This window comes from Pseudomonas sp. WS 5146 (assembly GCF_012985495.1).
Taxonomy (GTDB): domain Bacteria; phylum Pseudomonadota; class Gammaproteobacteria; order Pseudomonadales; family Pseudomonadaceae; genus Aquipseudomonas; species Aquipseudomonas edaphica.
In genome coordinates this window covers 113832-171502 of record NZ_JAAQWL010000008.1, presented here as the reverse complement: position 1 = coordinate 171502, position 57671 = coordinate 113832, and the positions used below count along the sequence as shown (strand labels likewise).

Below are 57671 nucleotides of genomic sequence, written 5' to 3'. Positions count from 1 at the left end.
AAGGAGCATGGGATGTAGTGTTTCTGCTGGCCCCATCGCAGGCAAGCCAGCTCCCACATTTTGAATGGCGAACACCTTCAAAGGTGGGAGCCGGCTTGCCTGCGATGGCGGTCTACGCTGCGCTGGTATCTTTGATCAAATGCGCCGCCAACGTGCGCAACGGCCCCAACTGCCGGCAAATCAACGCCAGTTGCGTCTGCACCAGCCGCTGCCCTTCATCGATCTCATCGGGCATCTGCTCCAGGTCCGCCGCCAACGCTTCCTCGGCATCACTCTGAATCGCGATGGGCTGCTTGTTGGCCAGCCCCGTGGCGATTTCGTCGATACTCGCCGCCAGGCTGTTACCGGCGCCGTCGATCAGATGTTCACGCACGTCGGCCGGTAATTGAGTCTCCCGATGCGCACCCAGCCCGGAAAGGTAACTGAGCAAGGTGTGCGACAGCACCAGAAAGCGGAAGCCCACATCGGCTTCCTTACGGAAATGCCCAGGTTCCATGAGCATATTCGCCAGCGTGGTCGACAGCGCCGCGTCGGCGTTGTGCGCATTGCGCCGCGCCAGCCGGTAGGCCAGGTCGTCGCGCTTGCCGGCGGCGTATTGCTGCATGATCTGGCGCAGGTAAATGCTGTTGCAGGTCAGGGTGTTGGCCAGCACTTTGTTCAGGCGCCGACCTTGCCAGTCCGGCAGGAACAGGAACACCGCCAGGCCTGCAATCAAGCTGCCCAGCAAGGTATCGAACAGGCGTGGCAGGAACAGCCCGTAACCGTCGCCCACCTGGTTGAAGCAGAACAGCACCATCAGGGTGATCGCCGCCGTGGCCAGGGTGTAGCGGGTGGTGCGGTTGATAAAGAACACCAGGCCTGCGGCGATGGCGAACATCGACTGCACCAAAGGGTTTGGGAACAGATCAAACAGCGCCCAGGCCACGGTCAGGCCGATGGCGGTGCCGATGATCCGCTGGCCCAGCTTGCGCCGCGTGGCGCCGTAGTTGGGTTGGCACACGAACAGGGTGGTGAGGATGATCCAGTAGCCTTGGGACGGGTGGATCAAGTGCACCATCCAATAGCCGATACTCAGTGCCAGCGGCAGGCGCAGGGCGTGACGGAACAGCAGTGACGTCGGCGTCAGTTGCGTGCGCAGGCGTGTCCACATTTCCTTGAGGTTGCGCGGGGCACGGTCCAGCAGGCTGCTGTCGGTGGCGTCGGCCAGGGAGTCGGGGTTGCTGGCATCGCCGAGCAGGCGGTCGAGGGTGGACAGGTTGGCGGCCAACGCACGCAACGAGCGCAACAGGCCACGCCAGGCCGGGTTGCTCTGGATGCGCAGGTGTTCCAGGGAGGCGTTCAGGTCGCCCAGGGCTTCAGCGAAGCTGTCGTCATAAATGAACGGCTGGCGCAGCTGGATCGATTCGGCCAGGGCCTGGCAGGCCTTGCCTTGCTGGCGCAACAGGCGCTGGCAGCGGAACAGCACGTCGCTGTGGAAGAAGGCTTCAGCCAGGGCGTTGTAAGGGTAGTGGGACGAGCTGGCGCGTTCGTGGATATCCTGGGCCAGAAAGTACAGCTTCAGGTAACGGCTGACTTTTGAGCCGGGGCGGCCATTGCCTACGCGGTGCAGGATGATTTCTTTCGCGGCATTCAGCGCCGCCACCACCCGGCCGTTTTGCTGGGCCAGTTCCAGGCGGCGCGCTTCCACATCCAGTTGGCGGATCGGCTCGAACAGCGACGATTTAAGCTTGAGGTAACGCCCCAGCTCCCGAAACAACCGCGCCAGGCTTTGCTGCACCGGCTGGTTGGAAAACAGCGCCTGCCACAGCACCGACAGCGCGCCATACCACGCGGCGCCGGCCACCAGCAGCAACGGCTCGTGCCAGAAGTCGGTGACGGCGCCACCGCGCTGGTCCACGCCGATCATGGTGTACACCGACAGAATCAACGTCGCTGAAGCAATCGCGCCATACCGTTCGCCCAACGCGCCGAGCATGGTCAGGCAGAAGCTGGCCAGGGCCAGGGCGATGGCGAAGATCCACGGATAAGGGAACAGCAGTTCAACCGACAGCGCGGCAACACTGAAACACACCAGCGTTACCGCCAACGCATTCAGGCGGCCCTGCCAACTGTCATCGGTCTCGGCCAGGGCGCTGGCGATAATCCCCAGGAATAGCGGGATCAGCAGGGTCATTTCGTTTTGATACCAGCACAGCGCCATGCTGCCGGTGAGGGCGATGAATACCCGAACGCTGTAACTGAATTTATCCAGCGCCCACAGGCGCCGCATGGACTGCTTGAACGAGGTCGATGACATGAAGTCTGGAGTCTTCCGGGACGATGCCGCTAAATTGAGCCAGTAATGACGCCACGGCAAGCGTGGCGATCACATGTAACAGCAAAATTTATTCCAGCCAACATCCTAAGAACACCACGAAACTACTGTGGGAGCTGGCTTGCCTGCGATAGCGGCGGTGAATCCAACACCGCTATCGCAGCGGTGCGACGATTCGACGAGCCAGCTCCCACCTGTTGACTGTGTACATTCTTCAGGCGTATTGGGCGGCTGCGTAACCGGAAGCCCATGCCCACTGGAAGTTGAACCCACCCAGGTGACCGGTCACATCCAGCACTTCACCGATAAAGTACAAGCCCGGGCTTTTCAGCGACTCCATGGTCTTGGACGACACTTCCCGCGTGTCCACGCCACCCAGCGTCACCTCGGCCGTGCGATAGCCTTCGGTGCCCGCCGGTACCAACTGCCAGCTCGACAGCTTTTGCGCGATGTCGGCCACTTCGGCATGGGTGTATTGCTTCATCGGCTTGGACACAAACCAGATCTGCGCCAACAGATTGGCCATCTTCTTGGTGAAGATCTCACCCAGCAGGGTTTTCAGCTCGCTGTTGGGGTGCTCGACCTGTTGCTGTTGCAGCCAGGTGTGCGCGTCGTGGTCGGGCAGCAGGTTGATTTCAACCGTGTCACCGGTCTCCCAGTAGGAAGAGATCTGCAAAATCGCCGGGCCACTGAGGCCACGGTGGGTAAACAAGATGTTCTCGCGAAAGCTCTGGTCGTTGCAGCTCACCAGGCAATCCACGGACGTACCGGACAACTCGCCGCACAACTCCTTGAGCTGGTCGGTGATGGTGAACGGCACCAAGCCTGCGCGGGTCGGCAGCAGTTCGTGGCCAAACTGCTTGGCCACCTGGTAACCAAAACCGGTGGCGCCCAGGGTCGGAATCGACAGGCCGCCGGTGGCGATCACCAGGGATTCGCAGCGCAGTTCGCCCAAGGTGGTTTGCAGTTGATAGCCGCCGTCGACTTTGGCAATTTCCTCGATGGAGGTGTCCAGGTGCAGGCTCACGCCGGTCTGGATGCACTCATCGAGCAGCATGCCGAGGATGTCGCTGGACTTGTTATCGCAGAACAGCTGGCCGAGCTTTTTCTCGTGGTACGGCACGCCGTGCTTGGCCACCAGCCCGATGAAATCCCACTGGGTGTAGCGGGCCAGGGCCGACTTGCAGAAATGCGCGTTGTGCGAGAGGAAGTTGGCCGGCTCGGTGTACATGTTGGTGAAATTACAGCGGCCACCGCCGGACATCAGGATCTTTTTGCCGGCCTTGTTGGCGTGGTCGATCAGCATCACCTTGCGCCCACGCCCGGCGGCGGTCAGCGCGCACATCAAGCCTGCGGCACCGGCGCCAATGATCACAACTTCGGTCGAGCGCAAAACAGTTTCCTCATGTTCATCAGATCAGATCGTTCCCACGCTCTGCGTGGGAACGCATCCCGTGACGCTCTGCGTCACAAAGCGGACGCAGAGCGTCCATGGCGGCATTCCCACGCGGAGCGTGGGAACGATCAGGTCAGAGGATCCGCACGCGCAACGAGCGGCCTTTGATCTTGCCGTCATTCAAACGCTGCAACGCCTGCTTGGCGATCCCGCGCTCAACAGCCACGAACGCCTGGAAATCAAAGATCGCGATCTTGCCGACCTGGGCACCCGGAATCCCGGCGTCACCGGTCAGTGCGCCAAGGATGTCGCCCGGGCGCACCTTGTCTTTACGGCCGGCGGCGATGCACAACGTGCTCATCTGCGGCAGCAACGGGCCACCGCTTTGCGGCTTGAGGTTGTCCAGTTGGTCCCAGTTCAGCGGCGACTTTTGCAGTTGCTCAATGGCTTGGGCACGGTGGGCTTCGGACGGCGCCACCAGGCTGATCGCAATACCGGTCTCACCGGCGCGACCGGTACGGCCTACGCGGTGGATGTGGATTTCCGAGTCGCGGGCCAGTTCGACGTTGATCACCATGTCCAGGGAGTCAATGTCCAGGCCACGGGCGGCGACGTCGGTCGCCACCAGCACCGAAGTGCTGCGGTTGGCGAACATCGCCAGTACCTGGTCACGGTCGCGCTGCTCCAGGTCGCCATGCAGGCCGACGGCGGAGATACCTTTGGCGGTCAGGTGATCCACAGTTTCCTGCACTTGCTGCTTGGTAAAGCAGAACGCCACGCAAGACGCCGGGCGGAAGTGCGCCAGCACCTTGGTCACCGCGTCCATGCGCTCTTCCGGCGAGATCTCGTAGAAACGCTGTTCGATCTGGTCGTCGGAGTGGAAGGCTTCGGCCTTCACCTGCTGCGGCGCACGCATGAATTTGGAGGCTAGCTGCTTGATGCTCACCGGGTAGGTGGCCGAGAACAGCAGGGTTTGGCGGCGTGGCGGGGTCTTGCTGATGATGTCTTCGATGGCGTCGTAGAAGCCCATGTCGAGCATGCGGTCGGCTTCGTCGAGGATCAGCGTGTTCAAGCCGTCCAGCACCAGCGAACCTTTGCGCAGGTGCTGCTGGATACGGCCCGGTGTGCCGACGATGACGTGGGCGCCGTGTTCCAGCGAGGCGATCTGCGGGCCGAGGGACACGCCGCCGCACAGGGTCAGTACCTTGATGTTGTCTTCGGCACGCGCCAGGCGACGGATTTCCTTGGCGACCTGGTCGGCCAGCTCACGCGTCGGGCACATCACCAGTGCCTGGCAGCCGAAGTAACGCGGGTTGATCGGGTTCAACAGGCCGATGCCGAAGGCGGCGGTCTTGCCGCTGCCGGTCTTGGCTTGGGCGATCAGGTCCAGCCCCTTGAGGATCACCGGCAAGCTTTGCGCCTGGATCTGCGTCATCTCGACGTAACCCAGCGAGTCGAGGTTAGCCAGCATGGCGGCGGACAGGGGCAAAGTATTAAAAGCGGTGGCGATGGTAGTCACGGGACTGGCTCTGCAAAACAAAATGTCGCGCAGTGTACCAGCCCTGTGGGATTTTCCCTGCAAGTTCTAGACGAGAAGCCTGTTAATGCTCAAGGTCGTGCTCGCGGCTGACCACCCGTTTGCCGTCTTTTGGCGACAGTTGCAGGAAGATCGCCGCCGCCAGCATGGCCATGATGCCCACGGTGAGGAAGGTCAGTTGGAACGCGCCCAGCACGCTTTCCACGCCGTCATTGCCCGCTTCGGCAGTAAAGCCGCCGAGCAGGGCACCGGCACAGGCTACGCCCAGGCTCAAGGACAATTGCGCCACCACCGAGAGCAAACTGTTGCCGCTGCTGGCCTGGGCGTCGTCGAGGTCGATCAGGGTGACGGTGTTCATCGCGGTAAATTGCAGCGAGTTGATTGCGCCCAGCACCGCCAGCATGCACAGCAGCAGCGGGTAGGGCGTGTGTTCGCTGACCAGGCCCATGCTGGCCAGCATGATGCCCAGCGCCAGGGTGTTGCCGGTGAGCACAATGCGATAGCCCAGCCGCTCGATCAGTGGCCGGGCGATGGACTTGGCAAACATCGCCGCCGCCGCCAGGGGCAACATGCTCATACCGGCTTCGGAGGGCGAGTAACCCAGTGCCACCTGCAGCAGCAACGGCACCAGAAACGGCAGTGCGCCGCTGCCCAGCCGGGCGAACAGGTTGCCGAGGATGCCCACGGCAAAGGTGCGGGTCTTGAACAGTACCGGCGAGAACAGTGGGTTGTCGATATGCCCGGCACGCAGCCAGTACGCGGCCAGGCAGGCGAGCCCGCCGAACAGCAGCAACATCACCCGCAGGTGCGGCAGGTGCAGTTCGCCCAGGCCTTCCATGGCGATGGTAATCAGCACCATCGCCGCGCCAAACAGTACAAACCCTACACTGTCAAAGCGCGTGCGTTCGCTGCCGCGCAAGTCGGGGATGAGTTTCCACACGGCGTAGCAACCGACCATGCCCACAGGCAGGTTGATCAGGAAGATCCAGTGCCAGGTCAGGTATTGCACCATCCAGCCGCCCATGGTCGGGCCGAGCAAGGGGCCGAGCAGGCCGGGAATGGTGATGAAGCCCATGATACGTACGAGTTCGGAGCGCGGATAAGCACGCAAGACCACCAGCCGCCCGACCGGCAGCATCAGCGCGCCGCCCAAACCCTGGATGACCCGCGCGCCCACCAGCATGGTCAAGGTGCTCGACAAGGCGCACAGCAAGGAGCCAATGCTGAACAGCATGATCGCGCCGAAGAAGATTTTTTTGGTACCGAAGCGGTCGGCCACCCAGCCCGAAGCCGGGATCAGCAAGGCGACGGTGAGCATGTAGGCGATCACCACCCCTTGCATGCGCAGCGGGTTTTCCGCCAAGTCCCGCGCCATGGCCGGCAGGGCGGTGTTGAGAATCGTCCCGTCCAGCGACTGCATGAAGAAGGCAATCGCTACCACCCAGGGTAGCCAGCGGGCGGTCTTGGCATCGAGAGGGGCGCGATTCGGCATGTGAACCCTTTTATTAGCAGGCTATGTGTTGGCGATTATGCGCCATCCGTCGCCCCTTTTCCCACTGGCGGTTCGTCTAATTCCGACAGTGTTGCGTGCTCTCCCACCAGGAAATCCAACAGCGCACGGTGCACCGACATGGCCGCTTCGCGCGACTCCAGGTCGAGCAGATGGCCGGTGTGTTCGGCGACCGCAAAGCTGCTGCGGCCGACATAGCGCTTGAACAACTGGGCCTCGGCCGCCGGCGTGTATTCATCCAGTGCGCCATTGAGGAAGTGCACCGGGGTTTCGATCCGGGTCAGCGCCGGCAGGTAATTACCATCGCCCAAGGCCAGCACCTGATGGATATGGAAACGCGCCTGGCGGTACTCGGTGGTGGCCATGCTCGACAGGTGCCGATGGTTGTTGCGCTTGAGGCGCGGCGACAGGTATTTGCCGACGGTCTCATTGAGCAAGTGGCCGACGGCGGATTTGTCATCGGCTTCGATCAACACGCGCACGCGCTCCACGTAGTCGAGCATCGCCTGGTTGAGGTTGGGCGCCAGGGCCATCACCACCGAGCTTTCGATGGAGGGCGGGTTGTGGGCCAGGGTCAGCAAGGTGGAGATACCGCCCCAGGAGGCCGACACCAGATGGTTGACCTCGAAGCGCTCCACCAGCGCGCGCAGGATTTGCACCTCGTCGTCCTTGGTCACAAGCTCGAGGTCGGTGTTGTGCTCGCGCGAATAGCCGGAGAACGGCAGGTCGAACAGCAGCACATTGAAATGCTCCGCCAGGCATTTACTGGTTCGCGCGAAAGAGCGTGTGGTGGACAGCGCGCCGTTGACCATCAAGACAGTCTTTTTTTCCGAATCGTTTCCTAGCTGCTCAACATGAACGTTGTAGTGCTTGAACAGCTTCTCTATGACAAAACTTCCATGGTTCATGTCAACGCTCCAGCTTGCCCTTCCCGGGCAAGGTCATGCTCTCGTGGGGTGGGTGGCGGGATGCCACTAACCGTTATAACGAGGTTTTTTGCGGGCGACAACAGGCCGCACGGGGAGAAGTGTTAGATGGGATTTTGCGGTAGGAAGGGATGAAACGAGGTGTCTGAAATCAATACAAGCCTATGTGGGAGCTGGCTTGTCTGGTAGCTGGCCTATGTGGGAGCTGGCTCGCCTGCGATGGCATCACTGCGGTGTGACTGACACACCGAGGTGACTGCATCGCAGGCAAGCCAGCTCCCACACAAGCCCGCTCCCACAGGGGCGTTGTATTTACAGCGTTAGCGTCAGGCGCTTGACCAGCGCCCCCGGCAGCAGGTTGGACGAGGTATTGCGCTGGCTGTACGTACTCGCCGACAGCAGCAGTTCCCGTTCCGAGGTCAGCGCTTCAAGCTGCGAACCGAGCAGGCTGTAGACACTGTCATCAAACCGCATGGTGCTCACCGGCGCCATGATCTCACCATCTTCGACCCAGAACGTGGCAAAGCGCGTCATGCCGGTCAGGCGTGCCGCCGGCAAGTCCGAGTAGTTCAGATACCACAGGTTGCTGATGTACAAGCCAGTGCCCAATTGCTTGAGGACATCGGCCTGGGGCAGGTTGCCTGCGGCCATCTGCAAGGCGCTGGGCGACTCGTCGCTGCTGGCGCCGTTGGTGCTCAGGCCATATTCGGCAGCACTGCGCGAGTTGATCAACTGGCCCTCGGCTTTACCGGCGTTGATCAGCGTGACATCACTGCGCGGGTAGCCTTCGGTGGAAAACGCCTGGCTCAGGGAGCCGCTGATCTGCTCATCGACCTTCACCAGTGGGCTCAGCGACTGCTCACCCGTGTAGAGCTTTTGCAAGCAACTGCCTTTGCTGGCGATGGCCTGGGCGGAAAACCCGCCCCACGTGACAATGCTGAAGATTTCTTCCAACGCCGCCGGGGCCAGGTAGGCGCGGTACTGGCCGGGAGGCAGCTTGTGCAACGGGCGGCCGAGGAACTCCAGCTGCTCACGCGCCCGCTGGAAACGCTCAGTGAACTCGGCGCTGTCCCAGGTGTGCCCGGCGTAGCTGGCTTTCACCGCTTCGCCGTTGGCGTGGAACAGGCTGAAATCGAAGTTGAAGCTATTGGCCTGATGCCAGCCGAACGCGCCGTCGGAACTGGCAAAGCCACGGCTGATGGGGCCGGCAGCGTAGAAGCCCACCAGGTCCACACCTTCAGCGGCCTGGCTGATATCTGCCAGCACCTGGGCCAGTTCCGGCAGCGGTCGCAGTTGTTCGTTGTGGTTTTGCCAGGCGTTGTGGTTCAGCAGCAGGTACGGATCCTGCGGCAACAATGGCAAGGTTTCGCGCAGTTGTTGCAGGCCGTCGGCCAGGCGCTGGCGATCCAGCGCCGGCTCACCGGCAAGGGTGATACCGAGGTCGGCGTGACGGCCATCGTTGATCAGCTTGAGGTTGAGGCTGGCCTGTTGCACCTGGCCCGCTTGACGCACCTTGGCGTGGTTGAAGCGCACGAACTCGGACGACTCGTCAGCGTAGCCCAGGTGAAACTGTTCCTTGTCGGTGACGGCTTGCTTGAGCCAACCCACCAGTGCCTTGAAGTTATTCATCAGGCATCTCCCCCGAACACGTCGATATCACTGAACACACACGCCGGTGAAGCGTGGCCCACGCGGATCACCTGGTTGGGTTCGCCTTTGCCGCAGTTGGGCGTGCCCAACACCTGGAAGGTGCTGGCGTCGCCGACGGCGCTGAGGTTGCGCCAGAACTGCGCGGAGATGGCGCGGTAGTTGGGGTTTTTGACCACGCCCTTGAGTTCGCCGTTTTCGATCAGTTGGCCCCACTCGCAGCCGAACTGGAATTTATTGCGTGCGTCATCGATGGACCAGGAGCGGTTGGTGCTCATCAGAATGCCGTGCTCGATGCCGCTGACCAGCTCAGCCTGGGTCTTGTCGCCGGCCTCGATATTGAGGTTGGCCATGCGGTCGATGGGCGGCCGATTCCAGCCGCACGCGCGGCTGTTGGCCACGCCTGGCAAGTTCGCGCGAAATTGCGACAGCGCGCCACCCAAGGGCTTGAGCAGCAGGCCATCGCGAATCAGGAACTGCTTGCTGGCGGCCGTGCCGTCGTCGTCATGCCCATAGCTGGCGAGCTGTTCGGGGATGTCCGGGTCGAAGGTCACGTTGAGCAAGGGCGAGCCGTATTGCAGGTGGCCGAAGTCGCTGGCCTTCACAAAACTGGTGCCGGCGTAGTTACGCTCATCGCCCAGGATGCGGTCCAGTTCCAGCGGGTGGCCGATGGACTCGTGGATCTGCAGGATCATCTGGTCGGGCATCAGCAGCAGGTCACGCGGGCCGTGGGGCGTGTTCGGCGCGAGCAGCAGTTGCAGGGCTTCATCGGCGACTGTGCGGGCGGCGCCGGCCAGGCCGAAGCGGCGAATCACGTTCGCACTGCCTTGCTGGCCGAAGTTGGTGCCGCCCAGGGTGCGGGTCTGGCTGTCGTTGCCGTCGAAGGCGGTGACGCTCAGGCCCGGAAAGACGAAACGCTGAGCCTGGCGCAGCTCGGCACCGGCGCTGTTGAGGTAGATCTGTTCAACCCGCGTGGTGCCCAGGCTGACTTCCCAACTGACCAGGCGCTCATCCTTGGGCACGCTGGCGGATTCATCGCCGAGCAGTTGGTAGCAGTCGCTCAGGGATGGGAAGGGCTGGTCGAGGTCGGGCGACAGGTAGTCGGCCACGTCACTGGAGACCTGTTGTGTGTGCAAGTCGAGCAGGGCATGGGGCGAAATCTGCCGGGCTTGCTGTTCGGCGCGCTCAAGGGCTGCTTGCAGGCCGGCGAGGGAAATGTCGTTGGTTGCTGCATAAGCTTCCACGCCGTTGAGGCGCACGGTGAGCATGGCGCCCTCGTCGTGGCTAAGGTGTGGCGGCTCGGCGACGTTCTTGCGTACCGACAGGTACTGGCCGGATTCGCGCACATAACGCAACGAGAAGAATTCGGCGCGGGTGCGCAGGGCACTGAAGTGTTGTTTGAGGGTGGGGTGGGCGTCGAACATCGGGACCTCCTTGAGGGCAGCGCAGTCCCAGAGGCTAGCATAGGTGATCGTTCCCACGCTCTGCGTGGGAATGCCGCCTTGGACGCTCTGCGTCCGCTTTTGAAGGTCGTGACGCAGAGCGTCACAGGATGCATTCCCACGCAGAGCGTGGGAACGATCAACGGGTTACTGCGCAGTAGGGCCGACTTCACGCATCGGCTTGCCACGCACCGGCGCATCGCCTGCCACGTAGTAGTCGGCAGTGCTGCGCGGCAGTGGCTTGCGGCCACGGATCTTGTCGGCGATTTTCTCGGCGATCATGATCGTCGGCGCGTTGAGGTTGCCGGTGGTGATGATCGGCATGATCGACGCATCCACAACACGCAGCCCCTGCATGCCATGCACGCGGCCTTCGGCATCCACTACAGCCATCTCGTCGGTGCCCATTTTGCACGAGCAGGACGGGTGGAACGCAGTTTCGGCGTGCTCGCGGATGAACTTGTCCAACTGCTCATCGGTTTGCACGTCAATGCCCGGGCTGATTTCACGGCCACGGTATTGATCCAGCGCCGGCTGCTGCATGATTTCGCGGGTCAGGCGGATGCCGTCACGGAATTCCTGCCAGTCCTGCTCGGTGGCCATGTAGTTGAAGAGGATGCTCGGGTAGTCCCGAGGGTTCTTCGACTTCAATTGCACGCGGCCACGGCTCGGCGAACGCATGGAACCCATGTGCGCCTGGAAACCGTGCTCTTTCACACCGTTGCTGCCGTTGTAGTTAATCGCGACCGGCAGGAAGTGGTACTGGATGTTCGGCCAATCGAAGTCTTCACGGGTACGGATAAAACCGCCCGCTTCGAACTGGTTGCTGGCGCCGATACCGGTGCCGTTGAACAGCCATTCGGCACCAATGGCCGGCTGGTTGTACCAGAGCAGCGATGGGTACAGCGACACTGGCTGAGTGCAGGCGTATTGCAGGTACAGCTCAAGGTGGTCCTGCAGGTTTTCGCCGACGCCGGGCAGGTCGTGGACCACCGGGATGTCGAGGCTTTCCAGCAGTTTGGCCGGGCCCACACCGGAGCGTTGCAGCAGTTGCGGCGAAGCGATTGCACCGCTGCACACCAGTACTTCTTTACGCGCACGGGCTTCAACACGTTCTTCAGCCGCGCCGATCAGGTAACGCACGCCTACGGCCCGCTTGCCTTCAAACAATACTTTGTCGGTGAGGGCGTGGGTGACGATGGTCAGGGTCGAGCGCTTCTTGGCCGTGTCCAGGTAACCGCGTGCGGTGCTGGCGCGACGGCCTTTAGGCGTGACGGTACGGTCCATCGGGCCGAAGCCTTCTTGCTGGTAGCCGTTCAGGTCGTCGGTACGCGGGTAACCGGCCTGTACGCCGGCTTCAACCATCGCGTGGAACAGCGGGTTGTTGCCGGCTTTAGGCGTGGTCACGCTGACCGGGCCGTCGCCACCGTGGTAGTCGTTGGGGCCGATGTCGCGGGTTTCGGCTTTACGGAAGTACGGCAGGCAGTCGAGGTAGGTCCAGTTTTCCAGACCTGGCAGTTTTGCCCAGTTGTCGTAGTCCATGGCGTTGCCACGGATGTAGCACATGCCGTTGATCAGCGAAGAACCGCCCAGGCCTTTGCCGCGACCGCATTCCATCCGGCGGCCGTCCATGTGTGGCTCAGGGTCGGTTTCGTAGGCCCAGTTGTAGCGACGGCCTTGAAGCGGGAACGCCAGCGCGGCAGGCATTTGGGTACGGAAGTCAAAACGGTAGTCCGGGCCGCCGGCTTCCAGCAGCAGGACGGTGACGCCTTCGTCTTCGGTCAGACGGGTCGCCAGGGTGTTACCGGCGGAGCCGGCACCCACAATGATGTAATCGTATTCTTGGGACATTGGATGCACCCTCTTTTGAGATGGTCAGGTCGGGCCTCATCGCAGGCAAGCCAGCTCCCACATTTTATTGGGTTAACACAGCACAAAATGTGGGAGCCGGGCTTGCCCGCGATGGCGGCCTGGGCAGTACAGCGCTCGGATTTAGAACACCGAGGCGTAGTCGCCCAGCTCAACCTGTACCGATTTGATGCGGGTGAAGTTGTTCAGCGAGCTGATACCGTTCTCACGGCCAACGCCCGACTGCTTGTAGCCGCCAACCGGCATCTTGGCGTCGGACTCGCCCCAGGCGTTGATCCAGCAGATACCCGCTTCCAGCTGATGAATCACGCGGTGGGCGCGGTTCAGGTCCTTGGTCACCAAACCTGCGGCCAGGCCGAAATCGGTGTCGTTGGCGCGGCGGATCACTTCTTCTTCGGTCTCGTAAGTGAGGATGCTCATCACTGGGCCGAAGATTTCTTCACGGACGATGGTCATTTCGTCGGTGCAGTCGGTGAACACAGTCGGGGCCACATAGGCGCCTTTGGCGAATTCGCCGTCGGTCAGTCGGTCGCCGCCGCACAGTACTCGGGCGCCTTCTTCCTTGCCTTTGGCGATGTAGCCGAGCACGCTTTCCATGTGGGCGAAGCTGACCAGCGGGCCGAAGTTGGTGTTTTCGTCTTGTGGGTTGCCAACACGAATGCGCGCAACACGCTCAACGATCTTGGCTTCGAACGCCGCTTGCAGGTGTTTCGGCACGAACACGCGAGTGCCGTTGGTGCAGACCTGGCCGGAGCTGTAGAAGTTGGCCATCATGGCGATGTCGGCGGCGCGATCCAGGTCGGCATCTTCGAACACGATCAGCGGCGACTTGCCGCCCAGTTCCATGGTCACTTCTTTGAGCGAGGAGCTCGAAGCGCTGGCCATAACTTTCTTGCCGGTGTCGGTGCCGCCGGTGAACGAGACTTTCTCGATGCGCGGGTGCTCGGTCAGCCAGGTGCCGACTTCACGGCCGCTGCCGGTCAGCACGTTGAACACACCGGCTGGAACGCCAGCTTCGGTGTAGATCTCGGCCAGTTTCAGGGTGGTCAGCGAAGTGACTTCGCTTGGCTTGAAGATCATCGCGTTACCCGCCGCCAGGGCCGGTGCGGATTTCCACAGGGCGATCTGGATCGGGTAGTTCCACGCGCCGATACCGGCTACTACGCCCAGCGGCTCGCGGCGGGTGTAGACGAACGAAGTGTCGCGCAACGGGATCTGCTCGCCTTCGATGGCTGGCACCAGGCCTGCGTAGTATTCCAGCACGTCTGCGCCGGTGACGATGTCGACGTATTGGGTTTCGGAGAAGGCTTTACCGGTGTCCAGGGTTTCCAGGGCGGCCAGCTCATCGTTGCGCTCGCGCAGGATGTCGACGGCACGGCGCAGGATGCGCGAACGCTCCATGGCGGTCATGGCGGCCCAGATTTTCTGGCCTTTTTCAGCGCTGACCACGGCACGTTCCACGTCTTCCTTGGTGGCGCGTTGCACTTGGGCGAGAACTTCACCGTTAGCCGGGTTGATGGCTTCGAAGGTGGCATCGCTGCCAGCGTCGCTGTAGCCGCCGTCAATGTAGAGTTTTTGCAGTTCGAAACGGGCCATAAAGTCCTCGCAAGTGCATAAGTGGTTGGCGTTACCCGCCGAAAGTGGGCCATGGGGTTGTGGCAACACTGAGCGGCAGACGTTCAGGGGTTGAGCGTTTATGTGTGCTCTAACTCACCTGCTTGGCCAATTGGAAATCCATGTATTCGTAAGCGATCCGTTGCGCCTGCTCCGTGTCGAAAGCGTCTCCCGACAGGGCGCCGCGCAACCACAAACCGTCGATCAGGGCCGCCAGGCCTCTGGCTGCTTTGCGTGCGTGCGGCAGCGGTAGCACTCGGCGGAACTGGCAGCACAGGTTGGAATACAGACGTTGATCGTTGATCCGCTGCAACCTGTGCAATGACGGGTGGTGCATGCTGGTGGCCCAGAAGGCCAGCCAGGTTTTCATTGCCGGTCCGTTGACCTGGCTGGCGTCGAAGTTGCCCTCGATGATCACCCGAAGGTGCGCCCGTGGGCTGTCGTCCTTCAGCGCAAGCCTGCGTTCGTGGACGTTCTCGATCAGCACATTCATCAAGTACCGCATCGTTGCGGCGATCAGGCCGTTCTTGTCCTGAAAGTAGTGACTGATGATGCCGTTCGAGACGCCGGCCAAACGGGCGATCAGCGCAATGCTGGCATCTCCCATTCCAACCTGATCGATGGCCGTCAAGGTGGCTTCGATCAACTGCTGGCGGCGTATGGGTTGCATACCGACCTTGGGCATGTAGCACCTCTCCTTAGGCCTGCCGTTGGGCGTTAAACGTCCGTCGGCTTGATGGCCAGTCTATTTTGTTTTGATTGAACGTTCAATCAACAAAGAATAAGATCTGCGACAAATGGTCGCTGCCTACAGATTTTTCCTACCTGTGAGCAACGTCCTCTGACACCTGCAAAAACCCTTGAAACAGGCCGTATCAGGGCCTGGCCACTGCCTAGGCGCGGCTCAAGAATTTTCGGGGTGTCTTTATAACACCCGTCCGTCGACTGCCGAAAAATCGATGTCCCGGGATAACCGTTGCCTTGTGTTTCTCTCTCGCACTGCCCGGAGCATCTGCGCCATGAGTTCTGCCTCTCTTATAAAGACCCCGCCGGAAAAGGTCAGGGTCAACGGTTGGGTGTTTTACACCTCCACCGCGCTCATTCTGTTGTTGACCGCCATTCTGATCATCGCCCCGCAGGAGGCCGGGCGCATGCTCGGCGTAGCCCAGGCGTGGCTGTCGAAAAGCTTCGGTTGGTACTACATGGTGGTCATCGCGGCCTACCTGGTGTTTGTGGTCGGCCTGGCGTTTTCGTCCTACGGTAAATTGAAACTGGGCAGCAAGGACGACACCCCGGACTTCAGCTACGGCGCCTGGGCCGGCATGTTGTTCTCGTCGGGCATCGGCATCTCGCTGCTGTATTTCGGGGCTTCCGAGCCGTTGGATCACTACTTCAACCCGCCCGAAGGCGCCGCCGCCAGCAATGGCGCAGCCCGCCAGGCGTTGCAGTTGACGTTCCTGCACTGGGGCCTGCACGGCTGGGCGATTTATGCGCTGGTCGGCCTGGCCGTGGCGTACTTCGCGTACCGTCATAACCAGCCGTTGGCCTTGCGTTCGGCGCTGTACCCGCTGGTGGGCGAGCGTTGGGTCAAAGGCGCGGCCGGCCACGCGGTGGACGGCTTCGGCATGTTCGTGACCCTGCTGGGCCTGGTGACGAACCTGGGGATTGGTTCGATGCAAGTGTCGTCGGGGCTTGAAAACCTGTTCGGCATGCAGCACAGCAACACCAACCTGCTGATCGTGATCATTGTGATGAGCACCGTGGCGACCATCGCTGCCGTGTCGGGTGTGGAAAACGGCATTCGCCGCCTGTCCAACCTCAACATTGTGCTGTTCAGTGGCTTGCTGATCTTTGTGCTGTTGTTTGGCCCGACCCTGCACCTGCTCAATGGCCTGGTGCAGAACACCGGTGACTACCTCAACGGTATCGTGCTGAAAACCTTCGACCTGTATGTGTACGAAGGCGACGCCGACAAGACCGAGCGCTGGATGGGCCTGTGGACCCTGTTCTACTGGGCCTGGTGGATTTCCTGGGCGCCATTTGTAGGCATGTTCATCGCGCGTATTTCCCGTGGTCGTACAGTGCGTGAGCTGGTGGCCGGCGTGCTGCTGATCCCGCTGGGCTTCACTCTGGCGTGGTTGTCGATCTTCGGTAACTCGGCGTTGGACCTGGTGCTGAACCACGGCGCAGTGGAGTTGGGCAAGACGGCGCTGGAGCAACCGTCGATGGCCATCTACCAACTGCTTGAGCATTACCCTGCGTCGAAAATCGTGATCGGCGTGTCGATCTTCGTGGGCTTTGTGCTGTTCCTGACCCCGGCGGATTCCGGCGCGGTGATGATGGCCAACCTTTCGTGCAAGGGCGGCAATGTCGATGAAGATGCGCCGCACTGGCTGCGGATCTTCTGGTCGGTGGTGATCACCCTGGTGACCATCGGCCTGCTGTTCGCGGGTAACTTCGAAGCCATGCAAACCATGGTGGTGCTGGCGGGGCTGCCGTTCTCGGTGGTGCTGATTCTGTTTATGTTCGGTTTGCACAAGGCGATGCGCCAGGATGTGGCCATCGAACAGGAGCAGGCGCAATTGGCCGAACGTGGTCGTCGTGGTTTCAGCGAGCGTTTGACCGCCTTGGACCTGCAACCGAGCCAGGGCACGGTACAGCGCTTTATGGACAAACACGTTACGCCTGCGTTGGAAGAAGCGGCGAGTGTGCTGCGTGACCAAGGGCTGGAAGTGCAGACGCTGCTGGGTAAATCCAAGCGCTGCATCGGTGTGCGTATCGAGATGGAAGAGGGCAACCCGTTTGTCTATGAAGTGAGCCTGGATGCTTACTCCTCGGCACCGAGCGACCTGCCCGAAGAAGAGCGCACCCGTTACTACCGGGCCGAGGTCTACCTGCACAACGGACCTCAGGAGTATGACCTGATGGGCTTCGCCCAGGAACAGATCACCCGGGACGTGCTCGATCAGTTTGAAAGCCATCGGCAGCTCCTTGGCCGTGTCTATAGCTGATAGTTGAGCCGAGCGGCGCCGTCACTGGCGCCGCTGTTCCAGGCTTGGAATGGGGTCAAATGTGGGAGCTGGCTTGCCTGCGATAGCGGTGGTGAATTCACTAAAGCTATCGCAGGCAAGCCAGCTCCCACATTGACCCAGTTTCTTCAGTTGGTTTTGCGGTACCGACTAGCCCAGGTTCTTGCCCAGCAGGGCATGGTACAGCTCGCTATCCCCCAGAATCCCCACCACCTGGTTGTTGTTATGCAACACCAGCTTGTTCCCCGTGTGATACCGGATCTGCAACGCATCGCGCATGCCGATATTGGAATCCACCAGCGTCGGTACCCGGCCCAAACCTTCCACCGGTTGCCCCGGCGCCCAGTTCTGCAGGTTCAACGGCGTGCCGTTCTGGCGTGCGCCCTTGATCACATTGCCTTCGGCCAGGTCCAGCCACGAATCGCCGCCCGGGTCCAGGCTGATGGAGCCGTTGACGTGGGTGCAGTTCTCTACGGTACGCATCAGGCTGCGCCCGCACAGCACGTTCAGCGGGTTGGTATGGGCGACGAAGGTGCGCACATAGTCGTCCGCCGGGTTCAGCACAATCTCTTCCGGCACGCTGTACTGGATGATCTTGCCGTCTTTCATGATCGCGATGCGGCTGCCGAGTTTCAGCGCCTCATCCAGGTCGTGGCTCACGAACACGATGGTCTTGCTCAGCTTGCGTTGCAGTTCCAGCAGTTCATCTTGCAGGCCTTGGCGGATCAGCGGGTCGAGGGCCGAGAAGGGTTCGTCCATCAGCAGGATATCGGCATCCATCGCCAAGGCGCGGGCCAGGCCGACGCGCTGCTGCATGCCACCGGACAGCTCGTCGGGCTTCTTGTTACGCCACTGGGCCAGGCCCACCAGTTCGAGTTTTTCATCCACCAGCGCGCGCCGTTCTTTCTCCGGGCGGCCCTGCATCTCAAGGCCAAAGCTGATGTTCTCGCGCACCGTCAGCCACGGCATCAACGCGAACTTCTGGAACACCATGGCGATGCGCTTGGTGCGCATCATTTTCAGCTCGGCGGGCGTGCAGGACGCAATGTCGATCTGGCGGCCTTCGTGCTCCACAAACAGCTGGCCGCGGCTTACGGTGTTGAGGCCGTTGATGCAGCGCAGCAGGCTCGACTTGCCGGAGCCGGACAGGCCCATCAGCACGCAGATCTCGCCCTTCTCAATGTCCAGGCTGGCTTTTTCAACGCCGACGATCTGCCCGGTCTTTTTCAGGATCTCGTTACGGCTCATGCCCTGGTCCAGCAGCTTGAGCGCTTCGCGTGGGTCTTTGGAGAAGATCACGTCGACATTGTCGAATCGGATAATGCTCATGCATCACCCCCTACTTTGGCGTCGGGTTGTTTGCAGATGCGGTCGAGCATGATGGCCAGCAATACGATTGCCAGGCCGGCTTCAAAGCCCAGGGCAATGTCGGCGGTGTTGAGTGCGTTGACCACCGGCTTGCCGAGGCCGTCGGCGCCCACCAGGGCCGCGATCACCACCATCGACAACGACAGCATGATGCATTGGGTAATGCCGGCGGCAATGCTCGGCATGGCGTGGGGCAGTTCAATGCGTGAGAGCAACTGACGGCGCGAGCAGCCAAAGGCCTTGCCGGCGTCCATCAACTCTTGCGGTACATCGCGGATACCCAGGTAGGTCAGGCGGATAGGCGCGGCAATCGCGAACACCACCGTGGAGATCAAGCCAGGCACCACACCCAGCCCGAAGAGGGTCAGGGTAGGGATGAGGTAGACGAAGGTCGGTACGGTCTGCATCAGATCGAGCACCGGCCGCATCATGGTGTAGAACAGCGGTTTGTGTGCGGCAACAATGCCCAGCGGCACACCGATGACCACGCAGACCAGGGTGGCGAACAACACCTGCGCGAGGGTTTCCATGGTTTCCTGCCAGTACCCCAGGTTGAGGATCAGCAGGAAGGAGGCGATGACAAAAACGGTCAGGCCCCATTTACGTTGAATAAAGTGAGCCAGCAGCGCAATCAGACCGATCAATGCCAGCGGATTGAACCAGGTCAGCGCGAACGTCACGCCGTGGATCATCGTTTCCAGGGTCGATGCGATGGCGTCGAAGTAGTTGGCACCATGTTTGGTCAACCATTCGACGAAGGCAGCGATGTACTGGCCTAGTGGGATTTTCTGTTCAGTCAGCATGGTAGTGAATGTCCACATGCGAAGGGGAAAACATCCCGGGGCAGCGCACCGCCCCGGGGTCAGCACTTACTTGGCGAGGTATTCCTTGACGGCCTCCAGACCGGGTTTGCCATCAACCGTGGTCACACCGGCGAGCCAGGTGTCGAGCACTTGCGGGTTCTTCTTCAGCCAGGCTTTGGCTGCGGCGTCGGGCTTCATCTTGTCGTCGAGGACGTTACCCATCAGGGTGCTTTCCATGTTCAAGGTGAACGACAGGTTTTTCAGCAACTGGCCGACGTTGCTGCATTCCTGGGTGTAGCCCTTGCGAACGTTGGTGTAGATGGTGGCCTGGCCGTAGTTGGGGCCGAACGAGTCGTCTCCGCCGGTCAGGTACTTCATCTTGAAGCGGGTGTTCATCGGGTGCGGTTCCCAGCCCAGGAACACGATGGCCTGGTCACGCTTGGAGGCGCGTTCCACCTGCGAGAGCATCCCGGCTTCGCTGGACTCAACCACTTTGAAACCCGCGGTTTTCAGGCCGAAGGCGTCTTTGTCGATGAGGGTCTGGATAGTGCGGTTGCCGTCGTTACCCGGCTCGATGCCGTAGATCTTGCCGCCCAGCTCATCCTTGAATTTGGCGATGTCGGCGAAGTCTTTGAGGCCCTTGTTGTACAGCGCCTCCGGGACCGCCAGGGTGTACTTGGCGTTTTCCAGGTTGGCACGCACGGTTTCCACGGTGCCGGCATCACGGTATTGCTTGATGTCGTTTTCCATGGTCGGCATCCAGTTGCCGAGGAAGATGTCCATGTTCTTGCCGTCGGCCAGGGACTTGTAGGTCACCGGTACCGAAATCATCGTGGTGCGCGGTTTATAGCCAAGGCCCTTGAGGACTTCGCTGGTGGTCGCGGTGGTGACAGTGATGTCGGTCCAGCCGACATCGGAGAAGTTAACGGTCTTGCACTGTTCCGGTTCTGCAGCGTGTGCCAGGACTGGCAGACTCAGCATGGCGGCCAACAACAACGAGGGTGAACCTTTCATCGGGGTAGACTCCTGTGTCTTTTCTGGCGGCATTCGCCGCGCTTTATAAGTGTTGCGGTTGGGGCGTGCATCGAGGCGACGGCACGGTGCCTTGCAAACGAGTCGAGACTGATCATGTACCAGTGAAAATCTGACGCCTACAGGGGGCGTCGTATCCAGTACAGGGATGGTCGTATCCAGTGTCGGTGACGTCGCTTACAGATTTTTCCAATGGCAAAACCGCAGTTTTTACCGATCTGAACCGCTAAAAACGGCCAAAATGCCCGATCGCACGAGAGCGGCGTTGTTGAGCATGGTTACGTCGGTGTGAGACGCCGTGAAGGCAAGCAAAAGCTTGATGATGCCGCCATCTGGGCGATCTGAGCGTAGCACCTCGTTCAAGCCTGGCCGTGCTTATCGAGGAGTTCTACCGCAATGGCTATCAGTGTTTTCGACCTGTTCAAGATCGGCATCGGGCCTTCTAGTTCTCACACCGTCGGCCCCATGCGCGCCGCAGCGTTGTTCGTTCAGCACTTGCGTGAACGTGGAGTGTTGGAACAAGTACGTCGCGTTGAAGTTCAGCTATATGGCTCGTTGTCGGCCACCGGCATCGGCCATGGCAGCGACACGGCGACCATCATGGGCCTGATGGGCGAGTGGCCGGACGCAATCGACCCGGCGCAAATCGGCCTGCGTATTCACACCCTGCGCGAGACCGACACGCTCTTGCTCGACGGCCGCCTGCCGGTGCCCTTCGTCTGGGCACGCGATATGCGCCTGCTCGACGAAAACCTGCCGTTCCACCCCAACGCCATGACCCTGGTGGTGTTCGATGATGACGGCGAACTGCACCGCGGCACCTACTATTCAGTCGGTGGTGGTTTTGTGGTGGACGAGGCCCAGGCGCAGAGCGGCGTGGCCGATATGGACCCTACCGAACTGCCGTATGATTTTTCCAGTGCTGTGGAGCTGTTGCAGTTGTGCAAGACCCACAACCTGCGCGTCGCCGAACTAATGTTGGCCAACGAAAAAACCTGGCGCAGCGAAGACGAAATCCGCAGTGGCCTGATGAAGCTCTGGCGCGCCATGCAAGACTGCGTGGAGCAGGGCCTCAAGCACGAAGGCATCCTGCCCGGTGGCCTGAATGTGCGTCGCCGCGCCGCCAAGTTGCACCGCAGTTTGCAGGAGCTGGGCAAACCGAACGTGATTGGCTCGACCTTGAGCGCCATGGAGTGGGTCAACCTCTTCGCCCTGGCGGTCAATGAAGAAAACGCCGCCGGTGGGCGCATGGTCACCGCCCCCACCAATGGCGCGGCGGGGATTATTCCTGCGGTGCTGCACTACTTTATGAAGTTCAGCGAAGAAGTCACCGAAGCCAACGTGGTCGACTATTTGCTGAGCGCTGCGGCCGTCGGGATTCTGTGCAAGAAAAACGCCTCGATTTCCGGCGCCGAAGTCGGCTGCCAGGGTGAAGTCGGTTCAGCCTGTGCCATGGCCGCTGCGGGACTTGCCGAGATCCTCGGCGCCACGCCGGAGCAACTGTGCAACGCCGCCGAAATTGGCCTGGAACATAACCTCGGCCTGACCTGCGACCCGGTCGGCGGGCTGGTGCAAGTGCCGTGCATCGAGCGCAACGCGATTGCGGCGGTGAAGGCGATCAACGCCGCGCAGATGGCGCTGCGCGGTGATGGTCAGCACTTTATTTCCCTTGACCGGGTGATCCGCACCATGCGCGATACCGGCGCGGATATGCATGACAAGTACAAAGAGACTTCGCGGGGTGGTTTGGCCGTCAGCGCAGTAGAGTGTTGATTCACTAATGCCGCCATCGCAGGCAAGCCAGCTCCCACAGGGGAATGCATTCCAAATGTGGGCGCTGGCTTGCCTGCGATGGCGGTAGTTGCAGCACCACTGCTCATAAAGTGAACACCGGAACCCAAAAGCGCCACCTTTTAGCGCGTCGCAAATAGATAAGTAGCTTGCGAACGATTCCGTGCCTCACCACTCGTCACCCGTGCGTGCGGTGACAGACTTTTCCCACGCCCGCAAAGCGCCTTCCCACAAGTGCTACCGATCTGCTCACACCCCAGAGCAGGGCCGGTCTGACGTCCATTTCTGGCCATATTCCGCACTCCCCGCGCGGGCTTATATAGACGCGTCATCAGGTCGTTTTTAGGAGTTATTGGATGGCCATTCAATTTTAGGCATGGCATTTGCTCTACCCATTCAAAGCCTCGCTCCTTGCTGGAGACGAACGCAATAACAAGAGCCTCGCCTGAGGCCATCACCCGCTTTGTGTGAGGAGATACCGCGATGACGTCGTTCAATTCCGGGGCCCAACCCCAGAACCGTGCGCCTCAATCCATCGGCTTTTTGCTGCTGGACAATTTCACGCTGATTTCCCTGGCTTCGGCAGTGGAACCGCTGCGCATGGCCAACCAGCTGTCCGGCCGCGAGCTGTATCGCTGGACAACCCTGAGTGTCGACGGCAACCAAGTGTGGGCCAGCGACGGTCTGCAAATCACCCCCGATGCCTCCATGCATAAAGCCCCGGCCCTGGACACTGTGATTGTGTGCGGGGGCGTGGGAATCCAGCGTACCGTTACCCGTGAGCACGTGTCGTGGCTGCAAAGCCAGGCGCGCCAGTCGCGTCGCCTCGGCGCCGTGTGCACTGGCAGTTGGGCCCTGGCCTGCGCCGGTTTGCTCGACGGTTTCGATTGCAGCGTGCACTGGGAATGCCTGGCGTCGATGCAGGAAGCCTTCCCGCGCGTGGCCATGAGCACGCGCCTGTTCACCCTCGACCGTAACCGCTTTACCAGCTCGGGCGGCACCGCGCCGCTGGACATGATGCTGCACCTGATCAGCCGCGACCACGGCCGTGAATTGTCGGCCGCCATCTCCGAGATGTTTGTGTACGAGCGCATCCGCAATGAACAGGATCACCAGCGCGTGCCGCTCAAGCACATGCTCGGCACCAACCAGCCGAAACTGCAGGAAATCGTCGCGCTGATGGAAGCCAACCTTGAAGAGCCGATCGACCTGGACGAACTGGCGGTGTACGTCGCCGTGTCGCGCCGCCAACTGGAGCGGTTGTTCCAGAAATACCTGCACTGCTCGCCATCGCGCTACTACCTCAAATTGCGCCTGATTCGCGCGCGGCAGTTGCTCAAGCAAACGCCGATGTCGATCATCGAAGTAGCGTCGGTGTGCGGGTTTGTGTCCACGCCGCACTTCTCCAAGTGCTACCGCGAATACTTTGGCATTCCGCCACGCGATGAGCGCGTAGGTTCCAACACGACCCAGCAAGTGGCGATGATGCCGATTCCGCAGGCGTTGGTGCTGTCACCGTTGTCGGGGCCGATGTCGGCGTTGAGCCAGGCGCGTAATGAGTCGACGTTTGCCAGTGTAAGGCTTTAGACCGAGGTGGCTTTATCGCAGCGATGCGGCGACCCGACAAGCCAGCTCCCACATTTGAATTGTGAACCCAGTCAAATGTGGGAGCTGGCTTGCCTGCGATAGCGGTCTATCAGGCGCCCGAGCTCTGCTTGAACTGCACCAAAGCCGGCAACAACTGCTTGTCGATCGCCTGGCGCACCGCCGGCAAAATCGTCGCGCTGCCGGTGTACATCTGCTCCACCATGCCCTTGAGTGCCTTGGCCCGTGCGGCACTCAAACCGCGCACCGCACACTCGCAAGCCTGCTCGGCGCTGGCGCCGCTGGATACCTCGAAACCCAGCGAGCGCAGCTGGCTCAGCAGGTCATCCTGGTCAATCAAGTCCGCGTGCATCATGACGTTTATCCTGGTGTAGGGAACGGGATTGAATGGGATTCTGGTAGGCCCTCGGCCGGTCGGCAAGGGCAGAATCGGCGAATGGCTCAGATGGCTATGAACAGGTCGTTTTCGGGTCATTTACCGACACCAACAATAGGCACACTGGAGGCCAGGCACGCACCTTGAAGGTTTGGTCACCCTCGGGATGTCACGCTCACACCAAGCACTCTGCCCCGATCCAGTCACGGCTGGCCCGGGGCTTTTTTTGGCCGGGGTTTGTGGGAGCTGGCTTGCCTGCGATGGCCGCACCCCGGTCTACCTCTGCAACACCAATATCCGGGACAACAACTCATCCCGATCAATGTAACAACCCTGAAAATGCCGCGCCCCCGAAGCCGGATCAAACGCATTGCGCGCATGCAAGGTGCGGCGGTTATCAAAGCACCACAACTCACCCGGATTCAGGCGTTTGACCAGTCGAAAACGGTCTTCCCGCGTCATCGCAATAAAGCGCCGATACGCCCGATACAACAACGGCATCTGCTCCACCGGTGCCTCAAACGGCCCGCGCAAAAAGTTGGCCATGCGGATCTCCGCCACATCGCCCAAGGCATCCAGCGCAATGATCGGGGCCAGGCGGCGGTAGTCGCTGTGCCGGTCTTTATTGCGAAACTCCACCGGGATTTCACACAGGGCGCGAAACGCCTCGGGGTCTTCGCTGCGCAGCGCATGGGCGATGGCAAACCCATCGACAAAAATGCTCTCGCCGCCGGTAGCTTCGTTCACCAGGCAATGCAGAAACTGCAGCCCCGGCTGTAACTCCCGCGTCGGCAAGTCGCTGTGCAGCGGCAGGTTGAAAGCGGTGTAAGCATTGCTGTCGGCATCGGCCTTGGACTGCACGTTGAACAGCACGCCGAAGTTGCTCTCGCGGATAAACGAAATACGCTTGGCGATCAGTGCCAGCGAGCCCGGTTCGGTGGGCACGCCACGGATTTGCGTAAGGCCGCCGTCACGCAAGGCCAGCAGCCATTGCAACAGGGCTTTGGGGTCTTCCATCACCGCTGAGTATTCAAATATGGGCAGTTCGAAGGTGCTGCCCCACAGTTGCGACTGGGGTTTGGCAGCGCGGCGTTCGGCGCGTGATTGATCGTCATAGGCATGGGCGCGCAACCAGCCTGGATCGTACTGGCTGCGATGGCCGCCGTACCATTCCACGCACAGAAAACCTTGATCGATGTGCGCGCTTAGGGCGCGCAGATGCTCGTCCACATCGACAATTTCCAGCACCTGCTCGCGGGTCACGCTGTACACGCATTGGGCACAGGGGCAGTTGTCCCGCAGCCACTGATGATGGAACGGGCTGACCCGCCCATCGGCCCACTGCACGCGAATCTGGTCGTCCAGCACCTGCGCCTCGGCAAGGTCGCAGATCTTCGGGTAAGTACGGAAATCGGCAACAGCGGCGGCGGTTTGCATGGCGGCTCCTTATTGTTTTTTGGGTGGTAATCCGATCACTCGGCCCAGCAAGGCAGGGCGCGGCAGGTCGGCCTGTTCGGCACTGATGGTCGCCAGTTTCTCCAGCGTGGCCTCGGTAAACGGCGCTGAATGCGGCCCCGCCAGATCGACGTGCAGCAGCATCTGTTCGTTGCCGGCCAACTCCTTCGTGTCGCCCACAAGGTGCAGGCTGTGATAGAGGTGCAGGCGCTTGGCGTCGTGGGCGATCAGTTGGGTGTGCACTTCGACCTCGGCGCCGAGTTTTACTTCGTGCAGGTAGTTCAGGTGCAGTTCCAGGGTGAACAGCGAGTGGCCGCTGGCTTCGCGGTTTTCGCTGTCCAGCCCGAGGGTGTCCATCAGCGCGTCGGTGGCGTAGCTGAAGATCAGCAGGTAAAACGCATCACGCAGGTGGCCGTTGTAATCCACCCAGTCGGGCTGGATTTTGGTGGTGTAGGTGGTCAGTGCAGGCATCACATATATTCCAGAATGTATGCAGTCAAAATGTGGGAGCTGGCTTGCCTGCGATGGCGATGGTGAATTTTGCATCGCTATCGCAGGCAAGCCAGCTCCCACACAGATCAACAGCGGTTATTCAGCGAAGCTCATGCCGTGTTTGGCTTTGGTGGTTTTCACCGCTTCCAATACCGCCAGCAAGCAATCATCACGATAGCGCTCCAGCGCCGAAATGCTGTGTTTACCCAGCTGATCGCTGGTGCCGTCGACCACATCGTCAATCAACTTGTCGGTCAGCTCCGGCGCCGGCAAATACGTCCACGGCAACTGCAACGCCGGGCCGAACTGCGCCATGAAATGCCGCATGCCGGCATCACCACCCGCGAGGGTGTAAGTCAGGAATGTGCCCATGAACGACCAGCGCAAACCGGCGCCAAATCGGATCGCATCGTCGATTTCACCGGTGGTCGCCACGCCGTCATTCACCAAGTGCAACGCCTCACGCCACAGCGCTTCGAGCAAGCGGTCAGCGATAAACCCCGGCACTTCCTTACGCACATGCAACGGGCGCATACCGAGGGATTCATACACCTTGATCGCCGCCTGAATTGCCTCCGGCGCGGTGTGCTTGCCGCCCACCACTTCCACCAGCGGCAACAGGTAAACCGGGTTGAACGGGTGGCCGACCACACAGCGTTCCGGGTGGGTGGAACCTTCGTAGAACTCGCTCGGCAACAGACCTGAAGTGCTCGAGCCAATCAGCGCATTCGGCTTGGCCGCTGCGCTGATCTTGCTGTGCAGTTCGAGTTTCAGCTCCAGGCGTTCCGGGGCGCTTTCCTGGATGAAGTCGGCGTCTTTTACGCATTCTTCAATGGTGGCGACAAAGCGCAGGCGGTCCTGGGAGGCACCCGGTGCCAGGCCTTGTTTCTCCAAGGCGCCCCAGGCGTTGGCAACGCGCTTGCGCAGGGCTGCTTCGGCGCCAGGCGCCGGGTCCCAGGCCACTACATCCAGGCCGTGGGCCAGGGCGCGGGACACCCAGCCGCTGCCGATAACACCGCTGCCGAGGGCGGCGAAGGTTTTGATTTCGGTGATAAAGCTCATGTCGACAATCCCTGAGTAATTCGGTGATCAAGGTGGGAGCTGGCTTGTCGAATCGTCGCACCGCTGCGATATCGGTGTATCAGTTGGTGCATTCGGTGCAGGTGTACCGCTATCGCGGGCAAGCCCGGCTCCCACAGGGTTTTGTGGTGTCTGAGTTAGCCGCGCTTGGTCAGGCCCATCTTGATTCGGCCCTCCGCCGGGGTCATGACCCGCGCGCCCAGGCGGCTGAGGATTTCACTCGCGCGCTCCACCAGTTGGCCATTAGTGGCGAGCACGCCTTTGTCCAGCCACAGGTTGTCTTCCAGGCCGACCCGCACGTTGCCGCCCAGCAGCACCGCTTGCGCCGCCATGGGCATTTGCATGCGGCCGATACCGAAGCCAGCCCACACGGCGTCGGCAGGCAGGTTGTCGACCATGGCTTTCATGGTGGTGGTGTCGGCCGGTGCGCCCCATGGGATGCCCAGGCACAGCTGGAACAGCGGGTTGTCGAGCAAACCTTCCTTGATCATCTGCTTGGCAAACCACAGGTGGCCGGTGTCGAAAATTTCCAGCTCGGCCTTCACGCCCAGCTCTTGAATGCGCTTGGCGCCTGCCCGCAGCTGCGCCGGGGTAGAGACGTAAATGGTGTCGCCATCGCCGAAGTTGAGCGTGCCGCAGTCCAGGGTGCAGATCTCCGGCAGCAACTCCTCAACATGGGCCAGGCGCGTCAGCGGGCCGACCAGGTCGGTGTTGGGGCCGAACTCCATCGGGTTCTCGCCGCCGCCGATTTCCAGGTCGCCGCCCATACCGGCGGTGAGGTTGACGATGATGTCGATGTCGGCCTCGCGGATGCGCTCCATCACTTCGCGATACAGCGCCACGTCGCGGCTGAACTTGCCGGTTTGCGGGTCGCGCACATGGCAGTGCACCACGGTGGCGCCGGCCTTGGCGGCTTCCACCGCGGCTGCGGCGATTTGTTTGGGAGTGACCGGCACGTGCGGGCTGCGGCTGGTCGTGTCGCCAGCACCGGTGAGTGCGCAGGTGATGATGACGTCGTGGTTCATGAGGCGGTTCCTTACAGGCGGGCGTAGTGATGCCGTTCGCAGCCAACAGCGACTGCGATACGGTGATGCGAATCAGGTTATTTGCTGGTCAGTTGCAGGTTGGCCGCAGCCGGTTTGCCGTCGAAGGTGGTCACGCCTTCGAGCCAGCGCTGCTGGTCTTGCGGGTGGTCCTTGAGCCACTGCTTGGCCGACTCGAGGGCATCTTTGTGATCCAGCAACGGCTGCATCATTCGGCTCTCGTCGGCGGCGGTGAACGTCAGGTTGGTCAGCAGTTTGTGCACGTTGGGGCACTGCTCGGCGTAAGTCGGCGAAGTCACGCTCCACACCGTGGCCATGCCTTCGTTCGGGCCAAGGGCGTCGTCGCTGCCGGTGAGGTAAGTCATGGCGACGTTGACGTTCATCGGGTGCGGCGCCCAGCCGAAGAACACCACGGCCTCCTTGCGGCGCACGGCGCGGTCGACGGCGGCGAGCATCCCCGCTTCGCTGGACTCCACCAACTGGAACTTGCCGAGGCCGAACTGGTTCTTGGCGATCATCGCCTTGATCTGGGTATTGGCGCCCGAGCCTGGCTCGATGCCGTAGATCTTGCCGCCCAGTTCTTTTTCAAACTTGGCGATATCGGCGAAGGTTTTCAGGCCTTTATCCGCCAGATAAGTCGGCACCGCGAGGGTGGCGCGCGCATCTTCCAGGCTGGGTTTGTCGAGGACTTTGACTTGCTTGGCGTCCACAAACGGCGTGATGGTCTGGGTCATCAGCGGGTTCCAGTAGCCCAGGAACATATCCAGGCGCTGGTCGCGGATACCGGCGAAGATGATTTGCTGGGAGGCGCTGGTTTGTTTGGTCTTGTAGCCGAGGCCGTCGAGCAACACTTGGGTCATGGCGCTGGTGGCGATTACGTCGGTCCAGTTCACCACACCCATGCGCACGTTCCGGCAAGACTCTGCGTCGGCCGCGAGTACGCTGGTGCTTAAGATGGCGCTGGCGCTGAGTGCAAGCACGCAGCGGCTGATCAGTCGGTTCATGGTGGATCCCTCGGCAGGTCGTTATTGTGGGTGCCGGCGTCTTTGTGCGCCGTGGGATCAAGTTACGCAGCTTGAGGGGAGGCAAAGCGCACGGCGGCGACCAGCTCTTGCACTGCAGCGACCTGTGCTCTTGAATGGCCGGTTGAACTGGCGTATCACAGTGAGCACGCTGCCCGTCCTACGAGAGCGCCACCATGTCCCAGGATTTCTACTTTCTGCTGATGCCGGGTTTCTCGGCCATCGGCTTTATCTCCGCGCTGGAACCGCTGCGCGTGGCCAACCGCTTTCGCGGCGAGTTGTACCGTTGGCACGTGTTGAGTGCCGATGGCGGCGCGGTGTTGGCGAGCAATGGCATGTCGGTGAACGCCGACGCCGCATTGGAGCCGCTGAAAAAAGGCGCGACGCTGATGGTGGTCGCAGGCTTCGAACCCTTGAAGTTCACCACGCCCGCACTTGAACACTGGCTGCGCCGCCTCGACCTCGACGGCGTCACCCTCGGCGCCATCGACACCGGCGCCTGCGTGCTCGCCGAAGCAGGCTTGCTCGACGGCCACCGCTTGACCTTGCACTGGGAAGCCATCGACGCGTTCAAGGAATCTTATCCACAGCTCACCGTGACCCAGGAACTGTTCGAGATTGACCGCCGGCGCATCACCTGCGCCGGTGGCACCGCCTCCATCGACCTGATGCTCGACCTGATCGCCCAGGCCCACGGCCCGGACCTGGCCATCCAGGTGTCCGAGCAATTCGTACTCGGGCGCATCCGCCCGCGCAAGGACCACCAGCGCATGCAGATCGCCACGCGCTATGGCATCAACAACAAGAAGTTGGTGCAGGTGATCGGTGAAATGGAGCAACACACCGAGCCGCCGCTGAGCACCTTGGCGTTGGCCGATGCAATTAAAGTCACCCGGCGTCAGCTGGAACGGCTATTCCGCCTGCACCTGAACGACACGCCAAGTAACTTCTACCTCGGCCTGCGCCTGGAAAAAGCCCGGCAGTTGTTGCGCCAGAGCGACATGAGCGTGCTGGAAGTGAGCATTGCGTGCGGGTTTGAGTCGCCGTCGTACTTCACCCGCAGCTACAGGGCGAGGTTTGCCAAGTGCCCGAGAGAGGATCGGCGACGGGAGGTGGTTTGACCGGCAATTATAGTCAATTATACTCACGACTATAATTTATAGTGCTTCCAATAATTGAGTATAAAACCATGTCCAAGCACAGCGGCTTTGTGTTTCGCCGCCCGACGCTGGCTCGCAGCATTGCTGATGGCTTGGTGGGCGCCGGGATTCAGGATTTCACTTCAGGCCTGTTCCTCGCAGCACCTCGACGCACCGGCAAAAGCACCTTTTTGCGCGAAGACTTGATCCCGGAGTGCCAGTTGCGGGGTTGGCTGACGGTGTATGTCGATCTCTGGGCTGACAAAGAAAAAGACCCCGCGGAGTTGATTGCCAGCGCGATTGCTGCGGCTCTGGTGCCCTATGAAAAGGGCATTCGCAAGCTGGCCAAGAACATTGGAATCGAGAAACTAAGCTTCCTGCGTACCTTGTCCTGGGACTTCAGCAAGCCACAATTGCCGGTTGGCGCGACGCTGACCCAAGCCTTGGAGTTGCTCCACAGCGCAGCCGAAAAGCCCGTCGTGCTGGTGATTGATGAAGCGCAGCACGCACTGACCACCGAGCCTGGTATCAACGCGATGTTCGCGTTGAAAGCTGCCCGGGATCAGCTCAACCAGGGCCGTGACGAGGAGGGCAGTGGCTTGCGCCTGGTATTCACTGGCTCCAATCGCGACAAGCTTGCGCATTTGGTCCTCGGTAAAAGCCAGCCATTCTTCGGCTCCAGCATTACCCCGTTCCCTTTGCTCGGCAAAGAGTTTACCCAGGCCTACACCCTGCACCTCAACGCGCATTTGGCCAAAACCAATCAGTTCAACGCGGCGGACATCGACGAAGCCTTTGAACTGGTCGGCCGGCGCCCGGAGATGCTGCGTACCATCATCGGCGAAGTGGCGCTGGAGTTGGGCGAGGCGAGCAACCTGGGCCAACTGCTGCACAGCCGCGCCGAACTGTTGCGTGCCGGCGTGTGGACCGAATTTGAAAGCGCGTGGAACAACCTCACCATTCCCCAGCGTGCTGTGTTGGAGGTGATGGTGGTGCGTTCGCAGAACAACGAGCCTTTTGCGCCGTTTACCGACAGTACACTCACGGCGGTCAGCAAGGCACTGGAGGACATGGGCAGCGACGTGGTGCCGGGCACCCAGACCATTCAGGCCTGTATCGATGCCTTGCGTGACAAAGAGCTAGTGTGGAAGTCGAGTCGCGGCGGGTATGCCCTGGAAGACAAATCCTTTGGCGATTGGCTGCTGCACAGAAGCCGTACAGCGAATTCAAAGACACCATAAATCAAATGTGGGAGCTGGCTTGCCTGCGATAGCGGTAGATCAGGCAGTACAGCGTTATCTGACAAACCGCCATCGCAGGCAAGCCAGCTCCCACAGGGGATTGGTGGTGTGGCTTACTTTTTTACCAGCGCCGAACACGCCGCCTTGAAGGCCTCATGCTGATACTTGTTCAGCGAGGCCGGCAGGGCAAAATCGTGCTTTTTGTTCTGCGCATTGATGGTCTGCGGCGACAGCAATGCCACCTCAACACCGTCGAGCAACTGAAACACCCCTTCAATCTTGAACGTGGTCGGGCCACCGGCGAATTCGCCTTTCTTGCTGCGCTTCTTGATCGCGATGCGGGTGATGGCGTTTTCTTGCACAAAGGCCTTCACCTGGGCGGCGAAGGCTTTGACGTTGGCTGCCTCATCGTCGTCATCGAGGGCGATTTTCTTGATGGCCAGCGCCACGTGGGTCAGCGCCTGGTTGTCCAGGGAGGCGACGGCGATGATGGCTTCGCTGCCTTTGATTTCGATGCCGCAGATAGTCATGGATAGCCTGGTTTCAGAGAAAAAGTGACGGGATTGTCGCTTATTCCTGCCCGATCGACTCCAAAAACTCCGACCGCTCATCACTCATTCGCGCCAGGCAGTCATTCTGTTGAATCGCGTAGTCCTTGCTGCCATTCACCGCCGGGAAGGTGTCCACCGCGCAATCGGCATCGCGCAGTTTTTCCCATTTCTGCTGGGCATCCTTCAGACGAGCGGTAATATCGGCCAGTTGCGACTTGTTGCTGCCATAGGTCGAACCCATGCGTTCCAGCAAGCCCTGGTAGTTATCCTTGAGCAATTGCTCGGCGGTGGTTTTGTTATAGGTGGCGCATTCCAGGGTTTGTTTGTCGTTTTCGATGCCATCGCAGGGCGTGCTGTCGGTGTCTTCAGCGGCGTGTACGCCGGTTGCGATGAGTGCCAAAGCCAGGAAAATCGATTTCATTGCGCCGTCTCATATCAGGTGATGAGCAAATTCTGGCTCAAGCGTGGGACAAAGAACAGCCACCTGTCAGCTATGTCATGTAGGCCTTTGTCGCTGATTGACGCTTTCGGCAATTCCCCTGTCGTTTTTGCACCCAGCTCCGTCGGCCCCTGAGCATATGCTGGCCCCAAAGCGCCGGCAGACGATTCGGCGCATGAATCGCCAATAAGGGGACGCCTGATGAGCCCAGCCGAGTTGCACGCCGACAGCATCGTTATCGACGGTCTGATTATTGCCAAGTGGAACCGCGACCTGTTCGAAGACATGCGCAAAGGTGGCCTCACCGCCGCTAATTGCACGGTGTCGGTGTGGGAAGGCTTCCAGGCCACGATCAACAACATCGTTGCCAGCCAGACCCTGATCCGTGAAAACAGCGACCTGGTGATCCCGGTGAAAACTACCGCCGACATTCGCCGTGCAAAAGAGCAGGGCAAGACCGGCATCATCTTCGGCTTCCAGAACGCCCATGCGTTTGAGGACCAACTCGGCTACGTCGAGATCTTCAAGCAGCTCGGCGTGGGTGTGGTGCAGATGTGCTACAACACCCAGAACCTGGTCGGCACCGGTTGCTACGAGCGTGACGGCGGGCTGTCGGGCTTTGGTCGTGAGATCGTCGGTGAGATGAACCGTGTCGGCATCATGTGCGACTTGTCCCACGTCGGTTCCAAGACCAGCGAAGAAGTCATCCTCGAATCGAAAAAGCCGGTGTGCTACTCCCACTGCCTGCCGTCGGGCCTTAAAGAGCACCCGCGCAACAAGTCCGATGAAGAGCTCAAGTTCATCGCCGACCATGGCGGTTTTGTCGGCGTGACCATGTTCGCGCCGTTCCTGGCCAAGGGCATCGATTCGACCATCGACGACTACGCCGAAGCCATCGAATACACCATGAACATCGTCGGCGAAGACGCCATTGGCATTGGCACCGACTTCACCCAGGGCCATGGCCAGGATTTCTTTGAAATGCTGACCCATGACAAAGGCTACGCCCGCCGTCTGACCAGCTTCGGCAAGATCATCAACCCGCTGGGCATCCGCACCGTGGGCGAGTTCCCCAACCTCACCGAGACCCTGCTCAAACGCGGCCACAGCGAGCGCGTGGTGCGCAAGATCATGGGCGAGAACTGGGTCAATGTCTTGAAAGACGTCTGGGGCGAATAAGCCACCGCATTTCTCCCCCGGCCGTTCGCATCGGGGGCACACCTAAGAATTTTCTGGAGTTAAGTTTCCATGGCCAAAATCGCCCCGCAATTGCCTATCGAAGTCGACAGCGAAACCGGTGTCTGGACCTCCGACGCCCTGCCAATGCTGTATGTGCCACGGCATTTCTTCGTCAACAACCACATGGGCATTGAAGAAGTGCTGGGCGCCGACGCCTACGCCGAAATCCTCTACAAGGCCGGCTACAAATCTGCCTGGCACTGGTGCGAAAAAGAAGCTGAATGCCACGGCCTGGAAGGCGTTGCAGTGTTCGAGCATTACATGAAGCGCCTGTCGCAACGCGGCTGGGGCCTGTTCAAGATCCAGGACATCGACCTCGACAAAGGCACCGCCAGCGTCAAGCTCGAACACTCGGCGTTTGTCTACGTGTACGGCAAGGTCGGGCGCAAAGTGGACTACATGTTCACCGGTTGGTTTGCCGGTGCCATGGACCAGATTCTGCAGGCGCGCGGCAGCAAGATTCGCACCGTAGCCGAGCAAGTTTACGGAGGCTCCGAAGAGGGCCACAACGACGGCCTGTTCACCGTCAAGCCGTTGTAAGTCGAGGAACCGTGCCATGGCTTTCGAAGCAATGTTTGCGCCGATCCAGATCGGCAAACTGACCATCCGCAACCGCGTGCTCAGTACCGCCCACGCCGAGGTGTATGCCACCGACGGCGGCATGACCACCGACCGCTATGTGAAGTACTACGAAGAGAAAGCCAAGGGCGGTATCGGCCTGGCGATCTGTGGCGGCTCCTCGGTGGTGGCCATCGACAGCCCGCAGGAATGGTGGAGTTCGGTGAACCTGTCCACCGACCGCATCATCCCGCACTTCCAGAACCTGGCCGACGCCATGCACAAGCATGGCGCCAAGATCATGATCCAGATTACCCACATGGGCCGTCGCTCGCGCTGGGACGGCTTTAACTGGCCAACCCTGATGTCGCCGTCCGGCGTGCGTGAGCCGGTGCACCGTGCTACCTGCAAGACCATCGAGCCGGAAGAAATCTGGCGCGTGATCGGCAACTACGCCAGCGCCGCCAAGCGCGCCAAGGCCGGTGGCCTGGACGGTGTCGAACTGTCCGCGGTGCACCAGCACATGATCGACCAGTTCTGGAGCCCGCGGGTCAACAAGCGTACCGACGAATGGGGCGGCACCTTCGAGGGCCGCATGAAGTTCGGCCTGGAAGTACTCAAGGCCGTGCGCGCCGAGGTCGGTGACGACTTCTGCGTGGGCATGCGCCTGTGTGGTGACGAGTTCCACCCGGACGGCTTGTCCCACGAGGACATGAAGCAGATCGCCAAGTATTACGACGACACCGGCATGCTCGATTTTATCGGCGTGGTGGGCTCGGGTTGTGACACCCACAACACCCTGGCCAACGTGATCCCCAACATGAGCTACCCGCCGGAGCCGTTCCTGCACCTGGCGGCCGGTATCAAGGAAGTGGTCAAGGTTCCGGTGCTGCACGCGCAGAACATCAAGGACCCGAACCAGGCCACGCGCATTCTGGAAGGCGGCTATGTGGACATGGTCGGCATGACCCGTGCGCACATCGCCGACCCGCACCTGATCGCCAAGATCAAGATGGGCCAGATCGACCAGATCAAACAATGCGTCGGCGCCAACTACTGCATCGACCGCCAATACCAGGGCCTGGATGTGTTGTGCATCCAGAACGCCGCGACCTCCCGTGAATACATGGGCGTGCCGCACATCATCGAGAAATCCACCGGGGCCAAACGCAAAGTCGTGGTGGTGGGTGCCGGTCCTGCCGGGATGGAAGCCGCGCGGGTCGCGGCCGAACGTGGCCACGACGTGACCCTGTTGGAGAAGAAAGAGTTTATCGGCGGGCAAATCACCACCGCCTCCAAAGCCCCGCAGCGTGACCAGATTGCTGGTATCACCCGCTGGTTCCAGCTGGAGTTGGCGCGCTTGAAAGTCGACCTGCGCCTGGGCGTGGCGGCGGATGCCGAGACCATCCTGGACCTGCGGCCTGACATCGTGGTGCTGGCCGTCGGCGGGCATCCGTTTATCGAGCAGAACGAACATTGGGGCGCCGCTGAAGGCCTGGTAGTCAGCAGTTGGGACGTGCTCGACGGCAAAGTCGCGCCGGGCAAGAACGTGTTGGTGTACGACACCATCTGCGAGTTCACCGGCATGTCGGTGGCCGACTTCCTGGCCGACAAAGGCAGCCAGGTGGAAATCGTCACCGACGACATCAAGCCAGGCGTGGCGATTGGCGGTACGTCGTTCCCGACTTACTACCGCAGCATGTACCCCAAAGAAGTGATCATGACCGGCGACATGATGCTGGAAAAGGTCTACCGCGAGGGCGACAAGCTGGTGGCCGTGCTGGAGAACGAATACACCGGCGCCAAGGAAGAACGTGTGGTTGACCAGGTAGTGGTCGAGAACGGCGTGCGCCCGGACGAGGCCATTTACTACGGGCTCAAGGAAGGTTCGCGCAACAAGGGCCAGATTGATGTTGAAGCCTTGTTCGCGATCAAGCCGCAGCCGTGCTTGAGCGAGGCGGGTGACGGGTACTTGCTGTTCCGCATTGGTGACTGTGTGGCGCAGCGTAATACCCACGCCGCTATCTATGACGCCCTGCGCTTGTGCAAGGATTTCTAGGCAACCACCGAACCACTGTGGGAACCGGTCAATGTGGGAGCCGGGCTTGCCCGCGATGCAGGCGACTCGGTCTTGAGTGACACCGAGGCGATGCCATCGCAGGCAAGCCAGCTCCCACCTTTATCCGGTTCCCATGCAAGACCTGTGTGGTCTTTGGGAGCTTCACCATGTTGAACACCTTGCTTCCTATTCTCTTGTTTGCAGCCATCGGCCTCGCCGCCCTAGGCGCCCTGCGCCGGGTGAACATGTGGCGCCGTGGCCGCGCGTCCAAGGTTGACTTGCTGGGCGGCCTGCTGGCCATGCCCAAGCGCTACATGGTCGACCTGCACCACGTGGTCGCCCGCGACAAATACATCGCCAACACCCACGTCGCCACCGCCCTGGGCTTTGTGCTGTCGGCGTTGCTGGCCATTTTGGTGCACGGTTTTGGCCTGCATAACCGTATCCTCGGCTATGCCTTGCTGCTGGCCTCGGTGCTGATGTTTGTCGGCGCCACCTTCGTCTATCTACGTCGGCGCAACCCGCCATCACGCCTGTCGAAAGGCCCGTGGATGCGCCTGCCGAAAAGCCTGATGGCGTTCTCGGTCAGCTTCTTCCTGGTGACCTTGCCGGTGGCCGGGATTCTGCCCGCCGACTTCGGCGGCTGGCTGCTCGCCGCGCTCTTGAGCCTGGGCGTGCTGTGGGGCGTAAGCGAAATGTTCTTCGGCATGACCTGGGGCGGGCCGATGAAGCACGCCTTCGCCGGTGCCCTGCACTTGGCCTGGCACCGCCGCGCCGAGCGTTTTGGTGGCGGCCGCTCTACAGGTTTGAAGCCGCTCGACCTCAGCGATAAAACCGCGCCATTGGGCGTGGAAAAACCCAAGGATTTCACCTGGAACCAACTGCTCGGCTTCGACGCCTGCGTGCAGTGCGGCAAGTGCGAAGCGGCGTGCCCGGCGTTCGCCGCCGGCCAGCCGCTGAACCCGAAAAAACTCATTCAGGACATGGTGGTCGGCCTGGCCGGTGGCACCGATGCCAAGTTCGCCGGCAGCCCTTATCCAGGTAAACCGATTGGCGAGCACGGCGGCAACCCGCACCAGCCGATCGTCAACGGCTTGGTTGATGCCGAAACCCTGTGGTCGTGCACCACCTGCCGCGCTTGCGTGGAAGAGTGCCCGATGATGATCGAGCACGTCGATGCCATCGTCGACATGCGCCGCCACCTCACCCTGGAAAAAGGCGCCACGCCGAACAAGGGCGCCGAAGTCCTGGAAAACCTGATCGCCACCGACAACCCCGGCGGCTTCGCACCGGGCGGTCGCCTCAACTGGGCAGCGGACCTGAACTTGCCGTTGCTCAGCGAAAAAGGCAGCAGCGACGTGCTGTTCTGGGTCGGCGACGGCGCTTTCGACATGCGCAACCAACGCACCTTGCGCGCCTTCGTCAAAGTGCTGAAAGCGGCCAAGGTCGACTTTGCAGTACTGGGCCTGGAGGAGCGCGACAGCGGTGACGTCGCTCGCCGCCTGGGTGATGAGGCCACGTTCCAATTGCTCGCCACACGCAACATCCAGACCCTGGCCAAGTACAGCTTCAAGCGTATCGTCACCTGCGACCCGCACAGCTTTCACGTGCTGAAAAACGAATACGGCGCCTTCAACGGTAATTATGTCGTGCAGCACCACAGCACCTTCATGGCCGAGCTGATCGGTGAAGGCGCGCTGAACCTGGGCCAGCACAAGGGCAACAGCGTGACCTACCACGACCCTTGTTACCTGGGCCGTTACAACGGCGAATACGAGGCGCCGCGCCAAGTGCTGCGGGCGTTGGGCATTGAGGTCAAGGAGATGCAACGCTCGGGCTTCCGTTCGCGCTGCTGCGGCGGCGGTGGCGGCGCGCCGATCACCGATATTCCCGGCAAGCAGCGGATCCCGGATATGCGCATGGATGACATCCGCGAAACCGGCGCCGAGCTGGTGGCCGTGGGTTGTCCACAATGCACCGCGATGCTTGAGGGCGTGGTCGAGCCGCGCCCCCTGATCAAGGACATCGCTGAACTGGTCGCCGACGCGTTGCTTGAAGACGCCGCACCCGGCAAGGCACCTATCAAGCGTCAACCTGCGGAGGTGCACTGATGAGCGACATTATCCGCCGCGACCCACGGGCCGAATGGATCGCCCGCAACCGCCTGCACCCGTTGCACGCCGCCATGCAACCGCTGCAACACAGTTGGATGGGGCCGAACGGCGTCATCCGCAAAAATGTACATGGCGTGGGTTTTATCGGCCCCAACGGCATCAAGCGTATCGACCGCAGCGGCGCCCAGCAGGGCGGCGCGGCCAAGCGCACGGCGGCGGTGCAAGTGCAGTTGCCGTTGCACCAGGTGCCAGCGCCGGCGTTCTACATCAACGTGGTGCCGGACATGGTTGGTGGCCGCCTGAGCAGCCACGACCGCGATTTGCTCGGCCTGGCCCGGCAACTGGCCGGCAGCGACGGTGCAGTGCTGGCGGTGGTGTTTGGCGAGCACAAAGAAAGTGCTTTTGCCACGGCGGGCGTCGATCGCCTGCTGGTGCTGGAAGGCCACGAATTCGAGGGTTATTCACCGGAGCAACGCGTCCAGGGCCTGCGGGCTGTGGATAACCAGTTCAACCCGCGCCATTGGTTGCTGCCCGACAGCCGCAGTGGCGGCGGTGAATTGGGCCGGCGTTTTGCCGCGAGCCTCAAGGAGCGCCCGGCCACACGCGTCTGGCAGATCAAGGGCGAGGAGTGCATCGGTCGCGCCGGTGCGGGCCAGGAGGATTTGGCCCGGCCACTGCCGCGCCTGATTCTGGCAGCGGTGGAATGCGCCGAGCCGGTCAGCGAAACCCGTCACGAAGTCTTGCCCGTGGAGTTATCCACAGCCTTGGCGCGCAGCCTGCCGCGCATCGAGGATCTCGGCGCAGTGGCGGTGGACCCAGGGGCGATTCCGATGGCCGAGGCGGAGTTTATTTTCTCTGGCGGCAATGGCGTAAAAGATTGGGCACTGTTCCACCAGACCGCCGCCGCCTTGGGCGCCACCGAAGGTGCGTCACGGGTGGCAGTGGATGATGGCTTTATGGCGCGTGATCGTCAGGTCGGTGCCAGCGGTACTTGGGTGACGGCACGGGTGTATGTGGCTGTGGGTATTTCCGGGGCGATCCAGCACCTGCAAGGCATCGGTGCCTGCGACAAGGTGGTGGCAATCAACCTCGACCCTGGCTGCGACATGATCAAGCGTGCCGACTTGTCGGTGATCGGCGAAAGCGCCGCGATTCTGCAAGCCTTGATCGAGGCGGTGCAGGTGTACCGCAACGGCGCCAAGCGCGACGCAGCCTAGGGACATGACCATGACCACGAATGTAATCAGCCTGGTGTCAATCGGCGCCCACCCGACCTCCGGCCGCCCACGCCGTGCGGAGCAGGATGCACGCGCCGTCGAGCTGGGCCTGCAGCTGGCTGGGGATAAGTTGCAAGTGTTGCATGCCGGTGACGTTAACGAGCCGACGTTGCGCAGCTACCTGGGCATGGGCCTGCCGCAATTGCATGTGCTGGAACAACCGGCGGGCAGCGACGCCTTGCCGGTGCTCAGTGATTATCTGCGCGAGACTGGCGCCCACGTAGTGCTCACCGGCAGCCAGGCGGAAACCGGCGAAGGCTCAGGCATGTTGCCGTTTCTTTTGGCCGAGCAATTGGGTTGGCCATTGATAGTCGGGCTGGCGCAAGTGGAATCTATCGATGGCGGCATTGCCCATGTGCTGCAAGCCTTGCCGCGCGGGCAGCGGCGGCGCCTGAAGGTGCGCCTGCCGTTTCTGGCGACTGTGGATAACGCCGCGCCCAAACCACGGCAAAGCGCCTATGGCCCGGCGCAACGCGGTGAACTGGCGGCCCATGAGGTCGAAATCGAGACGGACGAGTTACTCGCAGACGCAGTGTTGCAACCGGCCAAGCCCCGGCCCAAGCGCCTCAAGGTGATTAAGGCCAAGAGCGGCGCGGACCGGATGAAGGCGGCGACCGCCAAGGCCAGCGGCGGCGGTGGGCAAGTGCTCAAAGGTCTTAGCCCCGAGGCGGGCGCGGAAGCGATTCTGAAGCTACTCATTGAAGAAGGCGTGGTGCGCTGATTACCTGTGGGAGCTGGCTTGTGTGGGAGCTGGCTTGCCTGCGATACAGGCACCTCGGTCTGACTGATGGACCGAGGTGCCTGTATCGCAGGCAAGCCAGCTCCCACAGAAAGCTCGCCCGCCACACTGTCTTTACGATGCATCGTTGGATTACCCACAATCCCTGTTGATCCGCCTGTGGATAACCTGTTCGCGGTTGTCCACACCCCCGGCTAATCAAGCCCTGCAGCCCTCTGTACGAAAAACAACCAGGCTAACTGACGGTTTTGCTTGGGTTTTTTCCTGGATAAGTTTGAAACCCTGCACAAACTTGCCCCCAAAGTCTGTTGGCGCTTCTGTGGATAAGATGTTCGCTACTGGCTGTGAGCCTTATAAATAAAGGCTTTCAGTGGCGTGGTCAAAATATGATCAATTTGGCTTATTGGCTCGCTGAAACCCCTGGATGCCCCGATTTGTGAAGGTTTGACGCGGTTTTCCACAACGCCGGCGAAGTTGCCCCCAAAGTCTGTTGGTGCTTCTGTGGATAAGGTGTTCGCGTACTGCTGCAGGCCACGTATTAAGAGGCTTTCAAGGGGTTGATCAATAAGTGATCAGGTGTGGCTAAAACCGCACGACTTGAATAAGTCACGGATTTTCTTCAGTTAATTTAGAGGGCCGGGCACACTTGCCCACAATTGCTGTGGGTGGCTTTGTGGATAAGTTGTTGGGCGAAGGCTGGAGGGTAGATCGGCAAAGGGCTGTAAGGGGGGTGATCATTATTTGAACAGTGACCAATATACATGTGGGAGCAGGCAAGCCAGCTCCCACAGTTTGATCTTTGGTGTGTCAGCTATTCGTGCGCCGCTACACCCTTAAGGTAAGGCGCTGGCGCCGCGCCCAGGTTGTTCAACAAACGCTCGCTGTACCAATCGACAAAGTTCACCACACCAAACTCATAGGTCTTGGAGTACGGCCCTGGTTGGTACGCGGTGGAGTTAATCCCGCGCTGGTTTTCTTCGGCGAGGCGGCGGTCCTGGTCATTGGTGGCGTCCCAGACCTGGCGCATACGCTCCACGTCGTAGTCCACACCTTCGACGGCGTCCTTGTGCACGATCCACTTGGTGGTGACCATGGTTTCCTGGGCGCTGATCGGCCACACGGTGAACACAATGATGTGGTCGCCCATGCAGTGGTTCCACGAATGCGGCAGGTGCAGGATGCGCATCGAGCCCAGGTCCGGGTTCTTGATGCGGCCCATGAGCTTGGCGCAGCCTTGCTTGCCGTCCAGGGTCATCGACACGGTGCCTTTGAGCAATGGCATGCGTACGATGCGGTTGCGCAGGCCGAAGCTGGCGTGGGCGTAAGGGATCTTTTCGGCGTCCCACGCAGCGGCGGAGGCGGCAACGTGGTCCTTGAAGGCCTGGTCGGCACGCGGGTCGGTGACGTCGTCCCATTCCAGCAGGGTTTTCAGCAGTTCCGGGTGCGACGCGTTGCAGTGGTAGCACTCGCGGTTGTTTTCCAGCACCAGCTTCCAGTTGGCCTTTTCGAACAAGGTGGTTTGAATCGCCACCTTGGTGTTCTCCATGTCGTAGGGTTCCATGTAGTGGTTCAGCGTCGACAGGAAGTCATCGATGGCCGGCGGGTTTTCGGCCAGGCTGATGAAGATGTAGCCGCCAGCCGTTTTCACGTTCACAGGCTTGAGGCCGTACTGCTTCATGTCGAAGTCGGCGCCCATCTCGGTGCCGGCGAACAACAGGCGGCCGTCCAGTTCGTAGGTCCACTGGTGGTAGTGGCAAACGAGCTTGGCGACCTTGCCCTTGTCGCTGGTGCACAGGCGCGAGCCCCGGTGGCGGCACACGTTATGGAAGGCATGCACCACGCCGTCGGCACCACGGATCACGATGATCGGGTTCTTGCCGATTTGCAGGGTGATGTAGTTGCCCTTGGTGGGGATCTCGCAGGTCATGCCGGCGATCAACCACTCTTTCTGGAAGATCTCCTGCATGTCGATATCAAACAACCGCTCATCAGAGTAGAACGGCTGCGGCAGCGAAAAAGTGCGCTCGCGCTCTTGCAGCATTTGCGCGGTGGCCTTGCGTGCGGGTTCCAGCGGATCGCCCAAGCTTAAGGTTGCGGTGACGTCCATCGTGTGTGTCCTCATGGCCATTCTGTGTGGCCGGCGAAAGTGGCTGATCAGGTTTTGCAGCAAGGCGTAAAGAAAGCGTAGTTGTTGGCAGCGAGTGTGGGGCCGCCGATGCGCCGAACCTTGTCCATTAACGACATGGCCCACTCTGATCCCGACGCGCAAGCCCCGTGGTATGGGGGCTGGTCGCGATAAGTATGTGAATGTCGCAGATAGGTAAATGGGCGGTTCCGGCGTTACGCAGAATCGCCACCATAAAGCCGAGCATCGGCAGTGGAGAGCAAGCATGTCCAACAATTTCCTGAACCCGGTAACCACCCAGACCTGGGCCAATGGTCGGCACATCGTCCGTTGCGTCAAAGTCATCCAGGAAACCTGGGACGTGCGCACCTTTTGCTTCATGGCCGACCAGCCGATCCTGTTCTTTTTCAAGCCGGGGCAGTTTGTGACCCTGGAGCTTGAGATCGAAGGCCAGCCGATCATGCGCTCGTACACCATTTCCAGTTCGCCGTCGGTGCCGTACAGCTTCTCGGTGACCATCAAGCGCGTGCCGGGGGGGCGGGTTTCCAACTGGCTGCACGACACCCTGCATGAAGGGCAAGAGCTGGCGGTGCACGGGCCGGTCGGGCTGTTCAATGCCATCGACTTCCCAAGCCCCAAAGTGCTGTACCTCAGTGGCGGTGTCGGCATCACGCCGGTGATGTCCATGGCGCGCTGGTTCTACGACACCAACGCGAATGTCGACATGACGTTTGTCCACAGCGCCCGTTCGCCCAAAGACATCATTTACCACCGCGAGCTGGAGCACATGGCGTCGCGGATCGACAACTTCAGCCTGCACCTGATCTGCGAAAAACACGGGCTGGGCGAGCCTTGGGCGGGTTATCGCGGTTACTTGAACCACAAGATGCTGGAATTGATGGTGCCGGACTTCCTTGAGCGCGAAGTGTTCTGCTGCGGCCCTACGCCGTACATGAGCGCAGTGAAACGCCTGCTGGAGGCCGCCGGCTTCGACATGACGCGCTATCACGAGGAGTCCTTCGGCGCCACGCCGCCGGAAGCCCGCGCCGATGCGGTGGAACAAGCCGAGCAAGCAGCGGACGCGCCAGAGATCGACCTGGCAGACCTGCATCAAGTGGAATTTATTGCCTCCGGCAAAAGCATCCGCGTGGCACCGGGCGAAACCGTGCACGCAGCCGCGGCCAAGCTTGGCCTGCTGATCCCTAAAGCGTGCGGCATGGGCATTTGTGGAACATGCAAGGTGATGAAGCTGGGCGGGGAGGTCGAGATGGACCACAACGGCGGGATCACCGAGGAAGACGAAGCCGAAGGCTACATCCTGTCGTGCTGCAGCGTGCCGAAGGGCGACGTGCGCATCGAGTTCTAATAGGGCGGGACGCGGAGCGTCCCTGGAGGCATTCCCACGCAGAGCGTGGGAACGAGCTGGTTGAGTGTCCACCCCCGATCATTCCCATGCTCCGCGTGGGAATGCAGCCCGTGACGCTCCGCGTCACAAAGTGCCCAGTATTCAAGCCATGCACATAGGGCGGGACGCGGAGCGCCCCAGGAGGCATTCCCACGCAGAGCGTGGGAACGAGCTGTTTGAGTGTCCCCGATCGTTCCCACGCTCCGCGTGGGAATGCAGCCCGTGACGCTCCGCGTCACAAAGTGCCCAGTATTCAAGTCATGCACATAGGGCGGGACGCGGAGCGTCCCTGGAGACATTCCCACGCAGAGCGTGGGAACGAGCTGGTTGAGTGTCCACCCCCCGATCATTCCCATGCTCCGCGTGGGAATGCAGCCCGTGACGCTCCGCGTCACAAAGTGCCCAGTATTCAAGTCATGCGCATAGAGCGGGACGCGGAGCGTCCCTGGAGGCATTCTCACGCAGAGAGGGGGCGGCGGGCACTAGTGCCACTGTTGAATTTCGATGAGCCCTTCCTGCCCTGCGTAATTGCGCGCACTGGAATACCGCCAGTGTTCGGCTAGGTCCACATATCCTCGTTTCACCGGGTTGTGGTGAATGTAATCAAGTTTCTGGTGCATCACCCCCTCGCTGTACACCAACTCAGCGTGTGCGCCTTCCTGCCAAAGTTGATAAGCCCGGTCTACCTTGTGCGCCCGTTTGCTGAACCGCAGGCGTTGTAATAAACGCTCTGCGCCTCGGCGCTGCAAATCATCAATGATGGTACGGGCGGTAAAGGATTTGAATTGGCTCACGCATTTGCCAAGGTCGGGAGCCTGAGCGACGAAGTGCAAGTGGTTTTCGAGAACGACGTAGCCGAAGAGATTCAGGGCGTGGTGGTTTTGTTGATATCGCCAGCAGTCCAAAAGATGACCAACGATGTAGTCACGGGTGAACAGCGGTAGCCACTCCATGACGGTGCAGGTGAGGAAGTGCGGCTTTTCGGGTTCGGTGATGACGTAGCGGCTTCTGCCCATGGATTCGTCCTTGAATCTGGGTGCGGCTTGGACGCAGAGCGTCCGGGGATGCATTCCCACGCATAGCGTGGGAACGATCATGTACATTCAGTTAATCGCGCCCGCGCGAGCGTGGGAGCGATCGGGTCAGCTTGGTTAGCGTGCGTATATCTGTATGGCGAACTGCTCACCTGACGCTGTCAGTTCAAAGGTTTTTTCGGTGATGACCAGGGTTCTTGAAGGCTCCCTGATGGTGTCACCGACTTTCGCCAGTTTCCTGAACTCATCCCAGCTCACAAACGTGGTGCTGAGACTGCCTTCCTGCAACGCTTTAGTGTTGTAGCATTGAACTTCCATGGTCTAACCCTCTGCTGGATTTCCGTTTCCGACCGATTATTCGGCAGGCAGTTGTGCCCGAAAGGTGGCCGCTGCAGCGGCGTTTTCCTTTCGGGTTCCAAGAGGCTAGACGATGAAAGTGGACTGTAATGCTGTCGGAAATACCAAATAACAGTCTCGGCAATGCGCCAGTATTCGTGAGGCTTAAGCGTTCATCACTTCCCTAATGTCTGCGGCTAATTCTCTTACGCGTTCTTCTTCGGTATCCCACGCACACATGAACCGTGCGCCACCTTTGCCAATGAATGTGTAGAAGCGCCAGCCCTTGGCCGTCAGCGCTGCGATGGCCGGTTCCGAGAGTTGCAGGAACACGCCGTTGGCCTGTACCGGGAACATCAGTTCCACGCCGGGAATGTCCGCCACCAGGCTGCTGAGCAATTGTGCGCATTGGTTGGCGTGGCGGGCGTGTTTGAGCCAGGCATCGTTTTCCAGCAGGCCCACCCATGGGGCGGAGAGGAAGCGCATTTTCGAGGCCAACTGGCCGGCCTGTTTGCAGCGGTAATCGAAGTCTTCAGCCAGTTTGTGGTTGAAGAACAGGATGGCTTCGCCTACTGCCATGCCGTTTTTGGTGCCGCCGAAACACAGTACATCCACACCGGCTTTCCAGGTCAGGTCGGCCGGCGAGCAGCCCAGGAACGCGCAGGCGTTGGAGAAGCGCGCGCCGTCCATGTGCAGGTTCAGGCCCAGCTCTTTGCAGGTGACGCTGATGGCGCGGATTTCTTCCGGGGTATAAACGCTGCCCACTTCCGTGGCTTGGGTGAGGGTGACCACGCGCGGTTTGGGGTAGTGGATGTCCTGGCGCTTGAGGGCGATCTCGCGGATCGATTCGGGCGTCAGCTTGCCGTTTTCGGTGCGGGCGGTGAGCAGCTTGGAGCCGTTGGAGAAGAACTCCGGCGCACCACATTCGTCGGTTTCGACGTGGGCGGTTTCCGAGCAAATCACGCTATGGTAGCTCTGGCACAGCGAAGACAGCGCCAGTGAGTTGGCCGCGGTGCCGTTGAAGGCGAAGAACACTTCACAGTCGGTTTCGAACAAATTGCGGAAACCGTCGGCGGCACGGTGGGTCCACTCATCGTCGCCGTAGGCGCGTTGATGGCCCTGGTTGGCTTGTTCCATGGCGGCCCAGGCTTCCGGGCAGATGCCGGAATAGTTGTCGCTGGCGAATTGTTGGCTATTGTCGGTCATGGCCCATTCCTGTGGTCGATGTTGGTGCGCACTGTAACCAAGATTGTCGCGGGTGCGCACGCACTGTAAATGCAAAGTCACTGGGGAATTATGCACGGTACACACACGTTGGCTGTCGGACGCGTCCGCGATGGCGCACTGGATCTGCTCAAGTGGCTGGCGCTGCTGAGCATGGTGCTCGACCACTTGCGTTATGTCGGTTTGAGCCTGGACGGCCTGTACGTGCCGGGGCGCCTGGCGTTTCCGTGGTTTTGCCTGGCGATTGCAGCCAATTTGCACCGGGTCGCCAATGCTCCCGTCACGGGCCAGTGGCGCTACCTGGGCTGGCTGTTGCTGTTCAGTGTGATCAGTGAAGTGCCCTACCGGATGTTTATCGAGGATGCCGATACATTGAACGTCTTGCCGACGTTGGCGCTGGGGTTGCTGGTTGCCCGAGGATGGCAGCAGAAGGTGCTTTTTGATCGAGGATTGGCGCTGATTGCCCTAGTCATCGCGGCGCTGTTTTCTGCCCAGCTGATGTTCGGGTTTTTCGGTGTGTTACTGCCGCTGGCGATGCTGCTGGTGTTTAACCGGCCATGGTATTTCAGCGTGTTGCCGGGTTTGGTCTGCGTGGCCGCCAATCAATGGCAGATTCTGCTCAATAGCGGCACGCCTGTGGCGCTTATGGGGTTGGCCGCTTGCCTGATTGCGCCCTTGGCGGGTTTGGTCTTGTTGCGACACGCCAAAAACGTCTCGCCACCGGCGATGCGCCGCTGGGCTTACGCGCTGTATCCGTTACATTTTTTACTTTTGTTGGGGGTTCGAAAGGCCATTGGCTGACATCGACTCGAGCCAACAAGGTGGGAACGGATGAGCCGCGTAGAAATCGCGCATTTTTTGTACGTCGCGCTCGAACCAATCTCGCAGCCACTGGCAATATTGAAGTGAAATAGCCTGCCTGTGCGTTGGGTTGAGGCTTTCGTCGGCAATACATTGCGCAGCCATCATTCCTGACATCAGCGCCTTGAGTACGCCATGAGAGGCGCCCGGGTCCAACCTGCTGGCTGCGTCTCCGATGATGAAATAGCCGTTACCCGCTGCCTGATCACAGATTGACCAAGTGACATCTGCCCCCCGGATCGTTCCTTCACAGGGTAAGTGTTCAAAACAGGCCGGAACAGCCGCCATCTTCGGTGATTTATCTTGCATAAAGCGCAGTCTCGTCCAGTGATAAAGCTGCTGGCCGATATGAGCGGTCCAATACCAGCCCGATGGGTCTGCGAAGATGCCGAGCGTATTTTCCTGGACTGTTCCTCGCTTATAGCCATACACGGCGGTCAGCGGGGGCGAGCAGCGACGCGATGTCAGCCTTAATTGGCGAGCCAGCCAACCGTGAGCGCCACTGGCATCAATAAGGTGCCTGCAAAACAGTTGCCCGGCCTGGGTCTGGAGGCCCACCACTCGATCCCTTATCTGCAACACGGTCTTTGCCTGGCAGGGTTGCAGGACGTGGACACCTGACGCGGCTGCTCGATCCAGCAGCAACCCGTCCAGCATTGCTCGGGGAATCTGAAACCCCCGCCAAGGTCCGTTTTGGTCTTGCCCGAAAGGCACAAAGTGTCGTTCAGTGTCCCACCTCACCCAAGTACCCGCAGGCCGGACGAAGGCGTCGCCGCGGATTTTTTCAGCCACACCCAGTTGCTGAAGCAGAGGCTCTATGCCGGGGTGCAGGGTTTCACCCGGGCGGTGGCGCGGAAAAGACAGGCGCTCAATCAGTGCCACTTTCAAGCCCTGTTGAGCGCAGCAAATGGCCGCCGAGCAACCCGCCGGGCCGGCACCTATTATGATCACGTCATAGCGGCCTGCGCTGTCGGGCGTTGCCATGCTGAATGTGTCGATAAACCAATTTCCAGGTGTGGTGCTCAATGAAAGTTTGACGCGCCGGAAAGCATCGATTCGCCGTTGATATTCCTGCGAGTCGACTTTGCCTGTGAGTGCCAATGAGAACTTCCCGTTCAGCGCGTTCTCTGTGTAGTCGGTATAGAAGTAAGTTTCGTACGCTCTATGGGGCGCGTAATTGGCGACGTATTTTTTTGGAGCGGGTACGCCATCCCACGGGAAACCGGCACTTTTGCCGATCTCCTGATCCAGCATTGGTTTTACGGTCGGACCCGCCCCGACGTTTGGTGGATAGGCTTGTGCTGAGTCTGATGCAACTGCAGGCCAGAATGAACTCAACGCTGCGCAGAGCTTGGCATCCTCGGGGAATGGGCTGCCCAGCCTGTAGGCTGCCAGGTGCGCCACGCTGCCCAATTCGGGGTCAGTCGTCACAAGGCCAACATCCCAGCCTGGCGCGAATATCCCTGCGCTCGCATCGGGAAGGCACCACGCGCACCGTGCAGGTGTAACGCTTTGCGTCAGCGGCGTGGCCAGGTTGGGCGAAGAGTCGAGCGCCATGCCCGCGTTCCTCAACGGTGTAGGGCGTTCAATCTGTTGGACTGAACAGTGAAAGCGTCGAATACATGAGCTGGCGCTGTTTGAGTGGCAAGCGTAGCCAAGTTTTCAGGCGTGTGAGGCTTAAAGTGTCAGGTTTCTGTTTCTAAATCTTCAGGCGGCCCGAGCCATCTGCGTGTTTTATCGCCCACCCGCGAAGCCATGTCGTAAACGCACCTTTGCGTGGCGTGCGTAGGCATTTGACCTCGCTGCGCCAGCCCTACCATCGCATCAAAGGGCCCTGCGAGGGCCTCAACAATACGAAAGGCTGGGAGAGACGCGATGTTCAGCAAAAAAGACCAGATCCAAGGGTATGACGACGCATTGCTGGCGGCGATGAATGCCGAGGAGCAGCGTCAGGAAGACCATATCGAGCTGATCGCGTCAGAGAACTACACCAGCAAACGCGTCATGGAAGCCCAGGGCAGCGGCCTCACCAACAAATACGCCGAAGGCTACCCAGGCAAGCGCTACTACGGCGGCTGCGAGCATGTGGACAAGGTTGAAGCCCTGGCCATCGAGCGCGCCAAACAACTGTTCGGCGCTGATTACGCCAACGTGCAGCCACACTCCGGTTCGTCCGCCAACAGCGCGGTGTACCTGGCGCTGATCAATGCCGGTGACACCATCCTGGGCATGAGCCTGGCCCACGGCGGCCACTTGACCCACGGCGCCAAAGTGTCGTCCTCGGGCAAGCTGTACAACGCCGTGCAGTACGGCATCAACACCGATACCGGTTTGATCGACTATGACGAAGTTGAGCGCCTGGCCGTCGAATGCCAGCCGAAAATGATCGTGGCCGGTTTCTCCGCTTACTCCAAGACCCTCGATTTCCCGCGCTTCCGTCAGATCGCCGACAAGGTTGGCGCACTGCTGTTCGTCGACATGGCCCACGTCGCCGGCCTGGTTGCCGCGGGCCTGTACCCGAACCCGCTGCCTTACGCCGATGTGGTCACCACCACCACCCACAAAACCCTGCGCGGCCCACGTGGCGGTTTGATCCTGGCCAAGGCCAACGAAGCCATCGAGAAGAAACTCAACGCTGCCGTGTTCCCCGGCGCCCAGGGCGGCCCGCTGATGCACGTTATCGCCGGCAAGGCCGTGTGCTTCAAGGAAGCGCTGGAGCCCGGTTTCAAGGCTTACCAACAACAGGTGATCGACAACGCCCAGGCCATGGCAGACGTGTTTATCAAGCGCGGCTACGACGTGGTGTCCGGCGGCACCGATAACCACCTGTTCCTGGTTAGCCTGATCCGCCAGGGCCTCACCGGCAAAGACGCGGACGCTGCCCTCGGCCGCGCCCACATCACCGTCAACAAGAACGCCGTGCCGAATGACCCGCAGTCGCCGTTCGTGACCTCGGGCCTGCGCATCGGTACCCCGGCGGTGACCACGCGGGGTTTCAAGGTGCCGCAATGCATCGAGCTGGCCGGCTGGATCTGCGACATCCTCGACAACCTCGGCGACGCCGATGTCGAGGCCAACGTGGCCAAGCACGTGTCTGCCCTGTGCGCTGATTTCCCGGTTTATCGCTGAGCGCGGTTTTGGAGTAATGACTATGCAACGCTACTCGGGCTTCGGCCTCTTCAAGCACTCACTCAGCCACCACGAAAACTGGCAGAAGATGTGGCGCACGCCCACACCGAAAAAGGTCTACGACGTGGTTATTGTCGGCGGCGGCGGGCATGGTCTGGCGACGGCTTACTATTTGGCCAAAGAGCACGGCATCACCAACGTGGCCGTGGTCGAGAAAGGCTGGCTGGGCGGCGGTAACACCGCGCGCAACACCACCATCGTGCGTTCCAACTACCTGTGGGACGAGTCGGCGCACCTGTACGAACACGCGATGAAACTGTGGGAAGGCCTGTCCCAGGACCTGAACTACAACGTGATGTTCTCCCAGCGTGGCGTCTACAACCTGTGCCACACCCTGCAAGACATCCGGGACTCCGAGCGTCGCGTGAGCGCCAACCGCCTCAACGGCGTGGACGGCGAGTTGCTCAACGCCAAACAAGTGGCCGACGAGATCCCGTACCTCGACTGCTCAAAAAACACCCGCTACCCGGTACTCGGCGCCACCGTGCAACGGCGCGGCGGCGTAGCCCGCCACGATGCCGTGGCCTGGGGCTTCGCGCGCGCCGCTGACGCACTCGGCGTGGACCTGATCCAGCAGACCGAAGTGATCGGCTTTCGCAAGGAAAACGGCGTGTGCATTGGCGTCGAAACCAACAAGGGTTTCATCGGCGCCAAGCGCGTCGGTGTGGTCACTGCCGGTAACTCCGGGCACATGGCCTCGCTCGCCGGCTTCCGCCTGCCAATCGAATCCCACCCGCTGCAAGCGCTGGTGTCCGAGCCGATCAAGCCGATTATCGACAGCGTGATCATGTCCAACGCCGTGCACGGTTACATCAGCCAGTCCGACAAGGGCGACCTGGTGATCGGCGCCGGTATCGACGGCTACAACGGCTACGGCCAGCGCGGCTCGTACCCGGTAATCGAACACACCATCCAGGCCATCGTCGAGATGTTCCCGGTGCTGTCGCGGGTGCGCATGAACCGCCAGTGGGGCGGCATCGTCGACACCACGCCGGACGCCTGCCCGATCATCTCCAAAACCCCGGTGCCGAACATGTTCTTCAACTGCGGCTGGGGCACCGGCGGTTTTAAAGCCACTCCAGGCTCAGGCAACGTGTTTGCCGCCAGCCTCGCCAAGGGTGAAATGCACCCATTGGCAGCGCCATTCTCCATCGACCGTTTCCACAACGGTGCCTTGATCGACGAACACGGCGCTGCGGCCGTCGCCCACTAACAGGAGAAATTCCCTATGTTGCATATCTTCTGTCCTCACTGTGGCGAACTGCGCTCCGAAGAGGAATTCCACGCGTCCGGCCAAGCGCACATCCCGCGCCCGCTGGACCCGAACGCCTGCACCGATGAAGAGTGGGGCGACTACATGTTCTTCCGTGACAACCCACGCGGGCTGCATCACGAGCTGTGGATCCATGCCGCCGGTTGCCGTCAGTACTTCAACGCCACCCGCGACACCCTGACCTACGAAATTCTTGAAACCTACAAGATCGGCACCAAGCCGCAATTCACCGCCAAGGCTGCTGGAGAGAAGGTATGAGCCAGATCAATCGCCTGTCCAACGGTGGCCGCATCGACCGCAACAAAGCCCTGACGTTTACCTTCAACGGCCAGAGCTACAAGGGCTTTGAGGGCGACACCCTGGCCGCAGCCCTGCTGGCCAACGGCGTCGACATCATCGGCCGCAGCTTCAAGTACTCGCGCCCGCGCGGCATCTTTGCAGCGGGCGCCGAAGAGCCGAACGCGGTGCTGCAGATCGGCGCCACCGAAGCCACCCAGATTCCCAACGTGCGCGCCACGCAACAGGCGCTGTACCAAGGTTTGGTCGCCACCAGCACCAACGGCTGGCCGAACGTTAACAATGACGTGATGGGCATTCTTGGCAAAGTCGGCGGCAAGCTGATGCCGCCGGGGTTCTACTACAAAACCTTCATGTACCCGCAATCGTTCTGGATGACTTACGAGAAGTACATTCGTAAGGCTGCGGGCCTTGGCCGCTCGCCGACCGAGAATGACCCGGACACCTACGACAACTTCAACCGTCATTGCGACGTGCTGATTGTGGGTGCCGGCCCTGCTGGCCTGGCCGCGGCATTGGCCGCTGCGCGCAGCGGTGCCCGCGTGATTATTGCTGACGAACAGGAAGAATTCGGCGGCTCCTTGCTGGATTCGCGCGAAAGCCTCGACGGCAAGCCGGCGACCGAATGGGTTGCCAGCGTGATCGCGGAACTCAAAGCCCTGCCGGACGTGGTGTTGCTGCCGCGTGCCACCGTCAATGGCTACCACGACCACAACTTCCTGACCATTCACGAACGCCTCACCGACCACCTCGGTGACCGTGCGCCGATTGGCCAGGTGCGCCAGCGCATCCACCGTGTGCGTGCCAAGCGCGTGGTGCTGGCGACCGGTGCGTGCGAGCGTCCGTTGGTGTACGGCAACAACGACGTGCCGGGCAATATGCTCGCCGGTGCAGTCTCTACCTACGTGCGCCGCTACGGCGTGGCACCCGGCAAAAAACTGGTGCTGTCGACCAACAACGACCACGCCTACCGCGTCGCGCTGGACTGGCTTGATGCGGGCCTGCAAGTGGTCGCCGTGGCTGATGTGCGTCACAACCCACGCGGCGCCCTGGTGGAAGAAGCCCGCGCCAAAGGTATTCGCATCCTCACCGGCAGCGCCGTGATCGAAGCCCGTGGCAGCAAGCACGTGACCGCTGCACGCGTGGCGGCGATTGACGTCAAAGCACACAAAGTCACCAGCCCCGGCGAGTGGCTGGACTGCGACCTGGTGGCCAGCTCCGGCGGCTATAGCCCAGTGGTTCACCTGGCTTCGCACCTGGGCGGCAAGCCGACCTGGCGTGAAGACATCCTCGGTTTTGTGCCAGGCGAAGCCCCGCAAAAACGTGTGTGCGTCGGCGGTATCAATGGCGTCTACGGCCTCGGCGATTCCCTGGCCGATGGTTTTGAAGGCGGCGTGCGCGCAGCCAGCGAAGCCGGGTTTGCACCGGTGGAAGGCACGCTGCCAAAAGCCTTGAGCCGTCTGGAAGAGCCAACCCTGGGCATTTACCAGGTGCCCCATGACAAGCCGACCGCACGGGCGCCGAAGCAATTTGTCGACCTGCAAAACGACGTCACCGCTGCCGCCATTGAGCTGGCGACCCGCGAAGGGTTCGAGTCGGTCGAGCACGTCAAGCGCTACACCGCGCTGGGCTTCGGCACTGATCAGGGCAAGCTCGGCAACGTCAACGGCCTGGCCATTGCGGCCCGCTCGCTGAACGTGACCATCCCGCAGATGGGCACCACGATGTTCCGCCCCAACTACACGCCGGTGACCTTCGGCGCCGTGGCGGGCCGTCACTGTGGGCACATTTTTGAGCCGGTGCGCTATACCGCGCTGCAAGCCTGGCACGTTAAAAACGGCGCCGAGTTTGAAGATGTTGGCCAATGGAAACGCCCTTGGTACTTCCCGCGTAACGGTGAAGACCTGCACGCCGCCGTGAAGCGCGAATGCCTGGCGGTGCGCGACAGCGTCGGCCTGCTGGATGCGTCCACCCTGGGCAAGATCGATATTCAAGGCCCGGATGCCCGCGAGTTCCTCAACCGCATCTACAGCAACGCCTGGACCAAGCTCGACGTGGGCAAGGCCCGCTACGGCCTGATGTGCAAGGAAGACGGCATGGTCTTCGACGACGGCGTCACCGCCTGTCTCGCCGACAACCACTTCCTGATGACCACCACCACCGGCGGCGCCGCCCGCGTGCTGCAGTGGCTGGAAATCTACCAGCAGACCGAGTGGCCAGACCTCAAGGTGTACTTCACCTCGGTCACCGACCACTGGGCGACCATGACCTTGTCCGGCCCCAACAGCCGCAAACTGCTGGCCGAAGTCACCGACATCGACCTGGATAAGGACGGTTTCCCGTTCATGACCTGGAAAGAAGGCCTGGTTGGCGGCGTACCGGCGCGGGTGTTCCGTATCTCGTTTACCGGCGAGCTGTCGTACGAAGTCAACGTGCAGGCCGACTACGCCATGGGCGTACTCGAACAGATCGTCGCTGCAGGCAAGAAGTACAACCTGACCCCGTATGGCACTGAGACCATGCACGTACTGCGCGCCGAGAAGGGTTTCATCATCGTTGGCCAGGACACTGATGGCTCGATGACCCCGGACGACCTGAACATGGGCTGGTGCGTAGGCCGTACCAAACCGTTCTCGTGGATCGGCTGGCGTGGAATGAACCGTGAAGACTGCGTGCGTGAAGAACGTAAGCAGTTGGTGGGCTTGAAGCCGATTGACCCGAATGTATGGCTGCCGGAAGGCGCGCAGTTGGTGTTCGACCCTAAGCAGTCGATCCCGATGAAGATGGTCGGCCACGTGACCTCAAGCTATGCGCACAACTCGCTGGGTTATTCGTTTGCGATGGCGGTGGTCAAGGGCGGCTTGAAGCGCATGGGTGAGCGGGTGTTCTCACCGCAGGCGGATGGCAGCGTGATCGAGGCAGAGATTGTGTCCTCGGTGTTCTTCGACCCGAAAGGCGAGCGGCAGAACATCTGATAGACCGAGTCGCCTGCATCGCAGGCAAGCCAGCTCCCACATTTGGAATGCGTTCCCCTGTGGGAGCCGGGCTTGCCCGCGATGAGGCCAGAGCAGTCACCACAGAATTCAGAACAGGTGCTTTATGACAGCAGCCAATGTTTACCAACAACGCCCCACCACCGGCGCCAAGGCCGAGTCGTCGCTGCACCATGCCGACCTCGCCAGCCTGGTCGGCAAGGGCCGCAAGAACGCCGGCGTGACCGTGCGGGAAAAGAAACTCCTCGGCCACCTGACCATCCGTGGCGATGGCCATGACGCCGCGTTCGCCGCCGGTGTGCACAAAGCCCTCGGCATCGAACTGCCTGGTGCCTTGCAAGTGATCGTCAAAGGTGAAACCAGCCTGCAATGGCTCGGCCCGGATGAGTGGCTGTTGATCGTGCCAAGCGGTGAAGAGTTTGCCGCCGAACAAAACCTGCGCGCTGCCCTGGGTGAGCTGCATATCCAGATCGTCAACGTCAGCGGCGGCCAGCAGATCCTCGAACTCAGCGGCCCGAACGTGCGCGACGTGCTGATGAAGTCCACCAGCTACGACGTGCACCCTAATAACTTCCCGGTGGGCAAGGCGGTGGGCACGGTGTTCGCCAAGTCGCAGCTGGTGATCCGCCACACGGCTGAAGACACCTGGGAGCTGCTGATTCGTCGCAGCTTCTCGGATTACTGGTGGCTGTGGCTGCAGGATGCGTCCGCCGAATTTGGCCTTAATGTCGTTGCATAACGATCGTTCCCACGCTCTGCGTGGGAATGCATCCCGGGACGCTCCGCGTCCCAAGAGCGGACGCAGAGCGTCCATGGCGGCATTCCCACGCAGAGCGTGGGAACGATCAAGGAGTCACGCACAATGAGCCGCGCACCCGACACATGGATTTTGACCGCCGACTGCCCCAGCGTGCTCGGCACGGTGGACGCGGTCACCCGCTACCTGTTTGAGCAGGGCTGCTACGTCACCGAGCACCATTCGTTCGATGACCGTCTCTCGGGCCGGTTTTTTATCCGCGTGGAATTTCGTCAACCTGAGGGTTTTGACGAGCAAGCCTTCCGCGATGGCTTGGCCACGCGCGGTGAAGCCTTTGGCATGATCTTCGAGCTGACGGCGCCGAACTACCGGCCAAAAGTGGTGATCATGGTGTCCAAGGCCGATCACTGCCTGAACGATTTGCTCTACCGCCAACGCATCGGCCAACTGTCGATGGACGTGGTCGCGGTGGTGTCCAACCACCCTGATTTAAAACCTTTGGCCGACTGGCACCAGATTCCCTACTACCATTTCCCCCTCGACCCCAACGACAAACCGTCCCAGGAGCGTCAGGTGTGGCAAGTGATTGAAGAGACCGGCGCCGAACTGGTGATTCTTGCGCGCTATATGCAAGTGCTGTCGCCGGAGCTGTGCCGCAAGCTCGATGGCAAGGCCATCAACATTCACCACTCGTTGCTGCCTGGTTTCAAAGGCGCCAAGCCGTATCACCAGGCCTACAACAAGGGCGTGAAACTGGTGGGCGCCACGGCGCATTACATCAACAACGATCTGGATGAAGGCCCGATCATCGCCCAGGGTGTGGAGGTGGTGGATCACAGCCACTATCCCGAGGACTTGATTGCCAAGGGGCGTGATATTGAAGGGCTGACGTTGGCGCGTGCAGTGGGGTATCACATTGAGCGGCGGGTGTTTTTGAACGCCAATCGAACTGTCGTTCTTTAGATTGCTATCGCGGGCAAGCCCGCTCCCACATTTGATGTGTGAATACCTTTGAATGTGGGAGCTGGCTTGCCTGCGATGAGGCCATCAGCAACAACACAAGGAAACAGCATCTGTACCCGAGCACTTAAACGCGCTGCCTGCCTGGGCGACGCGGTTCCATAAAAACAACAGCGAGGTGAAAGCATGTCTGGTAATCGTGGTGTCGTGTATCTCGGCAACGGCAAGGTCGAAGTACAGAAAATCGACTATCCCAAAATGCAGGACCCCCGTGGCAGGAAGATTGAGCACGGCGTCATCCTGCGCGTGGTCTCCACCAACATCTGCGGCTCCGACCAACACATGGTGCGCGGCCGCACCACTGCCCAGACCGGCCTGGTACTGGGGCATGAAATCACCGGCGAAGTGATCGAGAAGGGCAGCGACGTCGAGAACCTGAAGATCGGTGACCTGGTGTCGGTGCCATTCAACGTGGCGTGCGGCCGCTGCCGCTCGTGCAAAGAACAACAC

The 57671-nt window shown here is 60.8% G+C and carries 47 protein-coding genes (2 of these 47 cut by a window edge); 21 read left to right on the top strand and 26 right to left on the bottom strand.

The features are described from left to right. Window positions 1–18: the 3' end of an ABC transporter substrate-binding protein gene (locus HBO41_RS20650; protein ID WP_017139386.1), read on the top strand. 720 nt of this gene lie to the left of the window's left edge; 18 of the gene's 738 nt are visible here — the last part of the coding sequence; its start codon lies off the left edge, out of view; the stop codon is at window positions 16–18. Window positions 19–112: 94 nt separating this feature from the next. Here HBO41_RS20650 and yccS read toward each other — a convergent pair whose 3' ends face one another. The 10 genes from yccS to betI all read right to left on the bottom strand — a co-directional run bounded on the left by yccS (window position 113) and on the right by betI (window position 14940). Beyond that, window positions 113–2296 (bottom strand): YccS family putative transporter, encoded by a 2184-nt coding sequence (gene yccS / locus HBO41_RS20645; RefSeq protein WP_138451593.1) that lies wholly within the window; start codon window positions 2294–2296, stop codon window positions 113–115. A gap of 232 nt (window positions 2297–2528) precedes the next feature. Further along, window positions 2529–3707 carry an NAD(P)/FAD-dependent oxidoreductase gene (locus HBO41_RS20640; protein ID WP_099550370.1) on the bottom strand — a complete coding sequence of 393 codons (1179 nt, stop codon included), beginning with the start codon at window positions 3705–3707 and terminating at the stop codon, window positions 2529–2531. A 136-nt stretch (window positions 3708–3843) separates the two neighbouring features. Beyond that, a complete protein-coding gene (dbpA, locus tag HBO41_RS20635) occupies window positions 3844–5181 on the bottom strand; it encodes an ATP-dependent RNA helicase DbpA (protein WP_232626477.1) in 1338 nt (445 codons plus the stop codon). Window positions 5182–5311: 130 nt separating this feature from the next. Beyond that, a complete protein-coding gene (gene mdtD, locus HBO41_RS20630; RefSeq protein WP_017139382.1) occupies window positions 5312–6739 on the bottom strand; it encodes a multidrug transporter subunit MdtD in 1428 nt (475 codons plus the stop codon). Window positions 6740–6774: 35 nt separating this feature from the next. Beyond that, a complete protein-coding gene (locus HBO41_RS20625; RefSeq protein ID WP_017139381.1) occupies window positions 6775–7665 on the bottom strand; it encodes an alpha/beta fold hydrolase in 891 nt (296 codons plus the stop codon). Window positions 7666–7995: 330 nt separating this feature from the next. Next, window positions 7996–9312, bottom strand: coding sequence for a TldD/PmbA family protein (locus tag HBO41_RS20620; protein WP_169987533.1), 1317 nt, complete (start codon window positions 9310–9312; stop codon window positions 7996–7998). After that, the gene (locus HBO41_RS20615) at window positions 9312–10754 is read right to left on the bottom strand and encodes a TldD/PmbA family protein (protein ID WP_017139379.1); all 1443 of its coding nucleotides are present in this window, start codon (window positions 10752–10754) and stop codon (window positions 9312–9314) included. Before HBO41_RS20615 ends, HBO41_RS20620 begins: the two co-directional genes overlap by 1 nt. 165 nt (window positions 10755–10919) lie before the next feature. After that, window positions 10920–12623, bottom strand: a complete 1704-nt coding sequence (gene betA / locus HBO41_RS20610; RefSeq protein WP_017139378.1) for a choline dehydrogenase — start codon at window positions 12621–12623, stop codon at window positions 10920–10922. Between the two features lie 141 nt (window positions 12624–12764). Further along, on the bottom strand, window positions 12765–14237 hold the full coding sequence (gene betB / locus HBO41_RS20605; protein WP_017139377.1) for a betaine-aldehyde dehydrogenase: 1473 nt from the start codon (window positions 14235–14237) through the stop codon (window positions 12765–12767). Between the two features lie 109 nt (window positions 14238–14346). Next, window positions 14347–14940 carry a transcriptional regulator BetI gene (gene betI / locus HBO41_RS20600; RefSeq protein ID WP_010207128.1) on the bottom strand — a complete coding sequence of 198 codons (594 nt, stop codon included), beginning with the start codon at window positions 14938–14940 and terminating at the stop codon, window positions 14347–14349. A gap of 391 nt (window positions 14941–15331) precedes the next feature. Between betI and HBO41_RS20595 the strand changes: the two genes are divergently transcribed. Then, on the top strand, window positions 15332–17266 hold the full coding sequence (locus HBO41_RS20595; RefSeq protein WP_240792821.1) for a BCCT family transporter: 1935 nt from the start codon (window positions 15332–15334) through the stop codon (window positions 17264–17266). 168 nt (window positions 17267–17434) lie between these two features. Here HBO41_RS20595 and choV read toward each other — a convergent pair whose 3' ends face one another. The 3 genes from choV to HBO41_RS20580 form a co-directional block, all read right to left on the bottom strand. Continuing rightward, a complete protein-coding gene (choV, locus tag HBO41_RS20590; RefSeq protein ID WP_017139375.1) occupies window positions 17435–18613 on the bottom strand; it encodes a choline ABC transporter ATP-binding protein in 1179 nt (392 codons plus the stop codon). Next, the gene (gene choW / locus HBO41_RS20585) at window positions 18610–19455 is read right to left on the bottom strand and encodes a choline ABC transporter permease subunit (protein WP_017139374.1); all 846 of its coding nucleotides are present in this window, start codon (window positions 19453–19455) and stop codon (window positions 18610–18612) included. The genes choV and choW overlap by 4 nt, the downstream gene beginning before the upstream one ends. A gap of 66 nt (window positions 19456–19521) precedes the next feature. Next, window positions 19522–20469, bottom strand: a complete 948-nt coding sequence (locus tag HBO41_RS20580; protein WP_099550374.1) for a choline ABC transporter substrate-binding protein — start codon at window positions 20467–20469, stop codon at window positions 19522–19524. A 414-nt stretch (window positions 20470–20883) separates the two neighbouring features. Here HBO41_RS20580 and HBO41_RS20575 point away from each other — a divergent pair, with 414 nt between their 5' ends. Together HBO41_RS20575 and HBO41_RS20570 are read left to right on the top strand one after the other, a co-directional pair. Next, window positions 20884–22260, top strand: a complete 1377-nt coding sequence (locus HBO41_RS20575; RefSeq protein WP_169987531.1) for an L-serine ammonia-lyase — start codon at window positions 20884–20886, stop codon at window positions 22258–22260. Window positions 22261–22761: 501 nt separating this feature from the next. Beyond that, on the top strand, window positions 22762–23865 hold the full coding sequence (locus tag HBO41_RS20570; protein ID WP_005792167.1) for a GlxA family transcriptional regulator: 1104 nt from the start codon (window positions 22762–22764) through the stop codon (window positions 23863–23865). 109 nt (window positions 23866–23974) lie between these two features. On the opposite strand, the gene HBO41_RS20565 is transcribed toward HBO41_RS20570, so the two are convergent. The 6 genes from HBO41_RS20565 to HBO41_RS20540 all read right to left on the bottom strand — a co-directional run bounded on the left by HBO41_RS20565 (window position 23975) and on the right by HBO41_RS20540 (window position 29333). Further along, complete coding sequence (locus tag HBO41_RS20565) at window positions 23975–24238, bottom strand: hypothetical protein (RefSeq protein WP_017139371.1); 264 nt, start codon at window positions 24236–24238, stop codon at window positions 23975–23977. Between the two features lie 297 nt (window positions 24239–24535). Continuing rightward, on the bottom strand, window positions 24536–25696 hold the full coding sequence (locus tag HBO41_RS20560) for a gamma-butyrobetaine dioxygenase (RefSeq protein WP_169987529.1): 1161 nt from the start codon (window positions 25694–25696) through the stop codon (window positions 24536–24538). Between the two features lie 9 nt (window positions 25697–25705). After that, the gene (locus HBO41_RS20555) at window positions 25706–26185 is read right to left on the bottom strand and encodes a thioesterase family protein (RefSeq protein ID WP_099550377.1); all 480 of its coding nucleotides are present in this window, start codon (window positions 26183–26185) and stop codon (window positions 25706–25708) included. 117 nt (window positions 26186–26302) lie between these two features. Further along, window positions 26303–27268: an L-carnitine dehydrogenase gene (locus HBO41_RS20550; RefSeq protein WP_169987527.1), complete on the bottom strand. Its 966-nt coding sequence runs from the start codon at window positions 27266–27268 to the stop codon at window positions 26303–26305. Window positions 27269–27423: 155 nt separating this feature from the next. Further along, window positions 27424–28311, bottom strand: coding sequence for a 3-keto-5-aminohexanoate cleavage protein (locus HBO41_RS20545; RefSeq protein ID WP_017139368.1), 888 nt, complete (start codon window positions 28309–28311; stop codon window positions 27424–27426). 77 nt (window positions 28312–28388) lie between these two features. After that, window positions 28389–29333: a choline ABC transporter substrate-binding protein gene (locus HBO41_RS20540; RefSeq protein ID WP_169987525.1), complete on the bottom strand. Its 945-nt coding sequence runs from the start codon at window positions 29331–29333 to the stop codon at window positions 28389–28391. Window positions 29334–29527: 194 nt separating this feature from the next. Here HBO41_RS20540 and HBO41_RS20535 point away from each other — a divergent pair, with 194 nt between their 5' ends. Then, window positions 29528–30472 (top strand): GlxA family transcriptional regulator, encoded by a 945-nt coding sequence (locus HBO41_RS20535; RefSeq protein WP_099550379.1) that lies wholly within the window; start codon window positions 29528–29530, stop codon window positions 30470–30472. A gap of 68 nt (window positions 30473–30540) precedes the next feature. Next, complete coding sequence (locus HBO41_RS20530; RefSeq protein WP_017139365.1) at window positions 30541–31731, top strand: AAA family ATPase; 1191 nt, start codon at window positions 30541–30543, stop codon at window positions 31729–31731. Window positions 31732–31844: 113 nt separating this feature from the next. Here HBO41_RS20530 and HBO41_RS20525 read toward each other — a convergent pair whose 3' ends face one another. Continuing rightward, window positions 31845–32261, bottom strand: coding sequence for a DUF3010 family protein (locus HBO41_RS20525; protein WP_017139364.1), 417 nt, complete (start codon window positions 32259–32261; stop codon window positions 31845–31847). A 40-nt stretch (window positions 32262–32301) separates the two neighbouring features. Further along, window positions 32302–32703: a lysozyme inhibitor LprI family protein gene (locus tag HBO41_RS20520; RefSeq protein ID WP_017139363.1), complete on the bottom strand. Its 402-nt coding sequence runs from the start codon at window positions 32701–32703 to the stop codon at window positions 32302–32304. A gap of 219 nt (window positions 32704–32922) precedes the next feature. On the opposite strand from HBO41_RS20520, the gene HBO41_RS20515 reads away from it, so the two are divergent. From HBO41_RS20515 to HBO41_RS20490, 6 genes are all read left to right on the top strand, one after another. Then, window positions 32923–33900: a dipeptidase gene (locus HBO41_RS20515; protein WP_014720245.1), complete on the top strand. Its 978-nt coding sequence runs from the start codon at window positions 32923–32925 to the stop codon at window positions 33898–33900. Window positions 33901–33969: 69 nt separating this feature from the next. Continuing rightward, complete coding sequence (locus tag HBO41_RS20510; RefSeq protein ID WP_169987523.1) at window positions 33970–34500, top strand: DUF5943 domain-containing protein; 531 nt, start codon at window positions 33970–33972, stop codon at window positions 34498–34500. Window positions 34501–34516: 16 nt separating this feature from the next. Beyond that, on the top strand, window positions 34517–36577 hold the full coding sequence (gene dgcA / locus HBO41_RS20505) for a dimethylglycine demethylation protein DgcA (RefSeq protein WP_099550382.1): 2061 nt from the start codon (window positions 34517–34519) through the stop codon (window positions 36575–36577). 167 nt (window positions 36578–36744) lie between these two features. Beyond that, on the top strand, window positions 36745–38688 hold the full coding sequence (dgcB, locus tag HBO41_RS20500; protein ID WP_169987521.1) for a dimethylglycine demethylation protein DgcB: 1944 nt from the start codon (window positions 36745–36747) through the stop codon (window positions 38686–38688). After that, window positions 38688–39908, top strand: coding sequence for an electron transfer flavoprotein subunit alpha/FixB family protein (locus HBO41_RS20495; RefSeq protein WP_099550384.1), 1221 nt, complete (start codon window positions 38688–38690; stop codon window positions 39906–39908). The genes dgcB and HBO41_RS20495 overlap by 1 nt, the downstream gene beginning before the upstream one ends. Before the next feature lie 10 nt (window positions 39909–39918). Beyond that, window positions 39919–40689, top strand: coding sequence for an electron transfer flavoprotein subunit beta (locus HBO41_RS20490; RefSeq protein WP_017139361.1), 771 nt, complete (start codon window positions 39919–39921; stop codon window positions 40687–40689). Window positions 40690–41518: 829 nt separating this feature from the next. On the opposite strand, the gene gbcA is transcribed toward HBO41_RS20490, so the two are convergent. Then, complete coding sequence (gbcA, locus tag HBO41_RS20485) at window positions 41519–42814, bottom strand: glycine-betaine demethylase subunit GbcA (protein ID WP_017139360.1); 1296 nt, start codon at window positions 42812–42814, stop codon at window positions 41519–41521. A gap of 283 nt (window positions 42815–43097) precedes the next feature. Here gbcA and gbcB point away from each other — a divergent pair, with 283 nt between their 5' ends. Next, the gene (gene gbcB, locus HBO41_RS20480; RefSeq protein WP_017139359.1) at window positions 43098–44198 is read left to right on the top strand and encodes a glycine-betaine demethylase subunit GbcB; all 1101 of its coding nucleotides are present in this window, start codon (window positions 43098–43100) and stop codon (window positions 44196–44198) included. A 521-nt stretch (window positions 44199–44719) separates the two neighbouring features. Here gbcB and HBO41_RS20475 read toward each other — a convergent pair. From HBO41_RS20475 to HBO41_RS20465, 3 genes are all read right to left on the bottom strand, one after another. Next, entirely contained in the window at window positions 44720–45253 is a 534-nt protein-coding gene (locus HBO41_RS20475) for an REP-associated tyrosine transposase (RefSeq protein WP_026013773.1), read from the bottom strand. Between the two features lie 135 nt (window positions 45254–45388). Next, entirely contained in the window at window positions 45389–45589 is a 201-nt protein-coding gene (locus tag HBO41_RS20470) for a hypothetical protein (protein WP_017137985.1), read from the bottom strand. 183 nt (window positions 45590–45772) lie between these two features. Then, entirely contained in the window at window positions 45773–46813 is a 1041-nt protein-coding gene (locus tag HBO41_RS20465) for a low specificity L-threonine aldolase (protein ID WP_017137986.1), read from the bottom strand. 90 nt (window positions 46814–46903) lie between these two features. Here HBO41_RS20465 and HBO41_RS20460 point away from each other — a divergent pair, with 90 nt between their 5' ends. After that, entirely contained in the window at window positions 46904–47632 is a 729-nt protein-coding gene (locus HBO41_RS20460) for a TraX family protein (RefSeq protein ID WP_169987519.1), read from the top strand. Here HBO41_RS20460 and HBO41_RS20455 read toward each other — a convergent pair. After that, window positions 47597–49249 (bottom strand): NAD(P)/FAD-dependent oxidoreductase, encoded by a 1653-nt coding sequence (locus HBO41_RS20455; RefSeq protein WP_262380445.1) that lies wholly within the window; start codon window positions 49247–49249, stop codon window positions 47597–47599. The genes HBO41_RS20460 and HBO41_RS20455 overlap by 36 nt on opposite strands. A 318-nt stretch (window positions 49250–49567) precedes the next feature. Here HBO41_RS20455 and glyA point away from each other — a divergent pair, with 318 nt between their 5' ends. The 7 genes from glyA to fdhA form a co-directional block, all read left to right on the top strand. Further along, window positions 49568–50821 carry a serine hydroxymethyltransferase gene (gene glyA, locus HBO41_RS20450; protein WP_099550385.1) on the top strand — a complete coding sequence of 418 codons (1254 nt, stop codon included), beginning with the start codon at window positions 49568–49570 and terminating at the stop codon, window positions 50819–50821. Between the two features lie 22 nt (window positions 50822–50843). Beyond that, window positions 50844–52094 carry a sarcosine oxidase subunit beta gene (locus HBO41_RS20445; protein ID WP_010207084.1) on the top strand — a complete coding sequence of 417 codons (1251 nt, stop codon included), beginning with the start codon at window positions 50844–50846 and terminating at the stop codon, window positions 52092–52094. 15 nt (window positions 52095–52109) lie between these two features. Continuing rightward, window positions 52110–52412: a sarcosine oxidase subunit delta gene (locus HBO41_RS20440; protein WP_015886243.1), complete on the top strand. Its 303-nt coding sequence runs from the start codon at window positions 52110–52112 to the stop codon at window positions 52410–52412. Further along, on the top strand, window positions 52409–55426 hold the full coding sequence (locus HBO41_RS20435) for a sarcosine oxidase subunit alpha (RefSeq protein WP_099550386.1): 3018 nt from the start codon (window positions 52409–52411) through the stop codon (window positions 55424–55426). The genes HBO41_RS20440 and HBO41_RS20435 overlap by 4 nt, the downstream gene beginning before the upstream one ends. Window positions 55427–55550: 124 nt before the next feature. Then, a complete protein-coding gene (locus HBO41_RS20430) occupies window positions 55551–56183 on the top strand; it encodes a sarcosine oxidase subunit gamma (protein WP_099550387.1) in 633 nt (210 codons plus the stop codon). Between the two features lie 123 nt (window positions 56184–56306). Continuing rightward, entirely contained in the window at window positions 56307–57164 is an 858-nt protein-coding gene (gene purU, locus HBO41_RS20425; RefSeq protein ID WP_056857793.1) for a formyltetrahydrofolate deformylase, read from the top strand. A gap of 183 nt (window positions 57165–57347) precedes the next feature. Beyond that, window positions 57348–57671, top strand: the beginning of a protein-coding gene (gene fdhA, locus HBO41_RS20420) for a formaldehyde dehydrogenase, glutathione-independent (protein WP_017137993.1). It continues 876 nt past the right edge of the window; the window shows 324 of its 1200 coding nt (coding positions 1–324); it begins with the start codon at window positions 57348–57350; its stop codon lies off the right edge, out of view.

Bases quoted from the DNA above. Each gene is read 5' to 3' on its own strand.
- HBO41_RS20535 (WP_099550379.1), top strand. From the start codon at position 29,528: ATGTCCCAGGATTTCTACTTTCTGCTGATGCCGGGTTTCTCGGCCATC.
- HBO41_RS20475 (WP_026013773.1), bottom strand. From the start codon at position 45,253: ATGGGCAGAAGCCGCTACGTCATCACCGAACCCGAAAAGCCGCACTTC.
- HBO41_RS20520 (WP_017139363.1), bottom strand. From the start codon at position 32,703: ATGAAATCGATTTTCCTGGCTTTGGCACTCATCGCAACCGGCGTACAC.
- HBO41_RS20455 (WP_262380445.1), bottom strand. From the start codon at position 49,249: ATGGCGCTCGACTCTTCGCCCAACCTGGCCACGCCGCTGACGCAAAGC.
- yccS (WP_138451593.1), bottom strand. From the start codon at position 2,296: ATGTCATCGACCTCGTTCAAGCAGTCCATGCGGCGCCTGTGGGCGCTG.
- choW (WP_017139374.1), bottom strand. From the start codon at position 19,455: ATGCTGACTGAACAGAAAATCCCACTAGGCCAGTACATCGCTGCCTTC.
- betA (WP_017139378.1), bottom strand. From the start codon at position 12,623: ATGTCCCAAGAATACGATTACATCATTGTGGGTGCCGGCTCCGCCGGT.
- HBO41_RS20615 (WP_017139379.1), bottom strand. From the start codon at position 10,754: ATGTTCGACGCCCACCCCACCCTCAAACAACACTTCAGTGCCCTGCGC.
- HBO41_RS20445 (WP_010207084.1), top strand. From the start codon at position 50,844: ATGCAACGCTACTCGGGCTTCGGCCTCTTCAAGCACTCACTCAGCCAC.
- HBO41_RS20570 (WP_005792167.1), top strand. From the start codon at position 22,762: ATGACGTCGTTCAATTCCGGGGCCCAACCCCAGAACCGTGCGCCTCAA.
- HBO41_RS20465 (WP_017137986.1), bottom strand. From the start codon at position 46,813: ATGACCGACAATAGCCAACAATTCGCCAGCGACAACTATTCCGGCATC.
- HBO41_RS20580 (WP_099550374.1), bottom strand. From the start codon at position 20,469: ATGAAAGGTTCACCCTCGTTGTTGTTGGCCGCCATGCTGAGTCTGCCA.
- HBO41_RS20515 (WP_014720245.1), top strand. From the start codon at position 32,923: ATGAGCCCAGCCGAGTTGCACGCCGACAGCATCGTTATCGACGGTCTG.
- HBO41_RS20625 (WP_017139381.1), bottom strand. From the start codon at position 7,665: ATGAACCATGGAAGTTTTGTCATAGAGAAGCTGTTCAAGCACTACAAC.
- HBO41_RS20620 (WP_169987533.1), bottom strand. From the start codon at position 9,312: ATGAATAACTTCAAGGCACTGGTGGGTTGGCTCAAGCAAGCCGTCACC.
- dgcB (WP_169987521.1), top strand. From the start codon at position 36,745: ATGTTGAACACCTTGCTTCCTATTCTCTTGTTTGCAGCCATCGGCCTC.
- dgcA (WP_099550382.1), top strand. From the start codon at position 34,517: ATGGCTTTCGAAGCAATGTTTGCGCCGATCCAGATCGGCAAACTGACC.
- HBO41_RS20460 (WP_169987519.1), top strand. From the start codon at position 46,904: ATGCACGGTACACACACGTTGGCTGTCGGACGCGTCCGCGATGGCGCA.
- choV (WP_017139375.1), bottom strand. From the start codon at position 18,613: ATGAGCATTATCCGATTCGACAATGTCGACGTGATCTTCTCCAAAGAC.
- gbcB (WP_017139359.1), top strand. From the start codon at position 43,098: ATGTCCAACAATTTCCTGAACCCGGTAACCACCCAGACCTGGGCCAAT.
- HBO41_RS20530 (WP_017139365.1), top strand. From the start codon at position 30,541: ATGTCCAAGCACAGCGGCTTTGTGTTTCGCCGCCCGACGCTGGCTCGC.
- dbpA (WP_232626477.1), bottom strand. From the start codon at position 5,181: ATGCTGGCTAACCTCGACTCGCTGGGTTACGTCGAGATGACGCAGATC.
- HBO41_RS20545 (WP_017139368.1), bottom strand. From the start codon at position 28,311: ATGAACCACGACGTCATCATCACCTGCGCACTCACCGGTGCTGGCGAC.
- purU (WP_056857793.1), top strand. From the start codon at position 56,307: ATGAGCCGCGCACCCGACACATGGATTTTGACCGCCGACTGCCCCAGC.
- HBO41_RS20440 (WP_015886243.1), top strand. From the start codon at position 52,110: ATGTTGCATATCTTCTGTCCTCACTGTGGCGAACTGCGCTCCGAAGAG.
- HBO41_RS20525 (WP_017139364.1), bottom strand. From the start codon at position 32,261: ATGACTATCTGCGGCATCGAAATCAAAGGCAGCGAAGCCATCATCGCC.
- HBO41_RS20560 (WP_169987529.1), bottom strand. From the start codon at position 25,696: ATGCAAACCGCCGCCGCTGTTGCCGATTTCCGTACTTACCCGAAGATC.
- HBO41_RS20490 (WP_017139361.1), top strand. From the start codon at position 39,919: ATGACCACGAATGTAATCAGCCTGGTGTCAATCGGCGCCCACCCGACC.
- HBO41_RS20430 (WP_099550387.1), top strand. From the start codon at position 55,551: ATGACAGCAGCCAATGTTTACCAACAACGCCCCACCACCGGCGCCAAG.
- HBO41_RS20495 (WP_099550384.1), top strand. From the start codon at position 38,688: ATGAGCGACATTATCCGCCGCGACCCACGGGCCGAATGGATCGCCCGC.
- mdtD (WP_017139382.1), bottom strand. From the start codon at position 6,739: ATGCCGAATCGCGCCCCTCTCGATGCCAAGACCGCCCGCTGGCTACCC.
- HBO41_RS20470 (WP_017137985.1), bottom strand. From the start codon at position 45,589: ATGGAAGTTCAATGCTACAACACTAAAGCGTTGCAGGAAGGCAGTCTC.
- betB (WP_017139377.1), bottom strand. From the start codon at position 14,237: ATGGCCCGTTTCGAACTGCAAAAACTCTACATTGACGGCGGCTACAGC.
- glyA (WP_099550385.1), top strand. From the start codon at position 49,568: ATGTTCAGCAAAAAAGACCAGATCCAAGGGTATGACGACGCATTGCTG.
- HBO41_RS20510 (WP_169987523.1), top strand. From the start codon at position 33,970: ATGGCCAAAATCGCCCCGCAATTGCCTATCGAAGTCGACAGCGAAACC.
- HBO41_RS20555 (WP_099550377.1), bottom strand. From the start codon at position 26,185: ATGCCTGCACTGACCACCTACACCACCAAAATCCAGCCCGACTGGGTG.
- HBO41_RS20565 (WP_017139371.1), bottom strand. From the start codon at position 24,238: ATGATGCACGCGGACTTGATTGACCAGGATGACCTGCTGAGCCAGCTG.
- HBO41_RS20540 (WP_169987525.1), bottom strand. From the start codon at position 29,333: ATGAACCGACTGATCAGCCGCTGCGTGCTTGCACTCAGCGCCAGCGCC.
- betI (WP_010207128.1), bottom strand. From the start codon at position 14,940: ATGCCCAAGGTCGGTATGCAACCCATACGCCGCCAGCAGTTGATCGAA.
- gbcA (WP_017139360.1), bottom strand. From the start codon at position 42,814: ATGGACGTCACCGCAACCTTAAGCTTGGGCGATCCGCTGGAACCCGCA.
- HBO41_RS20435 (WP_099550386.1), top strand. From the start codon at position 52,409: ATGAGCCAGATCAATCGCCTGTCCAACGGTGGCCGCATCGACCGCAAC.
- HBO41_RS20575 (WP_169987531.1), top strand. From the start codon at position 20,884: ATGGCTATCAGTGTTTTCGACCTGTTCAAGATCGGCATCGGGCCTTCT.
- HBO41_RS20550 (WP_169987527.1), bottom strand. From the start codon at position 27,268: ATGAGCTTTATCACCGAAATCAAAACCTTCGCCGCCCTCGGCAGCGGT.